Raw genomic sequence first — 52,893 nt, 5'->3', positions numbered from 1 at the left:
GGCGCAGGCCCGGCGGACCGCGATCGCCGCGCAGGGGCTGGCCGCGCCGCGCCCGGCGGCGCCGGGCATGCGCGACCTCACGCGCGTCGTCGACCGGATCGGCGTCCTCCAGATCGACAGCGTCAACGTCCTCACCCGGGCCCAGACCCTGCCGCTGTTCTCCCGCCTCGGCCCGTACGACGTGGGCCTGCTGGACCGGGCCACGAGCCGCCCGCCGCGGCGGCTGGTCGAGTACTGGGCGCACGTCGCGAGCCTGGTGCCGCCCCGTACGCACCGGTTGCTGCGCTGGCGGATGGGCCGGTGGCAGGAGGAGGCGTGGGGGTCGATGCAGCGCATCGTCGCGGAGAACCCCGCGCTCGTCGACGCGGTGCTCGAGGAGATCCGCGCGAACGGCCCGATGACCTCGCTGGAGGTCGAGGCCGCGCTCGAGCACGACCGGCCCCGCACCCGCGAGGAGTGGGGATGGAACTGGTCGATGGTCAAGATGTCGCTCGAGTATCTGTTCTTCTGCGGGCTGGTCAGCTCCGCGGGGCGGACGCCGCAGTTCGAGCGCCGCTACGACCTCACCGACCGGGTCCTGCCGCGCCCGGTCCGAGAGCTCCCCGACCCCCCGGAGGACGAGGCCTTCCGCGAGCTGACGCGCATCGCCGCCCGCGCTCACGGGGTCGCCACGGAGCCGGACCTGCGCGACTACTTCCGGCTCAAGCCGCCGGACTCCAAGCAGGCGGTCGCCGAGCTCGTGGACTCTGGGGACCTCGTGCCGGTGGAGGTCGACGGCTGGGGACGTACGGCCTACCTGCACCGGGACGCCCGCGTCCCGCGCACGGTCGCCGCCCGGGCGCTGCTGGCGCCCTTCGACCCGTTGGTGTGGCGGCGCGAGCGGGTGGAGCGCCTGTTCGGCTTCCGCTACCGCATCGAGATCTACACCAAGCCCGAGGACCGCGTCTTCGGCTACTACGTGCTCCCGTTCCTGCTCGACGACACCCTGGTCGCCCGAGTCGACGTCAAGGCGGACCGCCCGGGCGGGGCCCTGCTCGTCCAGGCGGCCTGGGCCGAGCCGGGTGCGCCGCAACGGCTCCCCGAGGAGCTCGCCGCGGAGCTTCGCCTGCTGGCGGAATGGCTCGGCCTCGACGACGTCGTCGTGACCGGCCGGGGCGACGACCTGGCCGGTCGGCTCGCCGCTCTGACGAGCGGCCAGCCCAGGACCCGCTAGCCCAGCACCGGCTCCGGGTCCTCCGCGAGCCGGGCGTGCAGGTGCTCGTCGTGCAGCTCGCCGTCGCCATAGCGGTACGACGCCCGCAGGAGACCTTCCTGCGCGAAGCCGGCGCGGCGGGCGACGGCGCAGGAGGCCGCGTTCTCCACGCCGTGGTAGAGGGCGAGGCGGCGCAGGCCGAGCTCCGCGAAGGCCCATCGGGTCGCGACGTCGCTCGCCCGGGCGCCGACGCGCTGCCCCCGCGCCCGGGGGAGGACGAAGTAGGCGAGCTCGCCCGAAGAGGCCTCGATGTCCAGGTGGTGGATCGCCACCATCCCGACCGCGGCGCCGCCGGACTCGACCACCCAGGGGCACTGCCGCCCGCGGCCAGAGCCGGTCCAGTCGGCGAGCACGTCCGTCAGTCGGCGGGCGTCGTCGAGGTCGGCGACCTCGTGGCCGTCGACCGTGATCGGGTTCCAGAGCCGGATGCCGGGGTCGGCCAGCGCGGCGAGCACGAAGCCCGCGTCGTCGCTTCGCCAGCGCCGGAGCAGCAGCCCGTGACCGCGCAGCTCGACCGCGGTGCTTCCCGTCAGCGGGCCGGGCGGGTCGTCGCGCAGCCGCGCGTGCAGGTGCCCGTCCTCGGCCACCAGCCGGTCGTCGAGCAGGCAGTGGCGGAGCAGGCCCTCGAAGGCGTACCCGCACGCCGCCGCCACCCGGCAGGAGGCGGCGTTGGCCACGGCGTGCAGCAGCTCCACCCGGTTCAGGCCCACGGACTCGAAGGCGTACGCCGTGACCGCGCCGGCCAGGGCGGAGGCGATCCCGCGGCCGCGATAGGGCGCGAAGACGCCGTAGCCGAGCTCCGCCTGCCCCAGCTCGGTCTCGATGTCGTGCAGCCCCACCCGGCCCACCAGTCGCCCGCCCTCACGGGCAGCCCACTCCAGGCGCCCGGGGGCGTGGCGGCGCTCGAGCCAGCGCAGCGCGTCGTCCTCGGTGCGGACGTGACGCAGCGAGCCGCTGAAGCGGACCATGACGGGATCGTCGAGGACGAGCCGGAGCAGCTCCGGGGCGTCCTCCAGGCGGAAGGCGCCCAGCTCCAGCCGGCCGACGCTCAGGTCGGGGACGGTCAGCACCCGATGTTCCTACCGCGCCGCGGGGTCGCCCCGCGACCGGGTTGCGCACAGGCGGTCAAGAGGTCACGACCCCATTACGATGAGAGGCGGAGGGGCAGGTCCGCGCTCCCGCCGGGAGCCGTACCCCGCGGGCCGTGACCCCCCGACGGACGACGCCGTCCACGATCGCACTGGGAGACCACGCGTGCCCGCCATCCTCGACAAGATCCTGCGCGCCGGCGAGGGCAAGATCCTGCGCAAGCTCGAGCGGATCGCGGCGCAGGTGAACGCCCTCGAGGAGGACATGGCGGCGCTCTCCGACACCGAGCTGCGCGAGGAGACCGAGAAGTTCAAGGCGCGCTACGTCGACGGCGAGACGCTGGACGACCTGCTTCCCGAAGCCTTCGCCGTGGTTCGCGAGGCGGCGCGGCGAACCCTGGGCCAGCGCCACTACGACGTACAGCTCATGGGCGGGGCCGCCCTGCACCTCGGCAACATCGCGGAGATGAAGACCGGTGAGGGCAAGACGCTGGTCGGGACGCTGCCTGCCTACCTCAACGCCCTGACCGGCAAGGGCGTCCACATCGTCACGGTCAACGACTACCTGGCCGAGCGCGACGCCGAGTGGATGGGTCGTGTCCACCGCTTCCTCGGACTGTCCGTGGGCGTCATCCTGAACACGATGCGCCCGGACGAGCGGCGCGAGCAGTACGCCTGCGACATCACCTACGGCACCAACAACGAGTTCGGCTTCGACTACCTGCGCGACAACATGGCCTGGAGCCAGGACGACCTCGTGCAGCGCGGCCACCACTACGCGATCGTCGACGAGGTGGACTCCATCCTCATCGACGAGGCGCGGACCCCCCTCATCATCAGTGGGCCCGCCGACCAGGCCACCCACTGGTACTCGGAGTTCGCGCGCATCGTCGCGGGCCTCAAGCGCGGTGACCCGGAGAAGGGGATCGACGGCGACTACGAGGTCGACGAGAAGAAGCGCACCGTTGGCGTGCTGGAGTCCGGCATCGAGAAGGTCGAGGACATCCTCGGCATCGACAACCTCTACGAGTCGGTCAACACCCCGCTCGTCGGCTACCTCAACAACGCCATCAAGGCGAAGGAGCTCTTCAAGGTCGACAAGGACTACGTCGTGATGAACGGCGAGGTCCTCATCGTCGACGAGCACACCGGCCGCATCCTGCAGGGGCGCCGGTACAACGAGGGCATGCACCAGGCCATCGAGGCCAAGGAGGGCGTGCCGATCAAGGACGAGAACCAGACGCTCGCGACCATCACGCTGCAGAACTACTTCCGGCTCTACGACAAGCTCGCCGGGATGACCGGTACGGCGATGACGGAGGCGGCGGAGTTCCACCAGATCTACAAGCTCGGCGTGGTGCCGATCCCGACCAACCGTCCGATGCGACGCGCCGACCAGTCCGACCTCGTCTACCGCACCGAGGAGGCCAAGTTCAACGCGGTCCTCGACGACATCGAGGAGCGCAACGCCAAGGGCCAGCCGATGCTCGTCGGGACCGCGAGCGTGGAGAAGTCCGAGCTGCTGTCCACGCTGTTGCGCCGTCGTGGCATCCCGCACGAGGTCCTGAACGCCAAGCAGCACGAGCGTGAGGCACAGATCGTCGCGCAGGCCGGCCGCAAGGGCGCTGTCACCGTGGCCACGAACATGGCCGGCCGCGGCACCGACATCATGCTCGGCGGGAACCCCGAGTTCATGGCGGCGGCCGAGCTCGCCCAGCGCGGCCTGTCCCCGCTGGAGTCCCCTGAGGAGTACGAGGCCGCCTGGCCCGACGCGCTGGAGAAGGCGCGCAAGTCCGTGGAGTCCGAGCACGACGAGGTGGTCGACCTCGGCGGCCTGTACGTCCTCGGCACCGAGCGCCACGAGTCGCGGCGCATCGACAACCAGCTGCGTGGCCGTTCCGGCCGCCAGGGCGACCCCGGCGAGTCCAGGTTCTACCTGTCGCTGCAGGACGACCTCATGCGGCTGTTCCGCGGCAACGTCGTGGACTCCTTCCTGCAGCGCATGAACATCCCGGACGACGTGCCGATCGAGGCGAAGATGGTGACCAACGCCATCAAGAGCGCCCAGACCCAGGTCGAGGCCCAGAACTTCGAGATCCGCAAGAACGTCCTCAAGTACGACGACGTGCTGAACCGGCAGCGCACGGTGATCTACGAGGAGCGGCGCCGGGTGCTCGACGGTGCCGACCTGCACGAGCAGGTCCGCCACATGATCGATGACACGGTCGACGCCTACGTCCAGGGGGCGACCCGTGAGGGCTTCCCCGAGGAATGGGACCTCGACCAGCTGTGGCAGGCGCTCAAGACCCTCTACCCGATCTCGTTCAGCGTCGCGGAGCTCGAGCAGCGGGTGGGCGGCGAGCGCAGCGGCCTCACCGAGGAGTTCATCGCCGAGGAGGTCAGGGCCGACGCGCACGCGGCGTACGACACGCGCGAGGCCGAGCTCGGCGAGGAGATGATGCGCGAGCTCGAGCGGCGGGTGGTGCTCTCCGTCCTCGACCGCAAGTGGCGCGAGCACCTCTACGAGATGGACTACCTGCAGGAGGGCATCGGCCTGCGGGCGATGGCCCAGCGCGACCCGCTGGTGGAGTACCAGCGAGAGGGCTTCGAGCTGTTCCAGGCGATGATGGACGGGATCAAGGAGGAGTCGGTCGGCTACCTCTTCCACGTCGAGGTCCAGGTGGAAGAGCCGGCGCCCGAGGCTGCCGAGCCCACCGCCCTGGAACCCGTCGAGGGCGTGGAGGACGTGCCCCTGCCCGGTGAGAACGTCCCCGCGGCGGCCCGGCAGGTCCAGCCGCACCTCGTGGCGAAGGGGCTCACCGAGCAGCGGCCCTCGCGGCTGGAGTACTCCGCGCCCAGCGTGGACGGGGAGGCCGGGGTGCTGCACTCCGAGGAGGCTGCCGGCGATCCGCTCGCCGACCTGCCGGAGGGCGCGTCACGGGCCGAGCGGCGCCGCGCGATGCGGGAGGCCCGCAAGCGGGGCCGCTGACGCCTCCGATGCCTAACCGACCGTGAGGTCGGTGCAGCGCCAGCGGCCGTCGCTGCCCTCGAGCCGGAGGGCGTATGCCCGTGCCCGGGTCCCGTCGTGGACCACGGCGCAGACCTCGGCGATGCCGTCGCGCGGCTCGGCGACGTGGACCGAGCGGACGCTGGCCCGGGTCCGGTGGCCCCGTGGCGCCCGGGAGACCAGCCGCCTCAGCTGCCCGTAGACCTCCTCGTCGGTCCAGCGCACGAGCTGAGCGATCGGGCGGTCTCCCGCCACCACCTCGACGAGGGCCTGCACGAGGCGTCCCGCCCACGGTCCGGGCGGGGGAAGCTCCGCCCGCGGGGTCGGCACCGGGCCGAAGTCGTCCTGGTCGTCCCCCTTGTCCCCAGCCTTGCCATCCGCCTTGCCATCCGCCCTGTTCTCCGTGCTTCCCGTGTTCTGCTGGCCGCCCCGCACGAGCACCAGCGGCAGGTCCGGTCGGGCCGGCAGTCCGCCCGGCAGCACCCACTCGAGGGGCAGCTCGTCCTGTGCGGAGGCGAGCGAGGGCGTCCCGGCAGCGGGGTCGTGGTCGGGGGGCCTCGGGGCGGGGACGATGCGCAGGCGGGGAGGGGTCCGGGGCGGGTCGACGGTCGCGACGCTCATGGCCGGGCCGCCGGGACGCGCAGGCGCTGACCGGGTCGGATCAGGTCCGGGTCGCGGACCTGGCCGGTGTTGGCCCGCCACCACCGGGGCCAGGCCCGGGCGACGGCAGCCGCCGCCGGCCGGCCGGGAAGGTGCCGGGCGGCGATCGCCCAGAGGGTGTCGCCGGGGCGGACGACGTACACCGGGGCCGCGTGCCGAGGCTGCTGCGGCCCACGGTCGATGACCGGCCACGCGGGCGCCCGTGGGCCCGAGGCGAGTGCGGGGCCGATGGCCAGCAGACCGACCAGCCCGGCGGCCGTGGCTGTCGCGGCGAGGACCAGGCCCAACGATCGTCGCATGCCCACCCCCTGAATGGCACGTTTACCTATGTTTACCTTGATTCAGGTAGGTAATCCCCCGGCAGATTGGGGTGTCAATACCTGGCGGTCGACTGTGGACAGCTGGGGGATTGGCGCCGACGCTCGCCCCGACCCGGGATGCCTGGGATGATCACCCCGGGGGCGCCCGTCCGGCGTCGGTCGATCAGCGAGGGGTGAGCGTGCGCGGGGGAGCGGCGCGAGCGGTTGCTGCGGCGCTCAGCGTTGCGGCTGCGCTCCTGGCCGCACCGGCCGTGTCGTCGGCCGAGACGCCGGGGACCCCTGGCGACCCCGAGCGCGGGGAGGGGACGGCGACGACGCTTCGCCCAGTCGTCCACGCGGTGGCGGCGCCCCGGGACGGCCTGATCTTCCAGCAGGGCCCGTACCTCGTGGCCTGGCGTCCCGGGTCGCATAGGGCGCCGTATCGGCTGGCCCGTGCCTCGGCGCAGGCCAGTGAGCTCCTGGACGCCGTGGCGGCGTCGAACGGGCGGGTGTACTGGCTCACGTGGGGGCCCAAGGGCTACCGGGGTCCGGTGGACGTCGACTCCGCCGACATGGCGACGCACCGCGTGCGGGTCACGGTCCGCCACGCTGACACCTTCCAGTACCTCACCGCGAACAGCTCGCACCTGTTCTGGATCGACGGAACCCACCTGTCGCGCTCCACCTTGTTCGGACACAACGTGCTCCACCGCTACCTTCGCCTGCCCAAGGAGAACGAGTACGACGTCGCCGACGGCCTGGCCGTCGACACCCGGTACGTGTACGTCAGCCAGTGCGGCAACGGCCGCATTGGTCGGGTCGCGTTGTCGCAGTACGGCGACCACCCGCACATCGACTGGGTCGTGCGCGGCCTCGGTGACTCCTGCCCCCAGAGCATCGCGGTGGGCGGCGGATGGATCTTCTGGGCCGGTGGGACCAAGGGCTGGTACGGCACGATCGGGCGGGCGCGCCTCGACGGGACCCGGGTGGACCCGGGCTGGGTCAAGGTGAGTCGTTCGCTGTGGAACTCGCCATACGCCGTCACCGTCCTGGGCGGCCACGTGTACTGGCTGTGGGGGGACGAGGACGACACCCAGCGGTCGTGGCTCGGCGGGGTCAGCGTCGGCGGGTCCGGGCTCGACGAACGTATGCGACGCGTGGACAACGGGGCATTGACCTCGTACGTGCGCTAGCGACCCGTCGCACCGAGTGCGGGCAGGATGGCCCGATGACACCGTCGGCGCGCTCCGGGCCGCAGGACGGCGTCCTCGGCGCCCAGGGCGTTGGCGCGGCACCCCGCTGGGGCGAGCTGTTCTCGCCCGGACTTCGGCGCACGACCCTCGGTCTGCTCCTCATGGAGGGCTTGGTCGCGATCCAGGTGCTGGTGACCGTGGCGGTCCTGCCGGCCGTGGTCGCCGATCTGGGCGGAGTACGGCTGTACGGGGTGGCGCTGAGCGCCTCCCAGGTGGCGACCGTCGTGGTGCTGCCGTTCACCCCCCGTCTGGTGAGCCGGTGGGGTCTGCGGGCGGTGTTCTACGCGAGCGTGACCACGTTCGCGGTCGGCAGCGTCGTGGTGTTCACCGCCGCAGACGCGGCGGTTTTCGTCGTCGGGATCCTGATCCAGGGGGCGGGGTCGGGGGCGCTCTACGCGCTGCTCTTGGCGATCTTCACCCGTCGCTTCCCGTTTCGTCTGCGGCCGCGGATGTACGCGGCGCTCGCCCTGGCATGGGCGGTTCCCGGCCTGCTCGGTCCGCTGTACGGGGGTCTGGTCGCCTCCACGCTGGGGTGGCGGTGGGCCTTCGCGCTGATCCTTCCCCTGGTGGTACCGGCGGTCGCGATGCTGCGACCGGCGTTGTTCGACCGGGACGCGAGCCAGGACGAGGGCGGGGCACCCGGCGCCGGTGCCGCCACCGCGACATTGCTCGTCTTCTCCGTCGCTGTGCTCGTCTCGCTGGTCGCGCTGAGCGTCGGTGGCTCCTGGGGGTTGGGCCTGGGCGCACCGGCACTGCTCGTCGCAGTCATCGCCTTGCGCTCGATCCTGCCGAGGGGCACCTTCGTCGCCGCACGCGGCCTGCCCGCGGTCGTGGCGTCGGGATTCTTGTCCAGCGTGGTGTTCTACAGCGTCGACGGTTTCCTGCCGGCGTTCCTGACCGGTGTCGTCGGGATGCGCCTGACGGTGGCCGACCTGGTCGTGACGTGCGGCGTTCTTGCGTGGACGGTGGGCACCTGGGCCCAGTCGAGGATGGCGGCGCTCTGGCAGGTACGACGGGTCGCGGCCGTGGGCGAGACGCTCATGCTCGCGGGCGTCCTCGGCGTCGTCGTCGCGGTCTCGACGTCGTCCTCGGTGCTCGTGTTCGCGGCCTGGGCGCTCACTGGGCTCGGGATGGGGATGACCTACCCGGCGATCGGGGTCCTCGCCACCGACCAGGCGGTGCCGGGCCGCGAGGTCGCGACTCTCGCGCAGTACCAGCTGGCGGACGTGCTCGGTACCGCGGTGGGCCCGGGGATGGTCGGAGTGGCCGTCACCGTGACGGCCGCGCGTGGCCTCGGGCTGCAGGACGGGCTGCTGTTCGGGTTCGCCGTGACCTGCCTGGTGGTCCTCGCCGCGCTCGGGGCCTCCAGCCGGCTGCCGACCTCGCCCGCCCTCGCCCGTGAGACGTCGGGGTAGCAGACGGAAACGGGTGAGAGAGAGCAAGGAGGGCGAGCATCATCGCGTCGTCGTCCAGGGACCTTCGTCCCTGACTGCGCCGTGGCAGAGTCGGATACCCTCCTGGGTATCCCAAGAGGAGGCTTCGCCATGCGCAAGAAGGTGCTCGTCCTCGGCTCGAACTTCGGTGGTCTGACGGCCGCGCTGGCGGTCAAGCACGAGCTTCGGGGCGACGTCGACGTCACCGTCATGTCGCCGAGCGAGTCCTTCGTGTTCAACCCGAGCCTGATCTGGCTGCCGTTCGGCAAGCGTCGAGCCCAGGACATCACCTTCCCGGTGGCCCCCACCTTCGAGCGTCATGGGATCGAGTACGTGCACGCGTCGGCGACCTCCATCGACCCCGACCGCAAGGGAGTGCTCGACGGCGCCGGGACATGGCACGACTACGACTTCCTGGTGATCGCCACGGGGTATCGCAACAACGTCGCGGCGATCCCGGGGATGGCCGAGAACGCCGTGACGATCACGACGCTGCCTGACGCCACCAGGGCAGGCGAACGGTGGCGCCGGTTCCTGGACAACCCGGGTGACGTGGTCGTGGCCGCGTCACAGGGGGCGGGGTGCTTCGGAGCGGCGTACGAGTTCCTCTTCAACCTGTCCTACCGCCTGGGCAAGGCCGGCCTGAAGGACCGGGTCAAGCTGACGTACGTGAGCTCCGAGCCCTTCCTCGGCCACTTCGGCATCGGTGGCCTGCCGCGCGGCGAGAAGTTGCTCGGGATGTTCACCAAGCGCGAGGCGATCGAGACGCGGGTTGCGGTCGCGATCGACCACGTCGCTCCGGACGCCGTCGTCCTGTCCGACGGCACGACCCTTCCGTCGGCGTACTCCATGGTCATCCCGCCCTTCATCGGCCAGGAGGTCACGCTGGGTGCCAAGGCGCTGGCACCGGACGAGAAGGGCTACCTGCCGGTCCGTCCGACGTACCAGAGCGAGAAGTACGACGACGTCTACGTCGTCGGCATCGCTGCCGCGGTCCAGGTGCCTTGGCAGACCGCGGTGCCGGTGGGGATCCCGAAGACCGGCTACCCGACCGAGGTCCAGGCGCACACCGCCGCCAAGAACATCGCCGCGCAGGTGCGCGGGGAGATACCGAGCGTCGAGAAGACCTTCGGCGACATCCACGCTGTGTGCGTCATGGACGCCGGGAACAACGGCGTGGTCATGCTCGCCGATCGGATGCTCCCACCCCGCAAGCACGGCCTCCTGCTCCCTGGTCCCCAGGCCCACTGGATGAAGCTCGGCTTCGAGAAGTACTTCCTCTTCAAGGCCCGCAACGGCTACGTGCGGCTGCCCTGACGCGTAGGGTGCGCCGGTGCGCTGGGAGCGTCTGTTCGACGACCTGGAGGCGCAGTGGGACGCGGCCGAGCAGGAGGACCTGCGGGCGGAGGTGGCCGACCGGACCCGTCGTGAGACGGCGCGGCTGCGGCTCGTGGACCGGCTGCGCGGCAACCAGGGCCGGACCGTGGCTCTGGACCTGCCCGGGGCGCATGTGCGTGGCGCGCTCACCCGGGTCGGTGCGGACTGGGTGCTGCTCTCGCCCGGGCAGCAGGCCCAGGTCGTGGTCCCGCTGGCCGCGGTGGTCGCCGTGCACGGGCTGACCGGGCGCGCCGCCGAGCCGGGCAGCGAGGGGCTGGTCGCTGCCCGCCTGGGACTGGGGCACGTGCTGCGTGCGCTCGCGCGCGACCGGGCCCACGTCAGCGTCGAGTCGGTGGACGGCTCGCGTCGCTGGGGTCGGGTCGAGCGGGTGGGCGCCGATCACCTCGAGCTGGCGACGAGCGAGCCGGGCGAGGCGAGCACCGCCAGCGTTTACGTCGCCTTCGCGGGGATCCGCGCGGTGCACGCGGCTGCGCACGACTGACGCACCTCGGGGTCTGAGTCGGTCGTCGTCTGGCTCATTCGGAGCCGTCGTCCTCCCCGGCCGCGTCGCGCGTGTACGGATGGGTGGAGATGAACTCCTGCGTCTCGGCATACAGCCGCTGGATGTAGGCCTCGAGCTTGTCCCGCTCGACCCGGTACTGCCCCCGACCGCCGATCTTGATCGAGGGCAGGTCGCCGCTGCGGACCAGCGAGTAGACCTGGGCCGAGGACACGTTGAGGACCTCGGCGACGTCACTCAAGGTGAGGAACCGGGGCTCGTCGGGCACGGGGGCAGTGTCGCAGAGCGCTCCGGGGGCCGTCCCGCGGCGGTCACCGTCTGTGGACGCCTGGCTGCGCATGTGGACGCCCCGTTCCCTGATCGGCCGGGCTCGGGCATGCTCGCCCCAGCGCAGTGCTCCGGGGAGGCTCCATGGCACGCACGACGATCGAGTCCGGGGTGGGTCGGGCGGCCGGGGCACCGGCGCCGCCGTCCCCTCCCGCCCTTCGCCTCGCGCGGCCGCGCTGGCGCGACGCCCGGCTGGTGGCCGGCGTGCTGCTCGTGCTCCTCGCGGTCGTCCTCGGGGCCCGCACGATGGCGTCGGCCGCGCGGACCACTGCGGTCTGGGCGGCGGCGAGGGACCTCGCCGTGGGTACGACGCTGCGACCCGGGGATGTCGTGCGCCACGACGTCCGGCTCGGGTCCTCCGCGTCGGCCTACCTGTCCGCCGCGGGTGACTCGCCGGTCGGCTACGTGCTCTCGAGGCCCGTCACGGCGGGCGAGCTGCTGCCCGCCGCCGCCGTGACCGAGGCGTCGGCGGCGCCCGACCTGCGCCTGGTGACCGTGCCGGTCGAACGCTTCCACCGCCCGGGCGCCCTTCGCCACGGTGCACGAGTGGACGTGTACGTCACCGTGGTCACCACGTCCGCGTCGCCGGGAACCACCCGCGTGGTGCTCACCGGCGCCACCGTGGACGACGTCGTCTCCGACGGTGGCCGTTTCGGGCCGACCGGGGACTCGGTCGGGGTCGTGCTCGCGGTGCCACCGGGGGAGGTGAGCGACCTCGTCGCGGCCTCCCGGGCCGGTGTGCTCGACCTCGTCGCCTCGGCGTGAGCGTGCTCGTCTCGGTCCTGCTCGCCCTCCCGGGCCTGCCCGAGGAGCAAGCCGTCGTTGGCGCCCTGGACCGAGGCTCGGGCGGCACCCGGGTGGTCCGCCGGTGCGTCGACCTCGCCGACCTGCTCGCGGCGGCGTCAGCGCGTACCGCCGACCTGGTCGTCGTGTCCGCGGACTTGCGCCGCTTCGACCGCGAGGCGGTCGCCCGGCTCCAGGCGTGCGGTCTCGTCGTGGTGGCGGTGGTCGGTCCGAGCGACGAGGACGCGATCCATCGCGTACGCCGGCTCGGCGTCGACGACGTCGTGTCCGCGGACCTGCCCTTGGACCGGTGGGCTGATGTGGTCCGCACCGCGGCCGCACGTGGCCTCGCCGCCGTCCCGGACCCAGCGGAGGAGGTCGCCTTGACGACCCCCGTCGATGCCCCCGCTCCGGACGCCGCGCCACCCGGGCGTGTCCTCGCGGTATGGGGCCCGGTAGGTGCCCCGGGCCGCACGACCATGGCGGTCAACCTCGCCGCCGTTGCGGCTCGCTCCGGCCTTGACACGCTCCTGGTCGACGCCGACACCTACGGCGCGTCGGTCGCCGCGTTCCTCGGTCTGCTCGACGAGGCGTCCGGGCTCCTCGCGGCGGTACGCGCCGCGAACACCGGGCAGCTCGACCCCCCGGCGCTCGCGCGTGCCGCCCGGCAGGCCGCTCCCCGGCTGCGCGTGCTGAGCGGCCTACCCCGTCCGCAGCGCTGGCCGGAGCTGCGCCCCTCCGCGCTCGAGGTGGTGCTGGAGGTGGCCCGTCGGCTGGTGCCGCTCACGGTCGTGGATGCCGGCTTCTGCCTGGAGCAGGACGAGGAGATCGTGTACGACACGGCGGCACCTCGTCGCAACGGCGCGACCCTCGCGGCCCTCCAGGCCGCGGACGTCGTGGTGGCCCTCGGGTCCGCCGACCCCGTCGGCCTCCAACGCCTGCTGCGCGGCCTGCCCGAGGCACGGACGCATGTCGGCGGGGACTTGCACGTGGTCGTCAACCGAACCCGGCGGGGCCACCGCCGAGGCTTCGGGCAGCAGCCGGTCGTCGACCTCATCGCCCGGCACACCGGGCTCGTGCCCGCCCTGTGCCTGCCCGAGGACCGCGAGGCATGCGACCTCGCCATGGCGAGCGGACGCAGTCTCGTCGAGGCGGCGCCTCGCTCCGCGCTGGTCGCCGCGCTGGAGCACCTCGCCGCTCAGGTCGTGCCGGCGCGGGCCGCGTGACCGCACCGTGCGGCGAGGTCGACGGTGTGATCAGGCCCTGAGGTCGCCGCGGCCGTGGTCGGTGACGCGAAGGTCGTCCGGGGGACGGACGTAGGTGGTCCCGGCCGGTGTGGTCCAGACCATCGAAGCGCTCGGACGGCTGGCCGCCGTGAAGCCGTCGCGCGTCTTCAGGGCATGGCTGCGTCGGCACAGCCCCGCCATGTTCTCCGCGCTCGTCTCGCCGCCCTTTGCCCAGTCGCGCACGTGATCGGTCTCGACCGGGCGCGCCGTGCAGGTGGGCGCGCGGCAGCTCTGACCCACGCCGAGGAGGTGGTCCCGCAGCCTCGGACCCGGCCGATACCGGGTGCGGCCGTAGTCGAGCAGCCAGCCGTCCACCGGGTCCAGCACCACTCGGCGCCAGGTCGCGTCGGTCGCGAGCTCGCGGGCCACCTGTGCGGGGATCGGCCCGTAGCCGTCGAGGATCCCGATCCCATCCCGCAGCCCCAGCAGGACCGGCAGGTCGATGATCACGTTGACCTGCCTCGGCGGCGGCTGCCCCGGGGGAAGCCGCAGCGGGTTGGTCGGGTCGATCCCGTCGGTGGTCTCCTCGGGCCCCCTGTCTCGGAGTTGCGGATCGGGGTGCTCGACAGCGTGCTCAGCCTCGGAGACCAGCGCGAGATCCTCGCCCTCGACCGCGGCGCGGACCAGCATGAGCTCCGCATCGTGGGCGTCGGGTGAGCCGCGCTCGTCGTCGCCGGGACTGACCTGTCCGAGGTCGGTGAGCCGTGCCTGGACGTCGTCCATGCCCCGGCGCACGCAGCGCGTCAGCGCGGTGAGCCGCCGCCGGCCGATCGGCAGGCGGTCGGCTCCGGCCTGGCGGGCGGCGGTGGCCTGCGCCCTCGCCTCCGCGCACACCGCGTGCCACAGCTCGGTCACCTCCGGCGCGGGACCGTGGACCCGCAGCGTCGCCATGCCGTGGTCCTCGACCCAGAAGTCCACGTCGGTCGCCTTCACCGCCTCGGCATGCGCCCGGTCCAGGTCGGTCGGGCGCGCAACGGCCAGCAGCCGACCCAGCGTCCGCCGCAATTGCGCCGGGGACTGCGTGGTCGCTCGGGGGAAGAGCCGCTCCTCGAGCCAGGCGCTCTCCTCCACGGTCAAGGTGGCGCTGCGCTCGGCGATGAGCTGGGCGTGGTAGCCGCTGATCCGACCCGCGGCGAGCGCGGCGCCGGTGCGCGGCAGCCGCGTGTCCAACGCGTGCGCCAGGTCCAGCCGCCGGCTGGCATGGACCTCACCGGTGCACAGCGCCAGCCGGACGACCTCCGTCGTCACGCGGTCCCGGACTGCCCCCGCGACGGCAGGCCCGGTGCCGACGGGCTCCTCGGATGCCTGGCTCGGCGCGTCCGCGCGGCACGGGTGGGCGAGCGCGTGGAGGGCCGTCAGCCGCTGCCGCTCCACCCACGCCGCGTTGGCCTCCCACGCGCTGACGTACCGGGCGCGACCATCGGCGTCGAGCGACTCGGCATCGACCTCCGTCAGCACCGAGATCGCCTCAGGCCCTGGTCCCGTGGACTCGACGAGGTCCGCCCACGCCTCGGTCAGCTCCAGGGCGCAGAAGGCGGGATCCTCGGGCAAGCTCACCTCGAACTCGGCGGCGAGCAGGGACTGCAGGCTCGGCTCGTAGTCCTGCGCGCGGAACGCGACGGCGGAGGCGTACTCGAACATGTGTTCGATAGTAGGGCATCGGGAAGGCGAGTGCAACCCCCGAATCACCAATGACGGCAACGGTTTCCTCGCGATCGGCACCCTCCGCGCCCGCACGAGGACCCGGGCCACTGAACGACCGGGCCGGTGGGGACGTGGTTGGGGGGTGAGCGACGTCGAAAGGACCAGCCATGCGCGTGCGCCCAGCCTCTGCGAGTTCCCTGCGCAAGCCCCTCCTCGGGGCCGCGATGACCATGGCCGCCCTCTGCCTGGCGGCGTGCGGCAGCGGGTCCTCCGGCGGCTCCTCCGGGAGCCCGGCCGCCGGACCCTCGACGGGACAGGGGTCGACCGGCTCGTCATCAGCGGTGGTCACGACGGCGTCCGGAGCCTTGGGGACGTACCTGACCGACGGCTCGGGCCGCACGCTCTACGACTTCGCCGCCGACACGGGGACGACCTCGGCGTGCTACGGCTCGTGCGCGACGTACTGGCCACCGCTGCTCACGACCGGCACGCCCGCCGCCGCCGGCCGGGCCAAGGCCAGCCTGCTGGGTACGACGACGCGCAAGGACGGTTCGCAGCAGGTGACCTACGGCGGGCACCCGCTCTACACCTACGCCGGGGACGGCGCGGCCGGCGCGACCAGCGGGCAGGGCGTGGACGCCAGCGGGGGCCTGTGGTGGGTGGTGAGCCCCGCCGGCACCTCGGTGACGACCACCACCGCCTCGTCCCCGGGCGGGCACGGTCGCGGCTACTAGGCCGCGAGCCGCTCACCCGACGTCACGCTGCCGACGTCACGCTGTCGAGTCACGCCCGACGTCACACGTCGGTGCCGACCAGGGTCGTACCGTCCTCGGCGACCACGAGGACCCGCGCGAGGTCGGTGCGGGCCATGCCGGTCCACCCGGTGACCAGGGCCGCGCCCTCGTAGGTCGCGACCCACGAACCGGCGACCTCGCGACTGCCGTCCTTGCCGATGGCCACGAGCTGGCAGTGCTCGTTGGCGGGAAGGCCGCGGACGCGGACCGAGATGCCCGTACCGGTCGGGCGGGCGGTGAGCGAGACGGCCAGGTGCACCGGTCCCTGGGCTGCCGAGTACGTGCGCGGCGAGGGATGCGCCTCCTGCCACACGACGCTGGCTCCGGCCAGCGCCACCACCGCCACTCCGGCGGCCGCGGCGACGACCATCCGCCGCCGCGTGCGCGCGGCCTGCAGCTCCCGCTCCTCGCGCGTGGCCCTGGACCGAAGCGCGGCGTAGAGCGTCTCGGACGGCACGACGTCCCCGCTCGCCTCCTCCAGGCTCAGGTCGGCGAGCAGCTCCGGCAGTCCCTCCAGCTCCCGCAGCTCCTCACGGCAGCTCGGGCACGCCTTGAGGTGCGCGCGGACCTCGGCCTCCTCGGCCGGCTCCAGGCTGCCGAGCACGTACGCGCCCAGCGACAGGCGGGCCTCGGTGCACGTCACGCCGTCACCCCCCGTTCGGTCAGCGCCAGCCGCAGGGCGCGAAGGGCGTAGTACGTCCGCGACTTCACCGTCCCTGCGGGTATGCCGAGGACGGCGGCGGCGTCGCTCACCGAGCGGCCCCGGTAGTAGGTCTCCACGATCACCGCGCGATGCTCCGGTGAGAGGGCGGCCAGGGCCTCCGAGACCAGGATGCGGTCCAGGGCGCGCTCCACCTCGTCCGCCCCTGGCACGACGGCGAGCACGTCGTCGGCCACCTCGCGGGGACGGGCCGCGCGTGCACGGTGCGCGTCCACCGCGACGTTTCGGGCCACCGTCACCAGCCAGGCGCGCCGGGACCCGCGTGCCTCGTCGAGGGCGCCGATGTGGCGCCAGGCCCGCAGGAGGGTCTCCTGGACGATGTCCTCCGCGCGCCCGCGGTCGCCGGCGGTCAGCCGGAGGGCGTACGACAGCAGCGCGGCTGCGTGCTCGTCGTAGAGCGCGCGCAGCGTTCCCTCCTCCCGGACCGTTCGGCTGGGCACACCACCTCCTACGTCCGGGGGGAAGCGAAGGTTCAACGCGTCGTCGGCGGAGGAGGCACGCTCCCGCTCATGGGAGGATCGCTCCCAGGAGGTGCCGTGGTCGACTCCCTGAGCCCGCTCGACGTGTCGTTCCTCTACTTCGAGGAGAGCCGCACGCCGATGCACGTCGGCTCGGTGGCCATCTTCGAGCCGGTCGACGGCCACACGGTCGACTACGAGGGCCTCGTCCGGCTGATCGAGGACCGGATCTCCCTGGTCCCGCGCTACCGCCAACGGGTCCACCGGGTGCCGGGGAACCTGGCCAGTCCTGTGTGGGTGGACGACGAGGCCTTCGACGTGACCTTTCACGTGCGTCGCTCGGCGCTTCCGCGGCCGGGGACGGAGGAGCAGCTCGACGAGCTCGTCGGCCGGGTGATGAGCCGTCCGCTGGACAAGGCGCGACCGCTCTGGGAGATGTACCTCGTCGAGGGCCTGGCCGGGGGTCGCTTCGCGGTCATCACGAAGACCCACCACGCGATGGTCGACGGCATCGGCGCCGTCGAGATCGGCCAGGTGATCCTCGACGTCACGCCGGAGCCCAGGGACATCCCAGCCGACGAGTGGGTGCCGCACCGGCCGCCCAGCGACCTCGAGCTGGTCACCCACGCCCTCGGGCAGCTCGCGTTGCGGCCCACGGCCGTCGTCGACCTCGCGCGTCGTGCGGTGCTCGACGTGCGGCGTACCACGGCCCGTATCGGCGGGGTCTTCGCGGCCGCCCGCACGATGGCTCGGCAGGCGCCGCCCAGCCCGCTCAACGTGGCCATCGGCGAGCAGCGGCGCTTCGCCCGGGTGGACACCTCCCTCGACGACTACCGGCACATCCGCAAGGCCCACGGCGGCACGGTCAACGACGTCGTCCTGGCGGTCGTGTCCGGCGCGCTGCGCTCCTGGCTGATGACGCGCGGCGAGGCGGTGCGCTCCAGCACGGTGGTCCGGGCCATGGTCCCGGTCAGCGTGCGCCGCCCGGGGATCGGCGACGACATCGCCGGAAACCAGATCGCCGCGCTGCTCGTGGACCTGCCCGTGGGCGAGATCAGCCCCGCGGTGCGCCTGCACCGGGTGGGTTACGCCATGCGTGCGCACCAGGAGTCCGGTCAGTCCGTGGCCGCCCAGGCGCTCGCGGGAATCGCCGGCTTCGCGCCCCCGACCCTGCACGCCCTCGGTGCCCGGGTAGCGGCGGGACTGTCGAGACGGCTGTTCAACCTCGTGGTCACGAACGTTCCCGGCCCGCAGCGCCCGCTGTACGCCGCCGGCGCCCGGCTGGTCCGCGCCTACCCCGTCGTGCCCCTCGCACCTGGGCAGGCCCTCGCCATCGGCGTCACCTCCTACGACGGCGGCGTGTACTACGGGCTGTGGGCCGACCGGGACGCGATGTCGGACCTCGGCGTTCTCGCCCAGTGCCTCGAGGACTCCCTCACCGAGCTGCTGGAGACGGTGTGAGGGTGTACGTCCCAGCCACGCTGACCACGGTCCGCGGGCTGCTGGCGACGGGCGCCCTCGGCGGGCCCGTCGAGGCCTATGCGGTCACCCCCGCCCTTCGGGAGTGGTACGTCGACGACGACGCGGAGGCGCTGGAGTACGCCGCGCTCACCGAAGCGGCTCGCGCCTCCCTCCGCCGGCTGGCCGCCGACCCGGCCGCGCCGCGGCGCCGCGTGGTCCTCGCGGCCGATGTCTCGGACCGCGACGTGCGGCAGCGTGCGGAGCGCGGGCACGGCGCCGTCGACGTCACCGCGGACGTGCCGCTGGCGGCGGTGGCCGCCGGGCACGTCGACGAGCCGGAGGCCGTACCGGTAGTCGCTCGAGCAGCCGACCTCGTGGCGGCGGCCGACGCGGGCGATGAGGACGCCGAGTTCGCGGTCGGCGACGCGGAGGACCTGGAGCTGCTCTGGTACGCCACCCAGGAGCTGGCCGACCTGGTGAACTAGGGCGGCGCTGGTGACAGGATCGGAGCCGTGGACGCGCTCACCCGTACCCCCGTCCCTGTCAACGAGCCGGTCCTGGACTACGCCCCCGGCAGCCCCGAGCGAGCGGCGCTCGAGGAGGCGCTGAAGGCGCAGCAGGCCCAGCACGTCGAGCTCACGATGACGATCGGGGGCGAACAGCGCCTCGGTGGAGGCGAGCCGATCGACGTCGTGGAGCCGCACGCTCACGCGCACGTCCTCGGCACCCTGCGCGGGGCGACGCACGAGGACGCGCGGGCGGCCGTCGCGGCGGCGAAGGCGGCGGCACCCGGCTGGCGGGCGCTCGGCCTCGACGACCGCGCGGCGGTCCTCCTCAAGGCCGCCGAACTGCTGGCCGGCCCTTGGCGGCAGCGGCTGAACGCGGCCACCGTCCTCGGGCAGTCCAAGACCTCCTACCAGGCGGAGATCGACGCCGCGTGCGAGCTCGTCGACTTCTGGCGCTTCAACGTCCACTTCGCGCAGCGGATCCTCGAGGAGCAGCCGGTCTCCGGCAAGGGCGTGTGGAACCGCCTCGACCACCGCCCGCTCGAGGGGTTCGTGTACGCCGTCACGCCGTTCAACTTCACGGCGATCGCGGGCAATCTCCCGACGGCGCCGGCGCTGATGGGCAACACGGTGGTCTGGAAGCCGAGCCCGACCCAGCAGGTCGCGGCGCACACCACGATGCGTCTGCTCGAGGCGGCCGGCCTGCCCCCCGGAGTGATCAACGTGGTGACGGGTGACGGCGTCGCGGTCTCCGACGTGGTGCTCGCCGACCCCGACCTGGCCGGGATCCACTTCACCGGGTCGACGCGCGTCTTCCAGCACCTGTGGCGCACGGTCGGCGAGAACATCGCCGGTTATCGCAACTACCCCCGGGTGGTCGGGGAGACCGGCGGCAAGGACTTCGTCCTCGCCCACCCCAGCGCGGACGTCGACGTGCTGCGGGTGGCCCTCGTCCGAGGGGCCTTCGAGTTCCAGGGCCAGAAGTGCTCGGCGGCCTCCCGTGCGTATGTGCCCCGCAGCGTCTGGGCGCGCTTGCGGGACCGCTTCCTCGCCGACGTCGAGGGGCTGGCCATGGGCCCGACCACCGACTTCGCCAACTTCCTGGGTGCGGTCATCGACGGCCGGGCCTTCGCCCGCGTGACAGCGGCGGTGGACCGCGCCCACGCCACGGACGGTCTCGACGTCGTCGCCGGAGGCACGTACGACGGGAGCGAGGGCTGGTTCGTGCGCCCGACGGTGGTCCTGGGCAGCGATCCCACCGACGAGGTCTTCACGACGGAGTACTTCGGCCCGATCCTCGCCGTGCACGTCTTCGACGACGGCGACTACCACCGGGTCCTGACGCAGATGGAGTCGGCGGCGCCGTACGGCCTCACCGGGTCGATCGTGGCTCGCGACCGCGGCGCCATCGCCGAGGCGAGCGAGCTGCTGCGCTACGCGGCGGGCAACTTCTACGTCAATGACAAGCCGACGGGCGCGGTGGTCGGGCAGCAGCCCTTCGGCGGCGCGCGGGCGAGCGGCACCAACGACAAGGCCGGCTCCGCCCAGAACCTCCTGCGCTGGACCTCCACCCGGACGATCAAGGAGACCTTCGACCCGCCGAGGGACCACCGGTACCCCCACCTGGGGTGATCCCAGAGGTCCTAGAGTGACCGGGGCGCGACAACGACGTCGCGTCCGTCGACCGGAGCGGTGCGGTATGCCGAGCAAGCGTGACGAGGCCAAGCGGGACCTCATCGAGCGGGCGGCGGACATCGCCGCGCCGACGGAGCCCATCGGGGGCGCCGGCGGCCTGGCCGGCGCTGACTTCCTGCGTCTGTACTACCGCCGCGTCGCGGCCGAGGACCTGGTCTCCCGTGACCCGGCCGACATCGCGGCCGCCGCCCTGGCCCACCTCGAGCTGGCACGAGACCGGCTCCCCGGCGTGGCGCGCGTGTCGGTGACCAACCCGCCGCCCGACGCGAAGGGGCGCGCGCGGCACTCCGTCGTGCAGATCGTCACCGACGACATGCCCTTCCTCGTCGACTCGGTGACCATGGCGATCGACCAGAGCGTCCAGAGCATCCACCTCGTCGTCCACCCGACCCTCGCGGTCGCCAGGACCGTGACCGGGCAGCTGCGCCGCATCGTCGACGGTGAGGCGGAGGCCGGCGAGGGCGAGCCGGTCGTGCACGAGTCCTGGATGCACGTGGAGATCGACCGGCTGTCGGGGTCCGACGCCCAGGCGCTCGAGGCGCGGCTGGTGCGGGTGCTCGGCGACGTCCGCGAGGCGGTGGAGGACTGGCCGAAGATGCGCCGGGCGGCGCTGACGATCGCCGACGGGCTGGCGACCGATCCGCCGGCCGGTGTCTCGGACGAGGAGGTGTCGGAGGGCTGGGAGCTGCTGCGCTGGCTCGCGGACAACCACTTCACCTTCCTCGGCTACCGGGAGTACGAGCTGCGCCGCACCGACGGCGAGGACGTTCTGGTGGCCGTCCCGGGCAGCGGGCTCGGGATCCTGCGCGCGGACCAGCACGTGTCCGCCTCCTTCGGCGTCCTCCCGCCCGAGCAGCGGGCCCGCGCGCGAGAGCCGCATGTCCTCGTGCTCACCCAGGCCAACACCCGCTCGACCATCCACCGCCCGTCCTATCTCGACTATGTCGGGGTGAAGGTGTTCGACGCCGACGGGCAGGTCACCGGGGAGAAGCGGTTCCTGGGTCTCTACACGTCGACGGCGTACACCCAGAGCGTGCTTCGCGTCCCCGTGCTTCGTCGCAAGGTCTGGCAGATCCAGGAGCTGGCCGGCTTCGCCCCGGACAGCCACGACGGCAAGAACCTGCTCGAGCTGCTCGAGGGCTACCCGCGCGACGAGCTCTTCCAGATCTCCGACGAGGAGCTCTACCCGATCGTCATGTCCGTGCTGGCCATGCAGGAACGCCGGCAGACCAGGCTGTTCCTACGCCGCGACATCTACGGGCGGTTCATGTCGTGCATGGTGTACCTGCCGCGGGACCGCTACACCACCGCGGTACGGCTGGAGATCGCGCGCATCCTCAAGGAGGCCTACCGCGGGACCACCGTGGACTACACGGCCCGGGTGACCGAGTCCGTCCTCGCGCGACTTCACTTCGTCGTCCGGGTGCCCTCGGGGACGCCACTGCCCGAGGTGGACCCCGACGCCCTCGAGGCGCGTCTGGTCGCGGCCACCCGGTCGTGGATCGACGACTACGGCGACGCGCTGCGCGACGCCTTCGGCGAGGAGGAGGCGGCCGAGCTCGCGGCGCGGTGGTCCCATGCCTTCCCCGAGGGCTACAAGGAGGACTTCAGCGCGGCCGACGCCGTCGCTGACGTACGGCGCGTGGAGCAGCTCGACGAGGGCGCCCAGATGGCCCTCGAGCTCTACGAGCCGCCCGGCTGTGCGCTGGGCGAGCGGCGCTTCAAGGTGGCCACCCTCGGTGCGGCGCTGTCGCTGTCCGAAGTGCTCCCGGTTCTGCAGCGCATGGGCGTCGAGGTCACCGACGAGCGCCCGTACGTCTTCGAGCGCACTGGCGCCGAGGAGGCGCACCTGTACGACTTCGGGCTGCGTTACGACCCGATGCGCTCGGCCATCATGCGACCCGGCGGTGCACCGGCCACGGCCCCGTCCGGGGCGCCGATCGAGCTGAGGACGCTGTTCGAGGACGCCTTCCGCGCGGTGTGGGAAGGCAGGGTGGAGTCCGACGGGCTCAACGCCCTCGTGACCCTGGCGGGACTGACCTGGCGTCAGGTCGCCGTCCTGCGGGCGTACATGAAGTACCTGCGGCAGGCGGGCTCGACCTTCAGCGAGTCCTACGTGGAGCAGTGCCTCTCCGCCAACCTGGGGATCACGCGTGACCTGGTCCACCTCTTCGAGGTCCGCCTCGACCCGGGGTTCACCGGCGACCGGGAGGCGGTCGCCGAGCAGGTCGTGACCCGTGTCCAGACCGAGCTCGACGACGTGAAGAGCCTCGACCAGGACCGGATCCTTCGCTCCTTCCTCGCACTGATCGGCGCGACGCTACGGACCAACGCCTTCCAGCCGGCCGCGGACGGCGAGCCCCATCCGTACCTGTCGTTCAAGCTGGACCCGCACGCGATCCCCGACCTGCCGAAGCCGCGGCCGCGCTTCGAGATCTGGGTGTACAGCCCACGCGTCGAGGGCGTGCACCTGCGCTTCGGGCCGGTGGCCCGAGGCGGGCTGCGCTGGTCGGACCGCCGCGAGGACTTCCGGACCGAGGTGCTCGGGCTGGTCAAGGCCCAGATGGTGAAGAACGCGGTCATCGTCCCGACGGGCGCCAAGGGGGGCTTCTACCCCAAGCAGCTGCCCGAGCCCGTCACCGACCGGGACGCGTGGCTCGCCGAGGGCGTCGCGAGCTACCGGACCTTCGTGTCCGGGCTGCTCGACATCACCGACAACCTCGTGGACGGAGAGGTCGTGCCGCCGCCCGACGTCGTGCGTCACGACGGTGACGACCCCTACCTGGTCGTGGCCGCGGACAAGGGCACGGCGACCTTCTCCGACATCGCCAACCAGATAGCGGCCGAGTACGGCTTCTGGCTGGGTGACGCGTTCGCGTCAGGGGGATCCGCCGGCTACGACCACAAGGCGATGGGCATCACAGCCCGCGGCGCGTGGGAGTCGGTGAAGCGCCACTTCCGGGAGATGGGTCTCGACACGCAGGCCGAGGACTTCACCGTCGTCGGCATCGGGGACATGAGCGGTGACGTCTTCGGCAACGGGATGCTGCTCTCGGAGCACATCCGCCTGGTGGCGGCGTTCGACCACCGGCACGTTTTCGTCGACCCCTCTCCCGACGCCGCGGCGTCCTTCGCCGAGCGCCGGCGCCTGTTCGAGCTGCCGCGCTCGTCATGGGACGACTACGACAAGAACCTGATCAGCTCGGGCGGAGGAGTCTGGCCGCGATCGGCGAAGTCGGTGCCCGTGTCGCACGAGATGGGGGAGGCGCTGGGTCTGCCCGCGGGGGTCACCCACCTCACGCCGGCCGAGCTCGTGCACGCGATCCTGCTGGCCCCGGTCGACCTGCTGTGGAACGGCGGGATCGGGACCTACGTGAAGGCTTCGAGCGAGACCCACGCCGACGCCGGCGACAAGGCCAACGACGCGGTCCGCGTCGATGGCCGCGAGCTTCGCGCGAGGGTCGTCGGCGAGGGCGGCAACCTCGGCCTGACGCAGCGCGGTCGCGTCGAGGCGGCGCAGCACGGCGTACGGCTCAACACCGACGCGATCGACAACTCGGCCGGCGTCGACACCTCCGACCACGAGGTGAACATCAAGATCCTCCTCGACCGCCTCGTGCGGCGCGGCGAGCTCACCGAGCAGGCACGCAACGAGCTGCTCGTCGAGATGACCGACGACGTGGCGCACCACGTGCTGCGTGACAACTACGAGCAGAACGTCGTCCTCGGCAACGCCCGCTCGCAGGCACCCGCACTGTTGACGGTGCACCATCGACTGATCCGCGAGCTGGAGCGCCGCGGGGACCTGGACCGCGCGCTGGAGTTCCTGCCGTCGGACGGCGACATCGAGCGCCGGCACGCGGCGCTGGAGGGTCTGACGTCTCCCGAGCTGTCGGTCCTCGTCGCCTACTCGAAGCTCACCCTCGGCGAGGACCTCATGGCGAGCGGCATCGCCGACGAGCCGTGGTCGTCGGCGGCGCTGCGCGCGTACTTCCCGCCGCTGATCGTCAAGCGCTACGCCGACGAGCTGTCCGCCCATCGGCTGCGCCGGGAGATCATCGTCAACACGTTGGTCAACGACATGATCAACAGGGGCGGGATCACCTTCGTCTTCCGTGCCTGCGAGGAGACCGGCGCGTCGCCGGTGGAAGTCGCCCGAGCCTTCGCAGTGGTTCGCGAGGTCTTCGGGCTGCGCCCGCTGTGGGACCGCATCGAGGCGCTGGACTCCCTCGTGCCGACCTCGGCGCAGAGTGCGCTCTACCTGGAGTCGCGCCGCCTGCTCGACCGGGCCACCCGCTGGCTGCTCCAGGAACGCCGGTCGGCGGTCGACGTCACCGCCGAGATCGCGCACTTCGCGCCCGTGGCACGGGTGGCCCCGCTGGTCCCCAAGTTCCTGCGCGGGGTGGAACGCGAGCGCTTCGAGCGCAGGGCGGCCGACTTCGTCGCGGCGGGTGCTCCCCACGAACTGTCGGCCGAGGTGGCCGGGCTGCTGGATGCGTTCTCGCTGCTGGACATCTGCGAGCTCGCGGCCGCGTCGGGGGAGGAGCCCGAGTCGGTCACCGAGCTCTACTTCGCGCTGTCGGAGCGCTTCGAGGTCGACCGGATGCTCAACCGGATCACCCAGCTGCCGAGGGACGACCGCTGGTCCTCCCTGGCGCGGATGTCGCTTCGCTACGACCTGTACTCCGCGCTCGCGATGCTCACCAGGGCCGTGCAACGGGCCGCCCCCAGCGGCGAGCCGGATCGCCGGATCGAGGCATGGGAGGCGCTCAACGCGGAGGGGTTGGGACGGACCCAGGCCACCTTGGCCGAGATCGCGAGCAGCGAGTCCTCCGACCTCGCCTCCCTGTCGGTCGCACTCCGGGTGATCCGCACGCTCGTCTCGGGCAGCCACGACAACCGCTGACGCCGGGGCTGTGCACGGTCACCGGGGTGGGCCAGGATGGGCGGTATGGACGCCATCTCGCTGATCCCCGCGTCGGCGTACGCCGTCTCCGACCGGGTCCACCAGATCAAGGACGACCAGTGGGACGAGGACACCCCCTGCGAGGAGTGGACGGTGCGCGACCTGGTCAACCACCTCGTCTACGAGCAGCTGTGGGCGCCGCACCTGCTGCGGGGCGAGACCATCCAACAGGTCGGCGACCGCTACGAGGGGGACGTGCTCGGCGACGACCCCGTCGGTGCGTGGGACAACGCGATGGATGACGCGCTCGCCGCGTGGGCGGAGGTGGACGCCGAGCAGACCGTCCACCTCTCCTTCGGCGACTTCCCCGCCAGCGCGTACGCCGACCAGGTCCTGTGCGACCTCGTCGTCCACGGCTGGGACCTGTCCCGTGGAGCTGACCTCGACGACGACATGGATCCTGACGGCGTGGCGCACTCCCTCGCGTTCGCCGAGGCGAACGCCGAGACGCTCACCGGCTCCGGGATGTTCGGGACCCCGCAGAAGCCGAGGTCGGACGCCGCGCAGGACCGGCTGCTCGCGCTGCTCGGCCGCCGAGCCTGACCCTCTCGCCGGACTCCGCCGAGTCGGGCGGAGCTAGCGCCGTGGGCATGTGAGGGGGGTCACGCCCAGCGTCGTCGACGCGGCGGCGACTCGCGCGGTGGAACCATGGACGGGTGAACGTCTCCGACCTGCTCCACGGTTACGCTGACCTCGCGGCGAAGAACCCCCTGCTGCTGCTGTTCACCCTCATCGCCGTCGGCAGTGCCATCGGCGCCCTGCGCTGGCGGGGCTTCTCGCTGGGGCCGGCCGCGGTGCTGTTCGTCGCCCTGGCGTTCTCTGCGTACGACGAGCGGCTGGCGCTCCCGCTCGTGGTCGGCCAGCTCGGCCTGGCGCTGTTCGCCTACACGATCGGCGTCGCGGCAGGGCCATCGTTCTTCACGACCGTGCGCAGCGGTGGCCGAGCGGTGCTGGTGGCGGTGGCGGTGCTGGTCGGTGCCGCCCTGGTGACCCTCGGCGTGGGGTCGCTGCTCGGCCTGCGCGGTCCGCTGCTCTCGGGCGTGTACGCCGGCTCGCTGACCAACACGCCGGCCCTCGCAGCCAGCCTCGAGCAGCTGAAGTCGTCGGCGCCTACCGTCGGCTACTCCGTGACGTATCTGTTCGGCGTGATCGGGATGCTCATCGCAGGGGCGATCAGCCTGCGCACGCACGTACCGGGCAAGGCCGTCGTCGCCGCCGAGGGCGGGGCGGGCGAGGCGGGGGCAGGGGACGAGGTCCCGCACCTCGAGCAACGGACGCTGCGGGTCGACGTCGAGGGCCTCCCCTCGCTCGGGGAGCTCGAGGAACGCTACGAGCACCGCGTCGTCTTCTCCCGCGTCATGCACGGCGACGTGCCCGGTCACCCGGGCACCGTCGACGTCGCTTCCAGCGAGGCGTCGCCGGTCGTCGGCGACATCCTGACCGCGGTCGGCGACGCCCGGGTCGTCGACCAGGTCGTCCAGGACCTCGGGCACCCCTCGAGCGTGCCGCTGGTGCTCGACCGCTCCCAGCTGGACTTCCGCCGGATCACCGTCTCGAACCGACAGGTGGCGGGACGCAGCCTCGGGGACCTGCGGCTGACGCGCCGCTTCGGCGCGACCGCCACGCGGGTGCGTCGCGGCGACGTCGACCTCCTCGCCACCGACGACCTGGTGCTCCAGCTCGGGGACCGCGTCCGCGTGGTCGCCCGCCGGGAGCAGATGGAGCGGGTCGCCACCCTCCTCGGCGACTCCGAGCGAGGGGCGTCGGACCTGAACCCGGTCGGGTTCGCCCTCGGCCTCACCCTCGGTCTGCTGGTAGGCCTGCTCGAGGTGCCCAAGCCCGGGGGCGGGACCTTCGCGCTCGGGGTGGCCGGCGGCCCGCTCCTGGTGGGCCTGTTCCTGGGTCGGCTCCAGCGCACCGGCCGGGTGCTGTGGACGATCCCGTACCAGGCCTCCACGGCGGTCAACCAGCTCGGCATGCTGCTGTTCCTCGCCTATGCCGGGTCGAACGCGGGGCACGCCCTGTCGAAGGCGCTCGCGAGCAACCAGGGGATCCGCCTGTTCGCGGTGGGATTCGTCGTCACCGGTCTGTCCGCCGTGGCACTGCTGGTGGCCGGCCCCCGGCTGGCCCGTGCCACAGGGGCGCAGCTGGCTGGCCAGGTCGCCGGCTTCGACACCCAGCCCGCCGTCCTCGCCTACGTCAGCGAGCGCTCCAACGCCGACCCGCGCATCAACCTCGGGTACGCCCTCATCTACCCGGTGGCGATGATCGTGAAGGTCATCCTCGCGCCCCTGCTGGGCACGATCTGACCGGCCGCGTCCGAGTCTCCTGGGCCGGAAGGGGCGTGCGATGGTGGGTGGTGCACGTGGGGACGAAGTTGTGTGCACAGATGGCTCGGGGCATCTGGTGCGAGACCTTCGGCGGGCTCTAGCGTCCGGCACAGGTCGCCACAACGCCCCGGGGGTGCTCGCGTGGACGCGGTCCTGCACGCAGGTGTCGACGACGTCGTAAGCGATGACGCGGTCGGACAGGTCGAGGACGAGGTCCGGGAGCTGGTCCGCCGACGGGGCCTGGACCCCGCGGTCGACCCGGCTGCGGTCCGGCGCCTGATCGAGGAGGTGCTGGCCGACTACGACGAGCGCACCCTGACGGGTTCGCTGGTCCCGCTGCCCGACCTCGACGGCACAGCCCGGTGGGTCTTCGACGCCGTCGCCGGCTTCGGCCCTCTGCAGGCCTACCTCGACGACCCCACCGTCGAGGAGATCTGGATCAACGAGCCGGGCCGGGTCTTCGTGGCGCGTGAGGGCCGCAGCGAGCTCACGACGACCCTCCTCGGAGACGCCCAGGTACATGACCTGGTCGAGCGGATGCTGCGCAGCACGAACCGCCGCATCGACCTGTCGGAGCCCTTCGTCGACGCCACCCTCCCCGACGGCTCCCGCATCCACGTCGTCATCCCCGACGTCACCCGGCGCCACTGGTCGGTCAACATCCGCAAGTTCGTGGTGCGCGCCGCGCATCTCGACGAGCTGGTGCGGCTGGGGACGCTCACTCCTGCCGCGGCCGGGTTCCTCGACGCCGCCGTGGTGTCGGGGCTCAACCTGGTGGTCGCGGGAGGCACCCAGGCCGGCAAGACCACGCTGCTCAACTGTCTGCTGGCATCGGTCCCGGCCCACGAGCGGGTCATCACGTGCGAGGAGGTCTTCGAGCTCAAGGCGCCCCTGGCGGACTGGGTCGCCATGCAGACCCGCCAACCCAGCCTCGAGGGCACCGGCGAGATCAGGCTGCGCCGTCTCGTCAAGGAGGCCCTGCGCATGCGGCCGAGTCGCATCGTCGTCGGCGAGGTGCGGCAGGAGGAGTGCCTCGACCTGCTCATCGCCCTGAACAGCGGTGTGCCAGGGATGGCGAGCGTGCACGCCAACAGCGCCCGCGAGGCCGTGACGAAGCTGTGCACGCTCCCCCTACTGGCCGGGGAGAACGTGGGGCACGCGTTCGTGGTCCCGACGGTGGCGACCAGCGTCGACGTCGTCGTGCACATCGCCACCGAGAACGACGGCCGCCGACGCGTCCGCGAGATCGTCGCTGTCCCAGGCCGCGTCGAGGGCGACGTCGTCGAGGTCGAGGACCTGTTCGTCACGCGAGAGGGCCGGCTCAGCCGCGCCGAGGGCTGGCCACCCCATCCCGACCGCTTCGCACGCAACGGGTTCGACCTCACCGACCTGTTGCGGCGGGACTGATCCGGTGGGCGCGCTGGTCGGGCTGACGTTCGGGCTCGGCGTCGTCCTGCTCCTGTCGGCGATGACCGGTCCACCGGCGCATCGACCGCCATCGAGACGGCGCCGGCTGGAGGAGCGCATCGCCCAGGCCGGACTCGACGGCGTCAGCCCGGCCCGGCTGGTCGGCACCTGCATCGCCGTCGGATCGGTCGCCCTGCTGCTCTCGCTGGCCGTGACCCGCTCGGCGACGATCAGCACCTGCTTCGCCGCCTTCGCGGCGTACGCGCCCCTCGCCGTCCTCGGCTGGCGGCGCCGGCAGCGTCAGGACGAGCTGCGCTCGGCGTGGCCGGATGCCGTCGACAACCTCGCGAGCGGGGTACGGGCTGGCCTGTCGCTTCCGGAGGCGTTGGCGCAGCTGGGGATTCGCGGTCCGCTGCCGTTGCGTCCCGCCTTCGGCCGTTTCGCCGAGGACTATCGGGCCACCGGTCGCTTCGGGGAGTCGCTGGACCGGCTCAAGGCATCGTTGGCCGATCCCGTCGGCGACCGGGTCGTGGAGTCCCTGCGTCTCGCGCGCGAGGTCGGGGGTTCCGACCTCGGGCGGCTGCTCCGGACCCTGTCGACGTTCCTGCGCGAGGACGCCCGGACCCGCTCCGAGCTGGAAGCCCGCCAGTCCTGGACGGTCAACGCGGCCCGGCTGGCCGTGGCCGCGCCGTGGATCCTGCTCGGGCTGCTGTCCCTGCGACCCGAGGCGGTCCGCGCCTACGACAGCCCGGAAGGTCTGCTGCTGCTGGCCTTCGGGGCCGGTGTGTGCGTGGTGGCGTACCGGCTCATGCTGCGTATCGGTCGGCTGCCCACCGAGGAACGGGTCCTGCGATGAGCCTGGCGACGACCGGCGCGCTGCTGGGGCTCACCGCGGGCACGGGGGCCGCGGTTGCGGCCTCCCGGCTGCCGTACCTGCGCAGGCCGACACTCGAGGATCGCGTCGCCCCCTACGTGCGTGAGTTCGCGCGGCCGTCGCGGCTGCTGGTCGCCAGCCGTGCCCGAACGCCGTTCCCGACGCTGGAGCGCCTGCTGGCGCCGTTCGTCACCGACGGCGCGCGGCGCCTCGACCGATGGCTGGGCGGGAGCGCTTCGGTCCGGCGACGGCTGGACCAGCTCGGCGGCGGCACCAGCCTCGAGGAGTTCCGGACTGAGCAGCTGCTGTGGGGAGCTTGCGGTCTCCTCGGTGGGTTCGGCCTCGGCCTGGTTCTCGACCTGCGATCCGGCGCCAACCCGTTGGCCCTGCTCGTGCTGGCGTCGGCGCTCGCGGCGGGCGGGGTGCTCATGCGCGACCAGCGCCTCGCCCGCGAGGTGCGCGACCGTGAGCAGCGGATGCTCCTGGAGTTCCCCACCGTCGCCGAGCTGCTCGCTCTCGCGGTCGCGGCGGGCGAGGGTGCGGTCGGTGCGCTGGAGCGGGTGGCCGCCCGCAGCAGCGGGACCCTGGCCGAGGAGCTCGGCCGGGCACTGTCGGACACCCGCGCCGGTGCGCCCCTCGTCGCCGCGCTGGAGCGGTTGGCGGAACGTACGTCGCTACCCGATCTGCGCCGCTTCGTCGACGGGATCGTCATCGCGGTGGAGCGAGGGACCCCGCTTGCCGACGTCCTGCGCGCCCAGGCGGTCGACGTTCGCGAGGCGGGACGGCGACGGCTGATCGAGTCCGGAGGACGCCGCGAGATCGCGATGATGGTCCCCGTCGTGTTCCTCCTCCTCCCGCTCACCGTCGTGTTCGCCCTCTTCCCCGGCTTCTACGGACTCTCGCTCGGCAGCACGTGAGGACCCACGATGAGGAGGCACACCGTGTCCATGACTCTGCTCCGTCTCACTGAGAAGGTGCGCCTGGCCTGGCGGGGCCGGCGCGACGAGCGCGGCGACGTACCCGGCTGGGTGCTGATCACCGTGATGACCGCCGGCCTGGTCTCCGGCCTGTGGGTCCTCGCGGGGCCGAAGCTCGGCGAGATCTTCAGCAACGCCATGGACAGCGTCACCGGACCCTGAGCCGTGGCGCCCGCATCCCGTGCGGGACGCGACCTCCGGCAGGACCGCGGCAGTGCCGTCGTCGACTTCGTGCTTGTCTCGGCGCTGCTCGTGGTGCTCGTGCTGGCCGTGGCGCAGCTCGCGCTGGCGATGCACGTACGCAACACCCTCATCGCCGCGGCGAGCGAGGGAGCGCGGTACGGCGCCGACGCGGACCGCACCCCCGCGGACGGCGCCGAACGGACCCGGGACCTGATCGCGTCGAGCCTGTCCTCGCGGTTCAACGGAGACGTCTCGGCCGACTACGACGAGGTGGACGGCGTGCCGGTCGTCACCGTGACTGTGCGCACCCGGCTCCCCCTCGTGGGCTGGCTCGGCCCGCCGCGGGGCCTCGTCGTGACCGGGCACGCCTACGCGGAGGCGACGTCATGAGGGGCGAGCGGGGGAGCGCGACGATCGAGTTCACCTTCCTGTCGGTCCTGCTGCTGGTCCCGTTGGTCTACGTCGTGCTCTCGGTCTCGCAGGTCCAGCGCAACGCCTACGCCGCCGCGGAGGCGGCCCGCGACGCCGGGCGGGCGTACGTGCGCGCGGACTCGGCGCAGGAGGGCGAGCGAGCGGCGTACGCCGCCGCGCGGCTGGCCTTCCGCGACCAAGGGCTGGAGCTGCCCGCGGACGCCGTGGCCATCAGCTGCTCCGCCGACCCGTGCCTGACCCCGGGGTCGCGGGTCGTCGTCTCGATCCGCGTCCGTGCGGTGCTGCCCGGGGTGCCGGCGCTCGCCCGTTCGGCGGCCTCGGTCGCGGTGAGCGCGAGGCACGTCGAGGTCGTGGACGCCTATCGGGAGGCGCCCTCGTGACGCGGCGGTGGGTGACGCCGCGCATGGCCGACGACGACGGGTCGATCCTGTTGCTCACCGTCGGGTTCACCGCGCTCGTCCTCGCGTTGGTGCTCGTGGTCGCCGACGCATCGAAGCTCTTCCTCACCCGCCGATCCCTGGTCGCGGCCGCCGATGGCGCAGCGCTGGCCGGGGTGCAGAACCTGGACCGGGCGACGTTCTATGCGGGCAAGAGCCCCGACGTACTGCCCCTCGACGCCTCGGCGGCCGCGGCGGCGGTGCGGGCGTACGTCGCCGACCTCGCCGACGAGTACGTCGACCTCGAGCTGGTGGACGTCCACGTCGGCGACGGCGTCGTCACGGTGACGCTGCGGGCGCGCAGCCGCCTGCCGTTCGCGGCGTACGTCGGCCGGCCGGACGGGGTCGTCGTCGAGGCCACGGCGCACGCGACCGCGCCGTACGTCGGGTGATGGCTGTCACGTCCGTCGCGCCACCGCGACGTAGGTGGCGCACGGCACGACGTCACCCTCGATGAGCAAGTCCTCCTCGGCCAGCAGGGCCATGCCGAGCCGCTCGGCCACGGCGCGGCTGCGCGCGTTCTCGACGTCGGTGACCGCGAGGACGCGCGGGTGGTGCGACAGCGCGTACGTCAGCCAGGCCCGCCCCGCCTCGGTGGCGTACCCGTGACCCCAGTGCTCGCGCGCCAGGCGCCACCCGAGCTGGACGTCGTCGGGGTACCACTCCTCGTGGGCCACGCCACACATGCCGAGGAACGCCCCGTCCGCGCGGCGCTCGACGGCGAGCAGGCCGATCCCCTCCTGGGCGAAGCGCTCGTTGGCCCACGCGGCGATGGCGTCGGACTCCGCGGCCGGGATCGGCCCGCCGAGGAACCGCGTCACGTCCGGATCGGCGTTCAGGGCGGCGTAGGTGGGCAGGTCGTCCACGCGGAAGGTCCGCAGCAGCAGCCGGGAGGTCGCGAGCACCACGTGTCCCGTCCACTCGACCACGGTGCCCCTCCCGGGCGGATCCTCCCACGGACCTGCATCCGCGCGACCCTCAGCGGCGGAAGAGAGGTCGAAGGGGGCACGCCCGCCCCCCGACCATGGAGGTGGCTCATGCGCCTGTCCCGACGTCTGGCCGGCGTGGTCGCGGTCCTTGCGGCCGCGGCCTCGATCGGCGTCGCCGCGGCACCCGCCCAGGCGAGCACGCTCGGTAACCGCCCGCTCGCCGCGCTGCTGCCGGCGACCGACAAGTTCGACAACAACCCCAACGATTTCGACATCGTCACCCACGCGGTGTACGCCGTGCTCGCGGCGAAGCCGAACTCACCCGTCGGCGTCCTGGCCAACGGCAACGTCAAGCTGACCGCGTTCCTGCCCAACGACTACGCCTTCGAGTCCCTCGTCGCCCGGCTCACTGGGAAGTGGCCGACGTCGGAGCAGGCGACGTTCAACGCGGTCGCGGGGCTCGGCATCGACACCGTCGAGCAGGTCCTGCTCTACCACGTCGTCCTCGGCAACCCCATCCAGGCCTGGCAGGCGCGTCGGGCCAACGGCGCCGTCCTGACCACCGCGCAGGGTGGCACCATCACGATCAAGACGCGCGGCCGCTACGACGTGCAGTTCATCGACGCCGACACCAAGCAGCCCAACCCGTGGCTGGTGTACTACGACATCAACGTCGGCAACAACCAGATCGCCCACGGCATCAGCCAGGTGCTGCTGCCGATCACCCTCTAGAGCCGCCCCCCGGCCCGGGACTTCGGCCCCGGCCCCGGATGCAATGAACGCGGCGTTGTGCGCCTCTAAGTCGCACAACGCCGCGTTCATTGCTTCCCACAACGGGGTGGCGCGAGGTCAGTAGGGCAGGTCGTCGGGCTGGACGTCGCGGTAGTCCGGGGTGGGCAGGGCGTCGAAGCGGACCGCGGCGATCGTCGTACGGCCTTCCAGCAGGGCTCGGCAGACCCGGTGCATCCCGTCCATGACGCGACCGTCCGGGCCGAGGATGATCGGGTACGCCGGATCGACCTCCTCGACCAGCCGCATGTGGGTGACCAGGACTCGCGGGGTGGCGCCGGACCCCGACTCGCTCCAGTAGTCGACATCGAGCTCCCAGATCGAGTCCAGTGCCGCGTCGACCACCGGGAAGCCGCGGGTGAGCTCGATCAGCCGGTCGACGTCCCACGCGTCGTAGGCCCTACCGCTCGCCCCCGGCCAGAAGTGGTACTGCTTGCGCACCCCGCCAGCATCCCAGCCCCCGGGTCTCCTTCCGAATGAACGCGGCGTTCTTGCGGACCTATTGGAGGAACGCCGCGTTCATTGCAAAGGGGGCGGGGCGGATACGCTGGCGAGACGATGGCCGTTGATCCGCAGGAAGCGCTGAAGGACCTCGAGTCGACGATGGCGTCGATCGAGGCGGTGGCCGACCTGCCCCGGTTGCGCAAGGAGCTCGAGGCGCTGAACGAGCAGGCGGCCGCCCCCGACCTGTGGGACGACCAGGAGAACGCCCAGGCGGTCACGTCGAAGCTGTCGGCGACCCAGAACGAGATCGCGCGCGTCGAGCAGCTGCGCCAACGCCTCGACGACCTCGGCGTTCTCTTCGAGCTCGCCGAGTCCGAGGACGACGCCGCCACCCGCGCCGAGGCGGAGGCCGAGCTCGAGAGCCTCGGCAAGGCGATCTCGGAGATGGAGGTCCGCACCCTGCTGTCCGGGGAGTACGACGCCCGCCAGGCGCTCGTCACGATCCGGTCCGAGGCCGGCGGCGTCGACGCCGCGGACTGGGCGGAGATGCTGTTCCGGATGTACCTGCGCTGGGCCGAGCGTCATGGCTATGCCACCGAGGTCTACGACACCTCCTACGCCGAGGAGGCCGGCATCAAGTCGGCCACCTTCGCCGTCAAGGCGCCGTACGCCTACGGCACGCTCAGCGTCGAGCAGGGCACCCACCGCCTGGTCCGGATCAGCCCGTTCGACAACCAGGGCCGCCGGCAGACCTCCTTCGCCGGTGTCGAGGTCGTCCCGGTCGTCGAGCAGACCGACCACATCGAGATCCCCGAGGACGAGATCCGCGTCGACGTCTACCGCTCGAGCGGGCCCGGCGGCCAGGGCGTCAACACCACCGACTCGGCCGTACGCCTCACGCACCTGCCCACCGGCATCGTCGTCTCCTGCCAGAACGAGCGCAGCCAGCTGCAGAACAAGGCCAGCGCGATGCTCGTCCTGCAGGCCAAGCTGCTCGAGCGCAAGCGCCAGGAGGAGCAGGCGAAGATCGACGCGCTCAAGGGCGACAACGCCGGCAGCTGGGGCAACCAGATGCGCTCGTACGTGCTCCATCCGTACCAGATGGTCAAGGACCTGCGGACCAACCACGAGACCGGCAACACCGCCGCTGTCCTCGACGGCGAGATCGACGACTTCATCGAGGCCGGGATCCGCTGGCGCAAGCAGCGCGAGCAGGCGAGCTGACTCAGCGCCCGCAGGCGCGGTACGTCAGCGCGCCCAGCGCGCGCGAGAGCCCGGCCGAGGCGAGCGTCGGCGTCACCGACCCGGCGCCGGGGGAGGACACGGTGTAGGTCAACGCGGCGTCGTACGCCCGCTCGATCGCGCTACGGCAGTCGCTCAGCCGCACGTCGACGGTGACGCCCAGGGCGGTGTGCGCGCCGACCGTCACCGGGCCAGGGGTCCGCGTGACCGCGACGAACCCGCCGCTGACGCCGATCCGGCTGACCCGCAGCGCCACTCCGCCCAGATCGGCGAGGCGCAGGTGCAGCCGCGCGCCGTCCGCGCCGAGCGGGTCAGCCCGGGCGACCGTCACGGAGAGTGGGTTGACCCCGCCGCCCGTCGCCGGGCACTGCGCCTCGAGGGCGTCCCAGAGCCGATCCAGGCCGTACGGCGAGACGAGCGCCTGCCGGTCCTTGCCAGCGCTCGTCCAGGTGACCAGCAGGACCGGGGGCGGCGCGGAGGCCGCCGACGCGGCGCAGGGGCGGAACAGCCGCAGGCTCGCCGCGGTCGGTGTGTCCGCGGCCAGGGTCCCCAGCGCCTGGACCTCGGTGGGCATGCCCACCTCCCGTTCCTCGACGGCGCGCCAGGACACCGCTGCCTGCCCAAGCGGGGCCGCGCCCTCGTCGACCATCGCGAGCTCGACCTCGCTGACCACGCCTCCGGCCGCGGGCGACCAGGTCACGTCGCCTCCCGCGGGAAGGACGACGAAGGCGTCCACCCGCGTCGGAGCGCCAGGACGCCGCGCCGGGTGGTCCGTCGCCTTGGCCACCGCCGCCCCCAGGATCGCGCCGCCGGCCAGCAGCGCCAGGGCGAGCCCGGCGACGACGCGACGACTCAGCGTCGGGCCCGGCCCGGTCGGCCCGCGACCGCCGCCCTCGAGGACGTCCAGACCGGCCGCGTCCCCGTCCCTCACCGCCGCCTCACCTGCCCTCCTCGCCGCCTGCGCCGGCTCTGGCTACGGAATTCGTGCGGCGCGGGTTCAGCGCCCGCTGCACGCGCGGTAGACGAGCTGGCCGACCGCGAAGGAGACGTCGGGCACGACCTGGGTCACCTCGTGGCGCTGGTTCGGGGAGTCCGCGCTCGCCACCGTGTAGCGGACCTGCACGGGATCGTCGGCCACGAGCGCCCCCCGGCAGTCGCCGATGCGCAGGTCCACGGTCGCATCGGCCTGGAAGTGGGGGAACACCTGGAGCGTCGCGGGCCGCTGCCCGGTCGAGACCGCCGTGCCGCGCGAGACGCGGACGTCACGGATGAGGACGTCGACCGAGGCCGGGTTGCTGAACTCCAGGCGCAGCCGGGCCCCTCGCGGTCCCAGGGGGGAGCTGCCCACCAGGCCAACGGACGTCGTCGTCGTCGGGTCGTCGACCGGGCAGGCCGCCGCCAGCTCGGCCCAGACGGCATCCAGCCCCAGCGGGTCCAGCACGGCCCGGCGCTGGTGGCCGTCCGGGGTCCGGGCAAGCACGTCCAGCCGCGGGACCTGCCCGGCACCGGCCGGCGTTGGGGTCGAACACGGCTGGACCAGGCTCAGCTCCACCCGGCCCGCTTCCCCGGGGGAGAGGTCTCGCAGGGTGACCGGAGCGGAGCCGGCGGGCAGGAAGGCCTGGTGGACGTCGTCCCACCCGACGTCCACCCGCGGCAGGGCCAACGGCCCGGCGTTGACGACGACGAGGTCCACGGTTCCGACCGCCGTCGCCTCCTCAGGGTGGGCGTCACTACCGCCCGGCACGACGATCGCGGTGAGCGAGAGCTCGCGGGCCGCGGCCGCCCGGCGCGACTGCTGCTCGCTGCCCCGTGCGGCGAGCCCGCCGAGGGCGACGCCGATCAGCAGGACGACCGCGAGGGCCGCGGCGAGGCGCGCGTGGCGTCGCACCGAGGATCCTTCGCCCGGCGGCGGCTGCTCACCGGCGAACTCCAGCACCTCGACGTCGACGTCTCTCACCGGGTCAAGCATGACGCGGCGCGGGCGCCCACGCGACACGCCGGTCACCGGGCAGGCCCGCGAAGCGACGTACAGTAGGCCGTCGGCCGGCCCCCTTCGCTTGCCCTGACCCCGAGCCCGGCCGATACCCCACCGTGATCCAGTTCAACGACGTCACCAAGCTCTATCCGTCCCAGCGTCGTGCCGCGCTCGAGCACGTCTCGCTGGAGGTGGAGAAGGGTGAGTTCGTCTTCCTCGTGGGGGCGAGCGGCTCCGGGAAGTCGACGTTCCTGCGCCTGGTGCTGAAGGAGGACCGTCCGACCTCGGGCCAGGTGTACGTGCTCGGCAAGGACCTCTCGAAGCTCTCGTCCTGGAAGGTCCCGCACCTGCGCCGCCAGATCGGCACCGTCTTCCAGGACTTCCGCCTGCTGCCCAACAAGACGGTCTTCGAGAACGTCGCGTTCGCGCTCGAGGTCATCGGCAAGCCGCGGCACACGGTCAACCGCGTCGTCCCCGAGGTGCTCGAGTTGGTGGGCCTCGGCGGCAAGGAGCACCGGCTGCCGAACGAGCTCTCCGGCGGCGAGCAGCAGCGCGTGGCCATCGCCCGGGCCTTCGTCAACCGGCCTCTCCTGCTCATCGCGGACGAGCCGACCGGGAACCTCGACCCGTCGACCTCCGTTGGGATCATGAAGCTGCTGGACCGGATCAACCGCACCGGGACCACCGTGGTCATGGCCACCCACGACGCGGTCATCGTCGACCAGATGCGCAAGCGAGTGATCGAGCTCGAGGGCGGCCACGTCGTCCGCGACCAGTCCCGCGGCGTCTACGGCTACTCCCGCTGAGACGCGCCTGAGGAGCTGAGGGATCGATGCAAGCGCACGTGGTCACGAGCGAGGTCTCCTCCGGCCTGCGCCGCAACCTGCTCATGACCGTGGCTCTGATCATCACGGTCATGGTCTCGTTGCTGCTGGTCATGATGGGCCTGGCGGTACGCCAGCAGGCCCGGCTCACCAAGGCCTTCTGGTACGGCAACATCGAGGTCACCGTCGCCCTGTGCGGCGAGGACTCCACCTCGCCCAGCTGCGCCGCGGGCCCGGTCACCCAGGACCAGCGCGACAGCATCGCAGCCGACCTGCGCGCCCTGCCGGACGTCGAGCGGGTGACCTACGTCTCCCAGCAGCAGGCGTACCAGCGCGCGCAGGTGCTGTTCAAGGGGCAGCCGATCCTGGCCAGCATCACCCCCGACCTGCTGCCGGAGACCTACGAGGTCAAGCTCACCGACCCGAAGAAGTTCGACGTGGTGTCGAGCGCGATCAGCGGGCGGCCCGGCGTCGACTACGTCGAGGACGAGCGCGACAAGCTGCGCGCGTTCTTCAACGTGCTGCGCTGGATGCAGATCGGCGCGCTCACGGTCGCGTTCGTCATGCTCGGGGTCGCGACGCTGCTCATCGTCAACACGATCCAGCTGTCGGCGTTCAACCGGCGCAGGGAGACCGGCATCAAGCGGCTGGTGGGCGCGAGCAACCTCTCGATCCAGCTGCCCTTCGTGCTCGAGGCCGTGGTGTCGACGCTCATCGGCGGCCTGCTCGCAGCCGGCGTCTTCGCGATGGTGGAGAAGGTCTTCTTCCGAGATCGCCTGCCGGAGAACGTACGGATCAGCGACTGGATCGGCTGGGGCACCGCCGGCGGGGTCATGATCTTCACCCTCGTCCTGGGTGTCGTGCTCGCCGCGGTGGCCTCGTTCGTCTCCCTGCAGCGATACCTGCGCGTCTGAGGCCGCGGTCCGGCCCCGCCGGCGCTCGTAGGATGGTCGGTCATGGCCGTCCTCAGGCCCCCGCTGCGGCGGGCGCTGTCGTACACCCTGGTCGCCGTGGTCGCCTTCGCGGCCGGTGGCCTGGTGACGTCCACGGCCGACCAGGACGGCTCCGCCAAGGGCTCCGACGCGGCCGCCAGCCCCGGCGTCCTCGACCAGGCGGCGGCCAAGATCGAGGCGGACGCCGAGCACCCGGTGAGCAAGGCGGCCCTGGAGAAGGCCGCGGTCGAGGGCATGCTCTCGGTCCTCGACGACCGGTGGTCCGCCTACTATCCCGCGCAGGACTACGCCGCGTTCAGCTCGGCCCTCGAAGGTCGCTACACCGGCGTCGGTCTCTGGCTGCGCCAGGCCATCGACGGGGAGATCACCGTGGCCAGCGTCCAGCCGGGCTCCCCGGCGGCGACCGCGGGGGTCACGGCGGGGGATCAGCTGCTGCTCGTCGGCAGCCAGGCGGTCACCGGCCACGGGGTCGCCGCCGCCGCGTCGGCGCTTCGCGGCAAGAGCGGGACCCCGGTGAGCGTGATCGTGCGTTCACCGGCGGGTGACGAGCGCAGCCTGACCCTGGTGCGCACCGACGTCAGCAGCGACTCGGTGACCGTCGAGCGCCTGTCCGGCGGGGTGCTGCGGATCGGGATCGGCTCCTTCACCTCCGGTGTGGGGCGCCAGGTCCGTGCGGCGCTCGCGGCCGAGCGGGGCCACCGCCTCTCCGGGGTGATCCTCGACCTGCGCGACGACCCGGGCGGACTCGTCGACGAGGCGGTCGAGGTCGCCGGCGCCTTCCTCAACGGTGGACCGGTGGTGTCCCTGGACCGCAGGGACCAGGGGCGCACCACGCTGGACGCGAGCCCGGGCGGAGACACGAGGACTCCGCTGGTCGTCCTGGTCGACGGAGGCACGGCGAGCGCGGCGGAGATCGTCACCGCCGCCCTGCAGGACCGCGGGCGCGCGGTGGTCGTCGGCTCGCGGACGTACGGGAAGGGGTCGGTCCAGGAGCCCTCGCGGCTGGCCGACGGCTCGGCGATCGAGATCACCGTGGGGACCTACGTCACGCCCGCCGGCCGGACCATCGACGGGGTCGGCATCGAGCCGGACATCTCGGTCGACCCGACCGCCTCACCGCGGGTGGCCGAGGCGCGGGCGCTCGAGGTGCTGAGCGGGCTGGTCGCCGCGGTCGGCCCGGCGGGGCGGGGCTGAGCCATGCCGCGTGAGGAGGGCCGCAAGCTGGTGGCCCAGAACAAGAAGGCGCGCCACGACTACCACATCGAGGACACCTACGAGGCCGGGCTCGTGCTCACCGGCACCGAAGTGAAGTCGCTGCGGGCCGGGCGTGCCTCGCTCGTCGACGGCTACGCCACGGTCAGGGACGGCGAGGTGTGGCTGCACAACGTGCACATCCCGGAGTACACCGAGGGGACCTGGAACAACCACGCCCCGCGACGGGTGCGCAAGCTGCTGCTGCGCAAGGGTGAGATCCACAAGCTGGTCGGCCGGACGAAGGAGACCGGCCTCACGCTCGTACCGCTCTCGCTGTACTTCAAGGACGGCTACGCCAAGGTCGAGCTCGCGGTGGCGCGGGGCAAGAAGACCTACGACAAGCGCCATGCGCTCGCCGAGCGGCAGGCGACACGCGAGACCCAGCGGGCGGTGGCCCGCCGCGCCCGCGGCCAGGAGGACTGAGCACCCATGAAACGGGGTGCCTCGCTCGCGTTCGTGGTGCTCGGGCTTGGGATGGCGCTGGCACTGGTGCTCGCGCCGGCGCTGGTCGGCGGGGCGTTCGGTGGGTCGCGGGCGTGGGCGCAGACCGGGGAGGTGACGCGGTCGTACGCCGTCACGGTCACCGTCGCCCGCGACGGCGTGACCCATGTGCGGGAGCGCATCGTCTACGACTTCGGCGACACCCCGCACCACGGGATCTACCGCACCATCCCCGTGGTCTACGACTACCCGCCGAAGCCGGCGTACGAGCGGGTCCTGGAGATCTCGAACATCCACGTGACCAGCGACGCCCCGGACCAGGTCAAGACCAGCCACTCCGGGCGCTACCTCGTGATCCGCATCGGGGACCCGAACAAGACGATCACCGGTCAGCACACGTACGTGCTCGGCTACGACGTCCGCGGCGCGCTGAACCGCTTCTCCGACCATGTCCAGCTCGACTGGAACGCCCTCGGCACGCAGTGGCAGGCACCCGTGGGGCTGGCCACGGTGAGCGTCAGCTTCCCCGCCAAGGTCACCAGCGTCGTGTGCTTCCAGGGCCCGCAGGGCGCGGCGCTGCCGTGCACCACGGCGGTCGTGCGGGGTGGAGTCGCCCACGTGAGCCAGCGCGACCTTGGCGCGGACGAGGGCGTGACCGTGTCGGTCGCGGCGCCGTCCGACGCGGTGGCAGCCGACGCCGCCCAGCCGATCCTCAAGGAGAAGTGGGCGGTCTCGCGGGCCTTCTCGGTGTCCGCTCCCACGGTCGGTGGCGCGGGCCTGGTTGCCCTGGCCGGGCTGTTCGGAGTCGGGGTCCTCGTCGGGCGCAAGGGCAGGGACAAGCGCTACGTCGGCCAGGTGCCCGGCCTCACCCCGGTCGGCGGCAGCGGCCCCGAGGAGACCGAGCCGCTGTTCGACCGGACCCCGGTCGCCGTGGAGTTCCAGCCACCCGACGGGCTGCGGCCTGGCCAGGTCGGGACGCTGCTCGACGAGCGGGTCGACCCGCTCGACGTCTCCGCGACGATCGTCGACCTCGCGGTGCGCGGCTACCTGCGCATCGAGGAGCAGGAGCGCGCGCACTGGTTCGCCTCGCGCGACTGGACCCTGGTCCAGCTGTCCACGGACTACAGCAAGCTCCTGCCCTACGAACAGGTGCTGCTGGCCAAGCTGTTCGCCGGGCGCTCCTCGGTCCAGGTCTCGGAGCTGAAGCGGACGTTCTCGAAGCAGCTCGAGGAGGTGAAGTCCGAGATGTACGTCGACGCCGTGCGCCAGGGCTTCTTCCGCTCCTCGCCGCAGTCGGTGCGCACGACGTGGACGGGGATCGGCCTGTTCGCGGTGGCCCTGGCCGTCGGGGCGACGTACCTGCTCGCCCGCTACACCCACGCGGGGCTCATCGGGCTGGGGCTCGTCGTCGCGGGGCTCGGCCTGCTCGCGGTCGCCCACCGGATGCCGGCGCGGACCGCCAAGGGGCGCGCCGCGCTGACCAAGACCCTCGGGTTCCGGCAGTACATCGCGACCGCGGAGGCCGAGCAGCTGCGCTTCGAGGAGCGGGAGGACATCTTCTCCCGCTACCTGCCCTACGCGATCGTCTTCCACGAGGCGGACCGCTGGGCGAAGGCGTTCGCCTCGATCGGCGCGGCGGGGGCCGTGGGCGCGGGCGGCGTCCCGGTCTCGCCGGCGCTGGCCTGGTACGTCGGCCCGCCCGGCTGGGACCTCGGGTCGCTGACGGACTCGCTGTCCTCCTTCGCGGCCACGACTGGGGCGGCCATGGCCGAGGCGCCGGTGTCCGCCGGGACCGGCGGGGCCACCTTCTCCGGCGGCGGCTTCGGCGGCGGGGGCGGGGGCTCCTGGTGAGTCATCACTCGTCAGGCGTCTAACCCGGCCAGCACCTGGCGCCGATAGCAGCGCCATGAGGAGCCTTCGCTCGCGCCGTACGCCGCTCGCCGTCGCTGCCGCACTCGCGGCGGGCGTACCACTCGTCCTGGTCAGCGGCGCGGCCCAGGCGGCCCCCGCGGAGAAGGCCGCCGCCGCGGTCGTGGCGAGCACACCCGTCGCCCACCACCTGCCGGGGACGACGTGCACGGCCTTCCCGGCGAGCAACTACTGGCACGCGGACATCTCGAAGCTGCCGGTGGACCCCCGCTCCGCGACCTGGCTGTCCCACATGTCGCCGAGCAGCAAGCTGCACCCCGACTTCGGGCCGTCGTACGGCGCCCAGCCCGTGCCGTACGGCATCCCGATCACCTACGTGTCCGGCACCCACGCCAAGGTGTCCGTGGTCTTCGGCTACTCCGACGAGAGCGACCACGTGAAGTACCCGCTTGGGTCCGACACCAAGATCGAGGGCGGGGCCAACGCCACCGGCGACCGGCACGCGATCATCGTGGACAAGAGCACGTGCAAGCTCTACGAGCTCTGGAACGCGAAGAAGTCGTCGAGCGGGGTCTGGCACGCCGGCTCCGGCGCCGTGTGGTCCCTGACGTCGAACAAGCTGCGCCCCGCCGGCTGGACCTCTGCCGACGCGGCCGGGCTGCCGATCATGCCGGGGCTGCTGCGCTGGGACGAGGTCAAGTACAACCGCATCGACCACGCCATCCGGTTCACGACCGACATCACGTCCACCCACTACCTGTGGCCGGCGCGCCACGAGGCGGGGTCGACGTCGAGCTGGGCCTACCCGCCGATGGGCGCGCGCTTCCGCCTCAAGGCGTCGTACCCGATCTCCGGCTACTCCGCTCAGGCGCAGGAGATCCTCAAGGCGATGAAGAAGTACGGTCTGGTGCTCGCCGACAACGGCTCCCCGTGGTACTTCCAGGGCACCCAGGACACCCACTGGCCCTCGGCGCTGCTCGACCAGCTCAAGAAGATCCCGGCGTCGGCCTTCCAGGCCGTCGACACCTCCTCGCTCATGGCCAGCTCGAGCAGTGGAGGCGTGGCAGGCTGATGTGCGTGGAGGCCAACATCACCGAGTTGCAGGTCGCCCTCGCCGAGGGCGCGCGTCTGGTCGACGTGCGTGAGGAGGAGGAGTACGTCCTCGGGCACGTGGCCGGCTCCGAGCTGGTCCCGATGCGCACCGTCCGCGGCCGCGTGGAGGACCTGCGGGGCGGCCAGCCGCTGTACGTCATCTGTGAGGTCGGCGCCCGCAGTGCGGTCGTGGCCGACTTCCTGGCGACCCAGGGCATCAGCGCGATCAACGTGGCCGGGGGGATGCACGACTGGCGCCGGTCGGGATATCCGGTGGAGACGGGCGTGCCGCGCTGACATACTCTGGAGGTACAACTGCACAGGGGGTGATTGGCTTCGACTTCGGACGTCGAGCCAGGGGAAGCGGGTCGAGGATGACGACACTGACCTCGTAAACCACGCGTCGTACTAAACACAAGTGCGAACTCAAACCGCACCCAGTTCGCTCTCGCTGCCTAAGCCTGAGTGACTGTGTCAGCCCGGGAGTGCTTCCGGCCCGGGATCTGGCATCGCTAGGAAGCTCACCTCTCGCCTCGGTCGCGGGGACGTGAGGAACACCAAACAGCGACTGGACCCGGCGACAGCTCGCCAGCATGACTGTCGGGGCCGAGTAGACCACTCGCTGGCTGCACCCGGAGAAGCCCTGGTTCACTGCCGAAGGACGCGGGTTCGATTCCCGCCACCTCCACTGGGGCGGCACCTTGATCGCCGCCCAACGTGAATCCGCCCAGACCCAGTTGTGCCCGATGATGCTGATGAGCGTCCGAAACTGATCAGTCGGGTTCAGCGCTGGCTGTTGGTTCGTCAGTGTCTGTTGCGTCGACGTGTTCTGCTTCGAGATGCGCTGTGACTGCGTTGGCGATCTCGGTCAACGTGTCGAGTTGCTCTGGGCTCAGGATGTCGACGAAGCAGTGCCGCACGGCTGCCAGGTGGATGGGAGCGGCTGCCTCAATTGCCTCCAGCCCAGCATCGGTGAGAACGACGTCAAACCCTCGAGCATCACTCGGACAGGACTCACGTCGCAGCGTTCCACGTCGTTCCATTCGGCCGACCTGGTGAGACAGCCGGCTGCGATCCCACCGCAGTGCTCGACCGAGGTCGCGGGATCGCAGCCGGCGTCCAGGGGCTTCTGACACCTGTACCAGTACCGCGTAGTCGGCCTCGGTGAGCCCGCTGTCGCGGGCCAGCTGGCGGGCCAGGTGGGCGGTCAATTCGGTACGAAGACGATGAAACCCCCGCCACGCCCGAGCTTCGCGGTCGTCCAGCCGCTTCGCATCCACGCATCGACCTTAGCAGTTTGTTGACATGTCCGCGTTCGCTCGATAGTTTGCGGATGTATCAACAAAAGCGAGTGGAGCAGGCGATGACCAAGATCGGCATCATTCTGGACCGCGCGCGGCCGGGCGGCGCTCGGGCGGCTGCGCACCGTCGACTGATCGCAGGAGAACTTCACGCAGCGGACGTCCGCCAGCAGGCAGCGCTGTCGCTGATGAGCGAGTTCGAGGACTTCCGCATCGTCGAGCCGGGTGACGACAACCGTCCGGTTCCCGACCTGCTCCTCGATCAGGCCAGTGCCTGGAGGACGGCGCTGACCGCGCGGCGTTCTGCTGCGGAGGTCGCCAAGTGATGAGCTCATTCTCCCGCGTGGTTGAGACGACCCCTCGGCACATCCCTGGCTTCGACGATCTCCAGTTCGTCGACATGGACGCGCTGGGCATCTCGAGCTCGATCGCGGTCATCGACGACTTCAGGGTGAGCGGACTTCCGTTCTCTCCGCACCCGCATGCGGGGTTCGCTGCAGTGACCTACGTGTTCGAGGATTCGCGCGGTGCGGTCCGGAGCCGGGCGTCCACAGGCGTCGACCTGACGATCGGGCCGGGCGGCATCGTCTGGAGCGAGGCCGGGCGCGGCGTCGTCCACGAGGAGGTGCCCGCTGACCAGGGCGTTCAGCTGCACGGGTTGCAGCTGTTCGTGAACCTGTCTGCGAGCCACAAGACGGGCGACCCGCGCGTCCTGTCCCTGCGCGGCGACGAGGTGCCGGAATGGCTGGGCGAGGAGGGCACTCGAGTCCGGGTGGTCGTCGGCGCGTTCCAGGGCGTCCCGTCGCCGCTGGTTCCGATCGAACCGTTCACCTTCCTGGACATTCATCTGTCGAGCGAGGTCAGTATCGACCTGCTGCCCGAGAACGTCACGGCGATCTACGTGCTTCAGGGTTCGGCTACGGCCCGGTTGCGCGAGGGACAGTACGTCGATCTCGGGTCACAGCAAGCAGTTGCCGTGCGCGGTGGTGCGGGCGCTCTGACCCTGAACGCGACGAGCCCGGCGACGCAGCTGCTCCTCCTTTCTTGCCGGGAAGTGTCCGAGCCCGTCGTCGCCGACGGCCCTTTCATCATGAACAGTCGCGAACAAGTCGCAGCGGCGGTGACCCGCTTCCGCAGCGGCGAGATGGGTCACCTCGCACCGCTCCACTAGCCATGCGCCCAGGGGACCGACCTCTGGCGTCCGTCGCAATGAGGAGGAACAATGCCCGAACCAACGCTGGAGCCGTTCACCCCGGACAACACGACGATCCTTATGGTGGACTACTCGATCGGATTCCTGAACTCGTTCCGATCGCATGCAGTTAGCGATCACCTGACCGCAACGGTCGCTCTGGCGAAGACAGCACTGAGCTTCAAGACCGGCTTCGTCGTCAACCTCGGTGGAGGTCAGAAGCCCTACCCGCAGCTGCTCGAGGCGCTGGGTGACCATCCGATCATCTATCGCGGCGGAGAATACAACGCCCTCGACAACGCCGAGGTGGCGAAGGCAGTCGAGGCCGCCGGGCGCCCCCGGCTCGTCATCGGCGGAATATCCACTGACGGTTGCGTGATCGAGACCGCGTTCGGTGCCCTGCGCGCGGGGTACACCGTTGGTCTCGTTGCCGATGCGACCGCGGGGGAAAGCCGTGAGACCCACGATCTAGCGGTACAGCGGATGGTCCAGGCCGGGGTGATCCCGTTGAGCTGGCTCTCGCTGGCGACGGAGCTTCAAATGGACTGGTCGCGCGGTGACACCGCGAATGCTTACTTCGAGCTCATCGCCGAGGCGTCGCCGGGCATCATGGCTAGCGTCCAGTCCGAGCACGCAGTGCCGGCGTAACGAGCCGACGATGCCGCACTTTCTCGTGCAGTTCAGCTACACGCCGAGTTCGGTGGCCAACCTGGTGCACGAGCCTGACGTCGACCACGCCGCGCAGGCCGCGGCGATGGTCGCGTCAGTCGGCGCCACGATGCTCGGATACTGGTACTGCTTCGGCGAGTTCGACGGCGCCGTCGTATTCGAGGCCCCAGATCCAGCGGCCGCAGCCGCAATCGCGATGGCGATTCGCGCCACCGGCGAAGTCACGCGCATGCAGACGACTGCTCTGCTCACGATGGACGAGGCGCGGAAGGCCGCGCATCGCGCAGCGGCTGCGACCCATCTGCCGCCCACCGGAAGTTCAGATCAGTGACCGACGAGCGAGCCCCCTTCGGCCGGCCGGTTATCGACACCGACGACGTCGAGGAGCTCTCAGACGGGGTCTGGATCATCCCTGACCGTGACCACACGCCCCTGGTGCCGAACGTCGGCATCGTCGTGGGGGAGCGCCGCACCCTGGTCATCGACACTGGTCTTGGGACGAGCAATGCGCGTGCGGTGGCGGGGCTCGCCCGCCGATTGGGTGAGGATCGCCCGGTCTTCGTCACGCATACACACGCTCACCCGGAACACGGCTTCGGAGCCAACGCGGTGCACGACGACGTGACGATTCTGTGCAACCTGACGCAATGGCACGAGGTGCAAGAAAAGGGACCGGTGCTCCTCGGCGTGTTCCGGGGCCTCATGCCGATGCTCGCCGACATGTTCGAAGGCATCGCGTTCGTTCGTCCGCACGTCATGTATACCGGCTATCTGCAACTCGACCTCGGAGGCGACAAGCTCGTCGAGTTCCATGAGGTCGGTGGCGCACACTCTCGCGGCGATCAGGTGTTGCTGGTTGTCGGCGAGGAGCCGGTGCTCTTCACGGGTGACCTCGTCGAAGAAGGATTGTTCAGCGTGCTCGGCGACGACGAGTCGCACGCAAGGCCCTGGATTGACCGACTAGAGCGGCTGCAGAGCCTCGGAGCGCATCATGTCGTTCCTGGCCATGGCCATGTCGGCGGCCCGGAGCGGATCGCGGACACGCTCGCGTATTTCGAGCTCGCCCGGCGGAGGGTCAGCGAGCTCCACGCGGCCGGCGAGCTCAGCGAAGCCAAGATCATCGACCGCGTCACTGCCGAACTTGTCGATCTGAATCCGACATGGCGCAACCGAGAGTGGGCGCGAAAGACCGTCGAAGACTTCGCCTGGCCCGCACGCCCGTGATTGCCGCTGTCCCGATCCGGTGTCATTCCAGGAGTGCGCATGCCTGACTACGGACATGATCTGGCGTTCGGCACCTTCGTTGCCCCACAGAGCGCCCGTCCACAGCATGCTGTCGAACTCGCACGCCAGACCGAGCGCGCGGGACTGGACCTGATCACATTCATGGACCACCCGTACAACCCCGGACTGCTTGACACGTGGACCCTGCTCTCCTACGTCGCCGCGCGAACCGAACGCATTCGCCTCTCCGGATACGTGCTCAACCTTCCGCTGCGGCCTCCGGGGCTGCTCGCGCGTGCCGCCGCGAGCCTCGACCTGCTCTCCAGCGGCCGCTTCGAGCTCGGCCTCGGCCCGGGCGACACGTTTACTCTCGACGCAGCCGCGGCGATCGGTGGCGACGTGCCGGCGACGCGGGGCGGACAGATCGACGCGTTGAGCGAGGCGATCGACATCATTCGGCAGACGTGGGCTGTGAGTTCGTCGGGGCCTATGCATTTCGCGGGCAAGCACTACCAGGTCGCCGGCGAGCGTGGGCCTAAGCCCGCCCACGACATCGCGATCTGGGTACCGGCCGGCGGGCCTCGTGCGCGGCAGCTGGTCGGGCGCAGCGCCGACGGGTGGATCTCGGGAGGCGCGTGGATGACCGACGTCTCGCGTGAGCTCGCCGCCGGCAACCGCGCCATCGACGATGCAGCGACGATGGCCGGCCGGGATCCGCGGGCAATCCGCCGAATCTTCGACTTCCACGGGACCTTCGACCGTTTCGGCCGCGGGTACACCCAAGGCTCGCCCGCCCAATGGGTGGACGCGCTCCTGCCTCTGGCAGTCGATCACGGTATCGCGACGTTCGTCCTCGTCGCCGACGACGCTCACCCGATCGCCCTATTCGGTGATGAAGTAGCGCCCGCGTTGCGTGAGGCGGTCGCCGGCGCGCGCGGCACCGTCAAGAGGTCCTCGACGACGGCGGGCGAACGCGAGCCCAGCGCGGACGGTTACATCGACGTCGACCAGGTCCGACGTCGGGATGATCGGGCTGGCTAGGTGCTGAATGCGAGGCCCGGAACTGCGAGCTGTTGGCGAGGCGCTGCTACGCGGCACCCGAAAGCGGATGGCTGCCGAGACTGCCGATCAGGATCGGTAGCCGCCTCGTGGTCGGAGCGGTACGCCGGTTCGCCGCAACAATCTGAGGACCGAGGTCTTGCCGATGCCATAGTTCAGGGCAAGGACTCTCGTACTCGCGCCGGCCTGGTAGGCCGCGATCAGCTCCTGGAGATCGTCCCCCAGCCGATCGGAGACCTTGTGCGGAGAACACTCTTTCGGGTACGGGCGATCGATTCGCTCCCAGTTGGGCAGTTTGGCTAGCAAACTCTGAAGAGCGGCTGGAGGGTTCTGATACCGGCCCGCCACCTCCACTCTGTGATGTCTCGCGCCATCGGTGCCATGGCCTGGTCAGGAGGCCTCGCCGCCCTGGTGCTTGCGCGCGCGGTACGCCGCCACGGCCGCGCGGTTGCCGCAGCCCGCGTCGCAGTACCGCTTGGAGCGGTTCTTCGACAGATCGAGGACGACGCTGCTGCAGGTCGGGTAGTCGCACACGCGCAGGCGGGAGAGCTCGTCGGCGCGGACGACGTCGATCATCGCCATGGCCGCCTCGACGGCCATCCGGGTCGCCGCGAGCTTGGTATCCAGGAGCGACCTTCCTGGAGCCTATTTGCCCAGGTGATCGTCTCTCGCGCCGGGGGCGACCAGGCCCTGTTCGTAGGCGTATACGACGATCTGGACTCGGTCGCGAAGCCCGAGTTTGCTGAGGAGGCGGGCCACGTATGACTTCACGGTGGCTTCGCTGACGAAGAGGTCAGCGGCAATTTCCGCGTTGGACTTCGCCTGTGCAACGTGGAGGAGAACCTCGAGCTCCCGCTCGGAAAGCGTCAGCCGAGCGTGCTCTGCTGCGGACGAGGCGGGCGGGACACGGCAGTACTCCTCGATGAGTCTTCGAGTGATGCCCGGGTCCAGCAACGCGTCCCCGCGGGCCACGGACCGTACCCCCCGAGTGAGCTGGTCGCGGGTCGCATCCTTCAGCAGGAACCCGCTTGCGCCTGCTCGCAGCGCGAGGAACACGTACTCGTCGAGATCGAAGGTGGTCAGGATGAGCACGCGGGCGCGGGCCCCGGTCGAGGCAATCCGGGTGGTCGCCTCGATCCCGTCCATGACGGGCATCCGGATGTCCATCAGGACGACGTCGGGGTCGAGCTCCTCCACGCGTTGCACTGCCGCGATCCCAGATCGGGCTTCACCGATGACCCTGAAATCTGCCTCCGCCTCGAGCATCATCCGGACACCCTCACGCACGAGATCCTGATCGTCGGCAAGAACGATCCGGATGGTCTCCTCGGTCATGTGGCGGGGTCGAGAAGGCACACAGCGCGTACCCGGTAGCCGCCGGCGGCCTGTGGCCCCGCCTCGAATGTGCCACCGAACAGTGCCGTTCGCTCTCTCATGCCGACGAGGCCGTGGCCCGGGGTTTGGTGTTCGTCGTGACGCGTACCGTTGTCCGCGATCTCGATCTCCACTGCCTGACTCGAGACGTCGACCGAGACCCTGGCCTTGGACGCGCCGGAGTGCCGGAGCACATTCGTGAGTGCCTCCTGGACGATGCGATACACGGAGAGCGCCAGAACGTCCGGCAACCCTCGTTCCAAGCCGTCGGTCGTCATCTCGACGTGGAGTCCCGCCTCCTCGAACTGGCTTGCGAGCGCCGGGAGGTCGCCTAGCCCTGGCTGAGGCCGGAGGTCAGCGGCGCCGTCGTGTTCTCGGAGCACACCCAGGAGGCGCCTCATCTCGGCCAACGATTCCCGTCCGCTGTTCTCGATCTTCTCCAAGGTGGCCGCATTGTCGGGGTTGCTGCTGCGTGCGCCGGAGGCTTGGACGACGACGACGCTGAGGTGGTGCGAGACGACATCGTGCAGTTCTCGGGCGAGGCGAGCACGTTCCTCCGCGACGGCAGCTGCCGTTCGCGCTTCGGCCGTATGTGCCCTAGCGGCATGAAGGCGCCCCTCGCGGCGGGTGCTCACTGCAAGGCCCCACAGCCAAGCCCCGACGAGCGCTGCTGCGAAGAAGGACGCGGCCCACAGTTGGCCGGCTTCGCCGGTGCGGACGTCTGCGTTGGCGGCGGCGTACACGATGTACCCCACGGCAGCTGTTCCCAGACCCGCGAGCGCGCGCATCCGACGTGAGTAGGCGGCCACCGAGAACGCGCCCAGCCCCAGCGCGTAGATCATCTGCAGTCCCTCGGGGGAGTCGTCGCTCAGGACCGCTTGAAGAACGACCGCGAGGATGATGAGCGCGAAGGAGATGAGGGGGGCTCGACGTCGTAGCGCTAGTGGCCCCGCGAGCAGTACCGGGAAGACCGCCACGAACCAGGACGGACCCGCCACTGGATCCCCGACCGGGTTACCAGCGAAGAATGTCACATAGCCGAGCGCGACGCCGACCGCGGCGAGCCCGACGTCGACCGCGTCGCGTCGGTCGAACCTCCGCCAGCGCACGCGTCCACGGTAGTCGCGGGCCACGAATGCCGGCAGTAGCCATAAGGCTATGAGCCCCCTTCCTCAGGTCGATCAGGCCGGATCCCTCCGGGTGATGCGGGCAAATCCCGAGCGCTCCTAGCGTCCCCGGTCATCCCAGCACTGATCCCTTCGGAGGCTCGTCATGGACCCACGCCGGATCCCCGCCTTGACCAATGCGACCACCCTCGTCCTCGCCCCCGTTGCCGGGTGTGTTGCCGCGCTCGCGAACCCGGCCCTTCGCCCCTCCGCGGTGGAGGAGCTGGCGGGCATCGCAGCGCATCCGCGGGCGTTCTATGTTTACGGCTGCGCCATCTTCGTCAGCTCAGTTCTGTTGATACCTGCCCTCTTCGGGATCATGAGTCTGTTGCGTCAGAACCATCCGTGGGCGTACGTCGCCGGCGGAGTAGCTCAGCTCGGCATGCTCATCGCCATCGGCGACGCAGCCACGGAACTCGTGTTCTGGCGGATGGGTTCGACGCAGGGAAACTCCGAGGCGATGGCTCACTTGGCATCCCAGTACGAATCGTCCTCCGGCGTGGAGATCTTCTACAACGTGGGCGCAGTGGCGATGCTGGGAGTGTTCGTTGTCTCGGCCGTCTTGTGGCGTGCGCGGCTGGTCCCACACTGGGCCTGTGCATGTTTGGCCGCCTGCTTGGTCCTGAACATCGCGGGCTTCACCCTCGCGAGCAAGCCGGTACTCCTCGCGAGTTACGTCGTCATGCTGGCGGGCTTCTCGAGGATGGTGCCGATGGTTCTCCGGACTGCTGACCAGGCATCCGAGGACCGCTTGGTCGGGCAGCTGCAGCAGGTGCATTGACCACGCCTGAGGACCACGTCCGAAGGTTGTCACAGGCGTTCCGTACGGAACGTGCCAACCGAGAAGATGTCAGAGCCTGGTCAGGAGGCGTCGGCGGCGTGCTGCTTGCGCGCGCGGTACGCCGCCACGGCCGCGCGGTTGCCGC

52 protein-coding genes, 1 other RNA gene and 1 pseudogene are annotated in these 52,893 nt (G+C 71.4%); 39 read left to right on the top strand and 15 right to left on the bottom strand.

Annotated features, from left to right (window positions below; genetic code table 11):
- The coding region (locus VMI11_13205; protein ID HTY73365.1) for a crosslink repair DNA glycosylase YcaQ family protein at positions 1–1,213 on the top strand (1,213 nt) is incomplete at its 5' end.
- Here VMI11_13205 and VMI11_13200 read toward each other — a convergent pair.
- On the bottom strand, positions 1,210–2,322 hold the full coding sequence (locus tag VMI11_13200) for a GNAT family N-acetyltransferase (GenBank protein ID HTY73364.1): 1,113 nt from the start codon (positions 2,320–2,322) through the stop codon (positions 1,210–1,212). The genes VMI11_13205 and VMI11_13200 overlap by 4 nt on opposite strands.
- A gap of 184 nt (positions 2,323–2,506) precedes the next feature.
- Here VMI11_13200 and secA point away from each other — a divergent pair, with 184 nt between their 5' ends.
- On the top strand, positions 2,507–5,329 hold the full coding sequence (secA, locus tag VMI11_13195; GenBank protein ID HTY73363.1) for a preprotein translocase subunit SecA: 2,823 nt from the start codon (positions 2,507–2,509) through the stop codon (positions 5,327–5,329).
- 12 nt (positions 5,330–5,341) lie between these two features.
- Here the strand turns inward: secA and VMI11_13190 are convergent, their stop codons facing one another.
- Both VMI11_13190 and VMI11_13185 read right to left on the bottom strand, forming a co-directional pair.
- On the bottom strand, positions 5,342–5,968 hold the full coding sequence (locus VMI11_13190) for an Rv3235 family protein (protein ID HTY73362.1): 627 nt from the start codon (positions 5,966–5,968) through the stop codon (positions 5,342–5,344).
- Positions 5,965–6,306 (bottom strand): LysM domain-containing protein, encoded by a 342-nt coding sequence (locus VMI11_13185; protein HTY73361.1) that lies wholly within the window; start codon positions 6,304–6,306, stop codon positions 5,965–5,967. The genes VMI11_13190 and VMI11_13185 overlap by 4 nt, the downstream gene beginning before the upstream one ends.
- Before the next feature lie 194 nt (positions 6,307–6,500).
- Here VMI11_13185 and VMI11_13180 point away from each other — a divergent pair, with 194 nt between their 5' ends.
- From VMI11_13180 to VMI11_13165, 4 genes are all read left to right on the top strand, one after another.
- Positions 6,501–7,499 carry a hypothetical protein gene (locus VMI11_13180; protein ID HTY73360.1) on the top strand — a complete coding sequence of 333 codons (999 nt, stop codon included), beginning with the start codon at positions 6,501–6,503 and terminating at the stop codon, positions 7,497–7,499.
- A 35-nt stretch (positions 7,500–7,534) separates the two neighbouring features.
- Positions 7,535–8,974: an MFS transporter gene (locus VMI11_13175; protein HTY73359.1), complete on the top strand. Its 1,440-nt coding sequence runs from the start codon at positions 7,535–7,537 to the stop codon at positions 8,972–8,974.
- A gap of 129 nt (positions 8,975–9,103) precedes the next feature.
- On the top strand, positions 9,104–10,309 hold the full coding sequence (locus VMI11_13170) for an FAD-dependent oxidoreductase (GenBank protein HTY73358.1): 1,206 nt from the start codon (positions 9,104–9,106) through the stop codon (positions 10,307–10,309).
- Positions 10,310–10,325: 16 nt separating this feature from the next.
- On the top strand, positions 10,326–10,871 hold the full coding sequence (locus VMI11_13165) for a hypothetical protein (protein HTY73357.1): 546 nt from the start codon (positions 10,326–10,328) through the stop codon (positions 10,869–10,871).
- A 34-nt stretch (positions 10,872–10,905) separates the two neighbouring features.
- Here the strand turns inward: VMI11_13165 and VMI11_13160 are convergent, their stop codons facing one another.
- Entirely contained in the window at positions 10,906–11,157 is a 252-nt protein-coding gene (locus VMI11_13160) for a helix-turn-helix domain-containing protein (protein HTY73356.1), read from the bottom strand.
- A 143-nt stretch (positions 11,158–11,300) separates the two neighbouring features.
- On the opposite strand from VMI11_13160, the gene VMI11_13155 reads away from it, so the two are divergent.
- Both VMI11_13155 and VMI11_13150 read left to right on the top strand, forming a co-directional pair.
- On the top strand, positions 11,301–11,981 hold the full coding sequence (locus VMI11_13155) for an SAF domain-containing protein (protein HTY73355.1): 681 nt from the start codon (positions 11,301–11,303) through the stop codon (positions 11,979–11,981).
- On the top strand, positions 11,978–13,225 hold the full coding sequence (locus VMI11_13150; GenBank protein HTY73354.1) for a chromosome partitioning protein: 1,248 nt from the start codon (positions 11,978–11,980) through the stop codon (positions 13,223–13,225). Before VMI11_13155 ends, VMI11_13150 begins: the two co-directional genes overlap by 4 nt.
- A gap of 30 nt (positions 13,226–13,255) precedes the next feature.
- Here VMI11_13150 and VMI11_13145 read toward each other — a convergent pair whose 3' ends face one another.
- Positions 13,256–14,926, bottom strand: a complete 1,671-nt coding sequence (locus tag VMI11_13145) for a DUF222 domain-containing protein (GenBank protein HTY73353.1) — start codon at positions 14,924–14,926, stop codon at positions 13,256–13,258.
- A 170-nt stretch (positions 14,927–15,096) separates the two neighbouring features.
- Between VMI11_13145 and VMI11_13140 the strand changes: the two genes are divergently transcribed.
- Positions 15,097–15,663 carry a hypothetical protein gene (locus VMI11_13140; GenBank protein ID HTY73352.1) on the top strand — a complete coding sequence of 189 codons (567 nt, stop codon included), beginning with the start codon at positions 15,097–15,099 and terminating at the stop codon, positions 15,661–15,663.
- Between the two features lie 61 nt (positions 15,664–15,724).
- Here VMI11_13140 and VMI11_13135 read toward each other — a convergent pair whose 3' ends face one another.
- Together VMI11_13135 and VMI11_13130 are read right to left on the bottom strand one after the other, a co-directional pair.
- Positions 15,725–16,366 (bottom strand): zf-HC2 domain-containing protein, encoded by a 642-nt coding sequence (locus tag VMI11_13135; protein HTY73351.1) that lies wholly within the window; start codon positions 16,364–16,366, stop codon positions 15,725–15,727.
- Complete coding sequence (locus VMI11_13130) at positions 16,363–16,884, bottom strand: sigma-70 family RNA polymerase sigma factor (protein ID HTY73350.1); 522 nt, start codon at positions 16,882–16,884, stop codon at positions 16,363–16,365. Before VMI11_13130 ends, VMI11_13135 begins: the two co-directional genes overlap by 4 nt.
- 96 nt (positions 16,885–16,980) lie before the next feature.
- Between VMI11_13130 and VMI11_13125 the strand changes: the two genes are divergently transcribed.
- The 13 genes from VMI11_13125 to VMI11_13065 all read left to right on the top strand — a co-directional run bounded on the left by VMI11_13125 (position 16,981) and on the right by VMI11_13065 (position 32,562).
- Positions 16,981–18,363, top strand: a complete 1,383-nt coding sequence (locus VMI11_13125) for a wax ester/triacylglycerol synthase family O-acyltransferase (protein ID HTY73349.1) — start codon at positions 16,981–16,983, stop codon at positions 18,361–18,363.
- Positions 18,360–18,848: a hypothetical protein gene (locus tag VMI11_13120; GenBank protein HTY73348.1), complete on the top strand. Its 489-nt coding sequence runs from the start codon at positions 18,360–18,362 to the stop codon at positions 18,846–18,848. The genes VMI11_13125 and VMI11_13120 overlap by 4 nt, the downstream gene beginning before the upstream one ends.
- 27 nt (positions 18,849–18,875) lie before the next feature.
- Complete coding sequence (gene pruA, locus VMI11_13115; GenBank protein HTY73347.1) at positions 18,876–20,501, top strand: L-glutamate gamma-semialdehyde dehydrogenase; 1,626 nt, start codon at positions 18,876–18,878, stop codon at positions 20,499–20,501.
- 67 nt (positions 20,502–20,568) lie between these two features.
- Positions 20,569–25,470 (top strand): NAD-glutamate dehydrogenase, encoded by a 4,902-nt coding sequence (locus VMI11_13110; protein ID HTY73346.1) that lies wholly within the window; start codon positions 20,569–20,571, stop codon positions 25,468–25,470.
- 45 nt (positions 25,471–25,515) lie between these two features.
- Complete coding sequence (locus VMI11_13105) at positions 25,516–26,073, top strand: TIGR03086 family metal-binding protein (protein ID HTY73345.1); 558 nt, start codon at positions 25,516–25,518, stop codon at positions 26,071–26,073.
- Between the two features lie 113 nt (positions 26,074–26,186).
- Positions 26,187–27,839: a TrkA C-terminal domain-containing protein gene (locus tag VMI11_13100; GenBank protein HTY73344.1), complete on the top strand. Its 1,653-nt coding sequence runs from the start codon at positions 26,187–26,189 to the stop codon at positions 27,837–27,839.
- Between the two features lie 162 nt (positions 27,840–28,001).
- Positions 28,002–29,267, top strand: a complete 1,266-nt coding sequence (locus VMI11_13095; GenBank protein HTY73343.1) for an ATPase, T2SS/T4P/T4SS family — start codon at positions 28,002–28,004, stop codon at positions 29,265–29,267.
- A 4-nt stretch (positions 29,268–29,271) separates the two neighbouring features.
- The gene (locus VMI11_13090; protein HTY73342.1) at positions 29,272–30,123 is read left to right on the top strand and encodes a type II secretion system F family protein; all 852 of its coding nucleotides are present in this window, start codon (positions 29,272–29,274) and stop codon (positions 30,121–30,123) included.
- The gene (locus tag VMI11_13085; GenBank protein ID HTY73341.1) at positions 30,120–31,058 is read left to right on the top strand and encodes a type II secretion system F family protein; all 939 of its coding nucleotides are present in this window, start codon (positions 30,120–30,122) and stop codon (positions 31,056–31,058) included. Before VMI11_13090 ends, VMI11_13085 begins: the two co-directional genes overlap by 4 nt.
- Positions 31,059–31,088: 30 nt before the next feature.
- Positions 31,089–31,280: a hypothetical protein gene (locus VMI11_13080; GenBank protein ID HTY73340.1), complete on the top strand. Its 192-nt coding sequence runs from the start codon at positions 31,089–31,091 to the stop codon at positions 31,278–31,280.
- Between the two features lie 3 nt (positions 31,281–31,283).
- Entirely contained in the window at positions 31,284–31,691 is a 408-nt protein-coding gene (locus VMI11_13075; protein HTY73339.1) for a TadE/TadG family type IV pilus assembly protein, read from the top strand.
- Positions 31,688–32,113, top strand: a complete 426-nt coding sequence (locus VMI11_13070; GenBank protein HTY73338.1) for a pilus assembly protein — start codon at positions 31,688–31,690, stop codon at positions 32,111–32,113. The genes VMI11_13075 and VMI11_13070 overlap by 4 nt, the downstream gene beginning before the upstream one ends.
- Positions 32,110–32,562 (top strand): pilus assembly protein TadG-related protein, encoded by a 453-nt coding sequence (locus VMI11_13065; GenBank protein HTY73337.1) that lies wholly within the window; start codon positions 32,110–32,112, stop codon positions 32,560–32,562. Before VMI11_13070 ends, VMI11_13065 begins: the two co-directional genes overlap by 4 nt.
- 6 nt (positions 32,563–32,568) lie before the next feature.
- Here VMI11_13065 and VMI11_13060 read toward each other — a convergent pair whose 3' ends face one another.
- Entirely contained in the window at positions 32,569–33,099 is a 531-nt protein-coding gene (locus tag VMI11_13060; protein HTY73336.1) for a GNAT family N-acetyltransferase, read from the bottom strand.
- Positions 33,100–33,207: 108 nt separating this feature from the next.
- Here VMI11_13060 and VMI11_13055 point away from each other — a divergent pair, with 108 nt between their 5' ends.
- Positions 33,208–33,831: a fasciclin domain-containing protein gene (locus tag VMI11_13055; GenBank protein ID HTY73335.1), complete on the top strand. Its 624-nt coding sequence runs from the start codon at positions 33,208–33,210 to the stop codon at positions 33,829–33,831.
- Positions 33,832–33,948: 117 nt separating this feature from the next.
- Here the strand turns inward: VMI11_13055 and VMI11_13050 are convergent, their stop codons facing one another.
- On the bottom strand, positions 33,949–34,329 hold the full coding sequence (locus VMI11_13050) for a hypothetical protein (protein ID HTY73334.1): 381 nt from the start codon (positions 34,327–34,329) through the stop codon (positions 33,949–33,951).
- A gap of 117 nt (positions 34,330–34,446) precedes the next feature.
- On the opposite strand from VMI11_13050, the gene prfB reads away from it, so the two are divergent.
- On the top strand, positions 34,447–35,556 hold the full coding sequence (gene prfB, locus VMI11_13045) for a peptide chain release factor 2 (GenBank protein ID HTY73333.1): 1,110 nt from the start codon (positions 34,447–34,449) through the stop codon (positions 35,554–35,556).
- Position 35,557: 1 nt separating this feature from the next.
- Here prfB and VMI11_13040 read toward each other — a convergent pair whose 3' ends face one another.
- Both VMI11_13040 and VMI11_13035 read right to left on the bottom strand, forming a co-directional pair.
- Positions 35,558–36,505 (bottom strand): hypothetical protein, encoded by a 948-nt coding sequence (locus VMI11_13040; GenBank protein ID HTY73332.1) that lies wholly within the window; start codon positions 36,503–36,505, stop codon positions 35,558–35,560.
- 66 nt (positions 36,506–36,571) lie between these two features.
- Complete coding sequence (locus VMI11_13035) at positions 36,572–37,531, bottom strand: hypothetical protein (GenBank protein HTY73331.1); 960 nt, start codon at positions 37,529–37,531, stop codon at positions 36,572–36,574.
- Positions 37,532–37,665: 134 nt separating this feature from the next.
- On the opposite strand from VMI11_13035, the gene ftsE reads away from it, so the two are divergent.
- From ftsE to ssrA, 8 genes are all read left to right on the top strand, one after another.
- Positions 37,666–38,355: a cell division ATP-binding protein FtsE gene (ftsE, locus tag VMI11_13030; protein ID HTY73330.1), complete on the top strand. Its 690-nt coding sequence runs from the start codon at positions 37,666–37,668 to the stop codon at positions 38,353–38,355.
- Positions 38,356–38,381: 26 nt separating this feature from the next.
- Positions 38,382–39,287, top strand: coding sequence for a permease-like cell division protein FtsX (gene ftsX, locus VMI11_13025; protein HTY73329.1), 906 nt, complete (start codon positions 38,382–38,384; stop codon positions 39,285–39,287).
- 42 nt (positions 39,288–39,329) lie between these two features.
- Positions 39,330–40,520 (top strand): S41 family peptidase, encoded by a 1,191-nt coding sequence (locus VMI11_13020; protein HTY73328.1) that lies wholly within the window; start codon positions 39,330–39,332, stop codon positions 40,518–40,520.
- A gap of 3 nt (positions 40,521–40,523) precedes the next feature.
- Positions 40,524–41,003 carry an SsrA-binding protein SmpB gene (smpB, locus tag VMI11_13015; GenBank protein HTY73327.1) on the top strand — a complete coding sequence of 160 codons (480 nt, stop codon included), beginning with the start codon at positions 40,524–40,526 and terminating at the stop codon, positions 41,001–41,003.
- 6 nt (positions 41,004–41,009) lie between these two features.
- The gene (locus VMI11_13010; GenBank protein HTY73326.1) at positions 41,010–42,872 is read left to right on the top strand and encodes a DUF2207 domain-containing protein; all 1,863 of its coding nucleotides are present in this window, start codon (positions 41,010–41,012) and stop codon (positions 42,870–42,872) included.
- A 55-nt stretch (positions 42,873–42,927) separates the two neighbouring features.
- On the top strand, positions 42,928–43,962 hold the full coding sequence (locus VMI11_13005; protein HTY73325.1) for a hypothetical protein: 1,035 nt from the start codon (positions 42,928–42,930) through the stop codon (positions 43,960–43,962).
- A gap of 5 nt (positions 43,963–43,967) precedes the next feature.
- Entirely contained in the window at positions 43,968–44,279 is a 312-nt protein-coding gene (locus VMI11_13000) for a rhodanese-like domain-containing protein (GenBank protein HTY73324.1), read from the top strand.
- A 25-nt stretch (positions 44,280–44,304) separates the two neighbouring features.
- Positions 44,305–44,673: a transfer-messenger RNA gene (ssrA, locus tag VMI11_12995) on the top strand.
- A gap of 82 nt (positions 44,674–44,755) precedes the next feature.
- Here the strand turns inward: ssrA and VMI11_12990 are convergent.
- A complete protein-coding gene (locus VMI11_12990; GenBank protein HTY73323.1) occupies positions 44,756–45,262 on the bottom strand; it encodes a MarR family winged helix-turn-helix transcriptional regulator in 507 nt (168 codons plus the stop codon).
- A 53-nt stretch (positions 45,263–45,315) separates the two neighbouring features.
- On the opposite strand from VMI11_12990, the gene VMI11_12985 reads away from it, so the two are divergent.
- The 6 genes from VMI11_12985 (at position 45,316) to VMI11_12960 (ending at position 49,409) form a co-directional block, all read left to right on the top strand.
- Positions 45,316–45,609 carry a hypothetical protein gene (locus VMI11_12985; protein ID HTY73322.1) on the top strand — a complete coding sequence of 98 codons (294 nt, stop codon included), beginning with the start codon at positions 45,316–45,318 and terminating at the stop codon, positions 45,607–45,609.
- Positions 45,610–45,683: 74 nt separating this feature from the next.
- Positions 45,684–46,454 carry a pirin family protein gene (locus VMI11_12980; GenBank protein ID HTY73321.1) on the top strand — a complete coding sequence of 257 codons (771 nt, stop codon included), beginning with the start codon at positions 45,684–45,686 and terminating at the stop codon, positions 46,452–46,454.
- A 51-nt stretch (positions 46,455–46,505) separates the two neighbouring features.
- On the top strand, positions 46,506–47,123 hold the full coding sequence (locus VMI11_12975) for an isochorismatase family protein (protein ID HTY73320.1): 618 nt from the start codon (positions 46,506–46,508) through the stop codon (positions 47,121–47,123).
- A gap of 10 nt (positions 47,124–47,133) precedes the next feature.
- Positions 47,134–47,475: a GYD domain-containing protein gene (locus VMI11_12970; protein HTY73319.1), complete on the top strand. Its 342-nt coding sequence runs from the start codon at positions 47,134–47,136 to the stop codon at positions 47,473–47,475.
- The gene (locus VMI11_12965; protein ID HTY73318.1) at positions 47,472–48,368 is read left to right on the top strand and encodes an MBL fold metallo-hydrolase; all 897 of its coding nucleotides are present in this window, start codon (positions 47,472–47,474) and stop codon (positions 48,366–48,368) included. Before VMI11_12970 ends, VMI11_12965 begins: the two co-directional genes overlap by 4 nt.
- Positions 48,369–48,407: 39 nt before the next feature.
- Entirely contained in the window at positions 48,408–49,409 is a 1,002-nt protein-coding gene (locus tag VMI11_12960; protein HTY73317.1) for an LLM class flavin-dependent oxidoreductase, read from the top strand.
- A gap of 408 nt (positions 49,410–49,817) precedes the next feature.
- Here VMI11_12960 and VMI11_12955 read toward each other — a convergent pair.
- The 3 genes and pseudogenes from VMI11_12955 to VMI11_12945 form a co-directional block, all read right to left on the bottom strand.
- A pseudogene (locus tag VMI11_12955) lies at positions 49,818–50,042 on the bottom strand (CGNR zinc finger domain-containing protein).
- 30 nt (positions 50,043–50,072) lie between these two features.
- Positions 50,073–50,762: a response regulator transcription factor gene (locus tag VMI11_12950; protein ID HTY73316.1), complete on the bottom strand. Its 690-nt coding sequence runs from the start codon at positions 50,760–50,762 to the stop codon at positions 50,073–50,075.
- Positions 50,759–51,934 (bottom strand): histidine kinase, encoded by a 1,176-nt coding sequence (locus tag VMI11_12945; GenBank protein HTY73315.1) that lies wholly within the window; start codon positions 51,932–51,934, stop codon positions 50,759–50,761. The genes VMI11_12950 and VMI11_12945 overlap by 4 nt, the downstream gene beginning before the upstream one ends.
- 163 nt (positions 51,935–52,097) lie before the next feature.
- Here VMI11_12945 and VMI11_12940 point away from each other — a divergent pair, with 163 nt between their 5' ends.
- Positions 52,098–52,748 (top strand): hypothetical protein, encoded by a 651-nt coding sequence (locus VMI11_12940; GenBank protein HTY73314.1) that lies wholly within the window; start codon positions 52,098–52,100, stop codon positions 52,746–52,748.
- The last annotated feature ends 145 nt before the right edge of the window (positions 52,749–52,893 follow it).

The organism is Actinomycetes bacterium, from assembly GCA_035506535.1.
Taxonomy (GTDB): domain Bacteria; phylum Actinomycetota; class Actinomycetes; order DATJPE01; family DATJPE01; genus DATJPE01.
Note: the sequence above shows the minus strand (reverse complement) of the source record. Positions and strands in the feature narration are given on the sequence as shown.

Excerpts from the sequence above, each read along its gene's own strand:
- prfB (HTY73333.1), top strand. The coding sequence starts at position 34,447 with ATGGCCGTTGATCCGCAGGAAGCGCTGAAGGACCTCGAGTCGACGATG.
- VMI11_13055 (HTY73335.1), top strand. The coding sequence starts at position 33,208 with ATGCGCCTGTCCCGACGTCTGGCCGGCGTGGTCGCGGTCCTTGCGGCC.
- VMI11_12950 (HTY73316.1), bottom strand. The coding sequence starts at position 50,762 with ATGACCGAGGAGACCATCCGGATCGTTCTTGCCGACGATCAGGATCTC.
- VMI11_13175 (HTY73359.1), top strand. The coding sequence starts at position 7,535 with ATGACACCGTCGGCGCGCTCCGGGCCGCAGGACGGCGTCCTCGGCGCC.
- smpB (HTY73327.1), top strand. The coding sequence starts at position 40,524 with ATGCCGCGTGAGGAGGGCCGCAAGCTGGTGGCCCAGAACAAGAAGGCG.
- VMI11_13005 (HTY73325.1), top strand. The coding sequence starts at position 42,928 with ATGAGGAGCCTTCGCTCGCGCCGTACGCCGCTCGCCGTCGCTGCCGCA.
- VMI11_13020 (HTY73328.1), top strand. The coding sequence starts at position 39,330 with ATGGCCGTCCTCAGGCCCCCGCTGCGGCGGGCGCTGTCGTACACCCTG.
- VMI11_13110 (HTY73346.1), top strand. The coding sequence starts at position 20,569 with ATGCCGAGCAAGCGTGACGAGGCCAAGCGGGACCTCATCGAGCGGGCG.
- VMI11_12970 (HTY73319.1), top strand. The coding sequence starts at position 47,134 with ATGCCGCACTTTCTCGTGCAGTTCAGCTACACGCCGAGTTCGGTGGCC.
- VMI11_13070 (HTY73338.1), top strand. The coding sequence starts at position 31,688 with ATGAGGGGCGAGCGGGGGAGCGCGACGATCGAGTTCACCTTCCTGTCG.
- VMI11_13085 (HTY73341.1), top strand. The coding sequence starts at position 30,120 with ATGAGCCTGGCGACGACCGGCGCGCTGCTGGGGCTCACCGCGGGCACG.
- VMI11_13155 (HTY73355.1), top strand. The coding sequence starts at position 11,301 with ATGGCACGCACGACGATCGAGTCCGGGGTGGGTCGGGCGGCCGGGGCA.
- VMI11_12960 (HTY73317.1), top strand. The coding sequence starts at position 48,408 with ATGCCTGACTACGGACATGATCTGGCGTTCGGCACCTTCGTTGCCCCA.
- VMI11_13010 (HTY73326.1), top strand. The coding sequence starts at position 41,010 with ATGAAACGGGGTGCCTCGCTCGCGTTCGTGGTGCTCGGGCTTGGGATG.
- VMI11_13190 (HTY73362.1), bottom strand. The coding sequence starts at position 5,968 with ATGAGCGTCGCGACCGTCGACCCGCCCCGGACCCCTCCCCGCCTGCGC.
- VMI11_13185 (HTY73361.1), bottom strand. The coding sequence starts at position 6,306 with ATGCGACGATCGTTGGGCCTGGTCCTCGCCGCGACAGCCACGGCCGCC.
- VMI11_13105 (HTY73345.1), top strand. The coding sequence starts at position 25,516 with ATGGACGCCATCTCGCTGATCCCCGCGTCGGCGTACGCCGTCTCCGAC.
- VMI11_12980 (HTY73321.1), top strand. The coding sequence starts at position 45,684 with ATGGACGCGCTGGGCATCTCGAGCTCGATCGCGGTCATCGACGACTTC.
- VMI11_13145 (HTY73353.1), bottom strand. The coding sequence starts at position 14,926 with ATGTTCGAGTACGCCTCCGCCGTCGCGTTCCGCGCGCAGGACTACGAG.
- ftsX (HTY73329.1), top strand. The coding sequence starts at position 38,382 with ATGCAAGCGCACGTGGTCACGAGCGAGGTCTCCTCCGGCCTGCGCCGC.
- VMI11_13170 (HTY73358.1), top strand. The coding sequence starts at position 9,104 with ATGCGCAAGAAGGTGCTCGTCCTCGGCTCGAACTTCGGTGGTCTGACG.
- VMI11_13080 (HTY73340.1), top strand. The coding sequence starts at position 31,089 with ATGACTCTGCTCCGTCTCACTGAGAAGGTGCGCCTGGCCTGGCGGGGC.
- VMI11_12975 (HTY73320.1), top strand. The coding sequence starts at position 46,506 with ATGCCCGAACCAACGCTGGAGCCGTTCACCCCGGACAACACGACGATC.
- VMI11_12985 (HTY73322.1), top strand. The coding sequence starts at position 45,316 with ATGTATCAACAAAAGCGAGTGGAGCAGGCGATGACCAAGATCGGCATC.
- VMI11_13140 (HTY73352.1), top strand. The coding sequence starts at position 15,097 with ATGCGCGTGCGCCCAGCCTCTGCGAGTTCCCTGCGCAAGCCCCTCCTC.